62 protein-coding genes and 1 tRNA gene (2 of these 63 cut by a window edge) are annotated in these 56661 nt (G+C 45.7%); 18 read left to right on the top strand and 45 right to left on the bottom strand.

The window, feature by feature from the left end; all coding sequences use genetic code 11:
* On the bottom strand, positions 1-981 hold the 5' portion of the coding sequence (locus GTQ38_RS01895) for a glycoside hydrolase family 28 protein (protein ID WP_161433529.1). The gene continues 471 nt to the left of window position 1, outside the view; 981 of the gene's 1452 nt are visible here — the first part of the coding sequence; the start codon lies at positions 979-981; the stop codon falls past the left edge of the window.
* Positions 982-1345: 364 nt separating this feature from the next.
* Positions 1346-1417 (bottom strand) — tRNA-Arg (locus tag GTQ38_RS01890).
* Positions 1418-1525: 108 nt separating this feature from the next.
* On the opposite strand from GTQ38_RS01890, the gene GTQ38_RS01885 reads away from it, so the two are divergent.
* Both GTQ38_RS01885 and moaC read left to right on the top strand, forming a co-directional pair.
* A complete protein-coding gene (locus GTQ38_RS01885; protein WP_161433528.1) occupies positions 1526-1969 on the top strand; it encodes a molybdenum cofactor biosynthesis protein MoaE in 444 nt (147 codons plus the stop codon).
* A 2-nt stretch (positions 1970-1971) separates the two neighbouring features.
* Positions 1972-2406 (top strand): cyclic pyranopterin monophosphate synthase MoaC, encoded by a 435-nt coding sequence (gene moaC, locus GTQ38_RS01880; protein WP_161433527.1) that lies wholly within the window; start codon positions 1972-1974, stop codon positions 2404-2406.
* Between the two features lie 6 nt (positions 2407-2412).
* Here moaC and GTQ38_RS01875 read toward each other — a convergent pair whose 3' ends face one another.
* Complete coding sequence (locus tag GTQ38_RS01875; protein ID WP_161433526.1) at positions 2413-3114, bottom strand: hypothetical protein; 702 nt, start codon at positions 3112-3114, stop codon at positions 2413-2415.
* A gap of 177 nt (positions 3115-3291) precedes the next feature.
* Between GTQ38_RS01875 and GTQ38_RS01870 the strand changes: the two genes are divergently transcribed.
* Entirely contained in the window at positions 3292-3588 is a 297-nt protein-coding gene (locus GTQ38_RS01870; protein ID WP_161433525.1) for a hypothetical protein, read from the top strand.
* Between the two features lie 8 nt (positions 3589-3596).
* Here the strand turns inward: GTQ38_RS01870 and GTQ38_RS01865 are convergent, their stop codons facing one another.
* A complete protein-coding gene (locus GTQ38_RS01865) occupies positions 3597-4541 on the bottom strand; it encodes an NAD-dependent epimerase/dehydratase family protein (RefSeq protein ID WP_161433524.1) in 945 nt (314 codons plus the stop codon).
* Positions 4542-4605: 64 nt separating this feature from the next.
* Here GTQ38_RS01865 and GTQ38_RS01860 point away from each other — a divergent pair, with 64 nt between their 5' ends.
* On the top strand, positions 4606-5100 hold the full coding sequence (locus GTQ38_RS01860) for a hypothetical protein (RefSeq protein WP_161433523.1): 495 nt from the start codon (positions 4606-4608) through the stop codon (positions 5098-5100).
* A gap of 87 nt (positions 5101-5187) precedes the next feature.
* Positions 5188-6276, top strand: a complete 1089-nt coding sequence (locus GTQ38_RS01855; RefSeq protein ID WP_161433522.1) for a DUF2652 domain-containing protein — start codon at positions 5188-5190, stop codon at positions 6274-6276.
* A 4-nt stretch (positions 6277-6280) separates the two neighbouring features.
* Here GTQ38_RS01855 and GTQ38_RS01850 read toward each other — a convergent pair whose 3' ends face one another.
* The 3 genes from GTQ38_RS01850 to GTQ38_RS01840 all read right to left on the bottom strand — a co-directional run bounded on the left by GTQ38_RS01850 (position 6281) and on the right by GTQ38_RS01840 (position 7598).
* Positions 6281-6604: an ArsR/SmtB family transcription factor gene (locus GTQ38_RS01850; protein WP_161433521.1), complete on the bottom strand. Its 324-nt coding sequence runs from the start codon at positions 6602-6604 to the stop codon at positions 6281-6283.
* Positions 6594-7022, bottom strand: coding sequence for an SRPBCC family protein (locus tag GTQ38_RS01845; protein ID WP_161433520.1), 429 nt, complete (start codon positions 7020-7022; stop codon positions 6594-6596). Before GTQ38_RS01845 ends, GTQ38_RS01850 begins: the two co-directional genes overlap by 11 nt.
* A gap of 132 nt (positions 7023-7154) precedes the next feature.
* A complete protein-coding gene (locus GTQ38_RS01840; protein WP_161433519.1) occupies positions 7155-7598 on the bottom strand; it encodes an Lrp/AsnC family transcriptional regulator in 444 nt (147 codons plus the stop codon).
* A 130-nt stretch (positions 7599-7728) separates the two neighbouring features.
* Here GTQ38_RS01840 and GTQ38_RS01835 point away from each other — a divergent pair, with 130 nt between their 5' ends.
* Genes GTQ38_RS01835 through GTQ38_RS01820 form a run of 4 tightly spaced genes read left to right on the top strand, consistent with a single transcriptional unit; the run spans position 7729 to position 9483 of the window.
* Positions 7729-8250, top strand: coding sequence for a DinB family protein (locus tag GTQ38_RS01835; RefSeq protein WP_161433518.1), 522 nt, complete (start codon positions 7729-7731; stop codon positions 8248-8250).
* Between the two features lie 2 nt (positions 8251-8252).
* Positions 8253-8543 carry a DUF1272 domain-containing protein gene (locus GTQ38_RS01830; RefSeq protein WP_161433517.1) on the top strand — a complete coding sequence of 97 codons (291 nt, stop codon included), beginning with the start codon at positions 8253-8255 and terminating at the stop codon, positions 8541-8543.
* The gene (locus GTQ38_RS01825) at positions 8540-9013 is read left to right on the top strand and encodes a hypothetical protein (RefSeq protein WP_161433516.1); all 474 of its coding nucleotides are present in this window, start codon (positions 8540-8542) and stop codon (positions 9011-9013) included. Before GTQ38_RS01830 ends, GTQ38_RS01825 begins: the two co-directional genes overlap by 4 nt.
* Positions 9013-9483, top strand: coding sequence for a GNAT family N-acetyltransferase (locus GTQ38_RS01820; protein WP_161433515.1), 471 nt, complete (start codon positions 9013-9015; stop codon positions 9481-9483). Before GTQ38_RS01825 ends, GTQ38_RS01820 begins: the two co-directional genes overlap by 1 nt.
* Positions 9484-9629: 146 nt before the next feature.
* Here GTQ38_RS01820 and GTQ38_RS01815 read toward each other — a convergent pair whose 3' ends face one another.
* The 4 genes from GTQ38_RS01815 to GTQ38_RS01800 form a co-directional block, all read right to left on the bottom strand.
* Positions 9630-10361, bottom strand: a complete 732-nt coding sequence (locus tag GTQ38_RS01815) for a tetratricopeptide repeat protein (RefSeq protein ID WP_238857746.1) — start codon at positions 10359-10361, stop codon at positions 9630-9632.
* Positions 10362-10499: 138 nt separating this feature from the next.
* Positions 10500-10760 (bottom strand): hypothetical protein, encoded by a 261-nt coding sequence (locus tag GTQ38_RS01810; protein WP_238857745.1) that lies wholly within the window; start codon positions 10758-10760, stop codon positions 10500-10502.
* A 236-nt stretch (positions 10761-10996) separates the two neighbouring features.
* On the bottom strand, positions 10997-11803 hold the full coding sequence (locus tag GTQ38_RS01805) for an SDR family oxidoreductase (protein ID WP_161433513.1): 807 nt from the start codon (positions 11801-11803) through the stop codon (positions 10997-10999).
* Complete coding sequence (locus tag GTQ38_RS01800; protein WP_161433512.1) at positions 11796-14081, bottom strand: M28 family peptidase; 2286 nt, start codon at positions 14079-14081, stop codon at positions 11796-11798. Before GTQ38_RS01800 ends, GTQ38_RS01805 begins: the two co-directional genes overlap by 8 nt.
* Positions 14082-14201: 120 nt before the next feature.
* Here GTQ38_RS01800 and GTQ38_RS01795 point away from each other — a divergent pair, with 120 nt between their 5' ends.
* On the top strand, positions 14202-14672 hold the full coding sequence (locus tag GTQ38_RS01795) for a CBS domain-containing protein (protein ID WP_161433511.1): 471 nt from the start codon (positions 14202-14204) through the stop codon (positions 14670-14672).
* A gap of 70 nt (positions 14673-14742) precedes the next feature.
* Here the strand turns inward: GTQ38_RS01795 and GTQ38_RS01790 are convergent, their stop codons facing one another.
* The 17 genes from GTQ38_RS01790 to GTQ38_RS01715 form a co-directional block, all read right to left on the bottom strand.
* Positions 14743-15093, bottom strand: coding sequence for a hypothetical protein (locus tag GTQ38_RS01790; protein WP_161433510.1), 351 nt, complete (start codon positions 15091-15093; stop codon positions 14743-14745).
* Positions 15094-15096: 3 nt separating this feature from the next.
* A complete protein-coding gene (locus tag GTQ38_RS01785) occupies positions 15097-15585 on the bottom strand; it encodes a DUF6265 family protein (protein WP_161433509.1) in 489 nt (162 codons plus the stop codon).
* Positions 15586-15622: 37 nt separating this feature from the next.
* Positions 15623-16195 carry a pentapeptide repeat-containing protein gene (locus tag GTQ38_RS01780; protein ID WP_161433508.1) on the bottom strand — a complete coding sequence of 191 codons (573 nt, stop codon included), beginning with the start codon at positions 16193-16195 and terminating at the stop codon, positions 15623-15625.
* Positions 16196-16319: 124 nt separating this feature from the next.
* On the bottom strand, positions 16320-17249 hold the full coding sequence (locus GTQ38_RS01775) for a DUF6807 family protein (RefSeq protein WP_161433507.1): 930 nt from the start codon (positions 17247-17249) through the stop codon (positions 16320-16322).
* Positions 17250-17265: 16 nt separating this feature from the next.
* Positions 17266-18555, bottom strand: coding sequence for a serine hydrolase domain-containing protein (locus tag GTQ38_RS01770; protein WP_161433506.1), 1290 nt, complete (start codon positions 18553-18555; stop codon positions 17266-17268).
* A 104-nt stretch (positions 18556-18659) separates the two neighbouring features.
* A complete protein-coding gene (gene aac(6'), locus GTQ38_RS01765; protein WP_161433505.1) occupies positions 18660-19100 on the bottom strand; it encodes an aminoglycoside 6'-N-acetyltransferase in 441 nt (146 codons plus the stop codon).
* A 45-nt stretch (positions 19101-19145) separates the two neighbouring features.
* The gene (locus tag GTQ38_RS01760) at positions 19146-19580 is read right to left on the bottom strand and encodes a GNAT family N-acetyltransferase (RefSeq protein ID WP_161433504.1); all 435 of its coding nucleotides are present in this window, start codon (positions 19578-19580) and stop codon (positions 19146-19148) included.
* 134 nt (positions 19581-19714) lie between these two features.
* A complete protein-coding gene (locus tag GTQ38_RS21150; protein ID WP_317169025.1) occupies positions 19715-19885 on the bottom strand; it encodes a DUF6747 family protein in 171 nt (56 codons plus the stop codon).
* A gap of 267 nt (positions 19886-20152) precedes the next feature.
* Positions 20153-21052, bottom strand: a complete 900-nt coding sequence (locus GTQ38_RS01755) for a DUF5777 family beta-barrel protein (RefSeq protein WP_161433503.1) — start codon at positions 21050-21052, stop codon at positions 20153-20155.
* Complete coding sequence (locus GTQ38_RS01750) at positions 21042-21584, bottom strand: YceI family protein (protein ID WP_161433502.1); 543 nt, start codon at positions 21582-21584, stop codon at positions 21042-21044. Before GTQ38_RS01750 ends, GTQ38_RS01755 begins: the two co-directional genes overlap by 11 nt.
* Positions 21577-21966, bottom strand: coding sequence for an OB-fold protein (locus GTQ38_RS01745; protein WP_394350956.1), 390 nt, complete (start codon positions 21964-21966; stop codon positions 21577-21579). The genes GTQ38_RS01750 and GTQ38_RS01745 overlap by 8 nt, the downstream gene beginning before the upstream one ends.
* Positions 21967-22132: 166 nt before the next feature.
* Positions 22133-24088, bottom strand: coding sequence for a hypothetical protein (locus tag GTQ38_RS20905; protein WP_238857744.1), 1956 nt, complete (start codon positions 24086-24088; stop codon positions 22133-22135).
* A 133-nt stretch (positions 24089-24221) separates the two neighbouring features.
* Complete coding sequence (locus GTQ38_RS01735; protein ID WP_161433500.1) at positions 24222-24575, bottom strand: hypothetical protein; 354 nt, start codon at positions 24573-24575, stop codon at positions 24222-24224.
* Positions 24576-24586: 11 nt separating this feature from the next.
* Positions 24587-25432 carry a DUF5777 family beta-barrel protein gene (locus GTQ38_RS01730; RefSeq protein WP_161433499.1) on the bottom strand — a complete coding sequence of 282 codons (846 nt, stop codon included), beginning with the start codon at positions 25430-25432 and terminating at the stop codon, positions 24587-24589.
* A 19-nt stretch (positions 25433-25451) separates the two neighbouring features.
* Positions 25452-25847 carry a hypothetical protein gene (locus tag GTQ38_RS01725; RefSeq protein ID WP_161433498.1) on the bottom strand — a complete coding sequence of 132 codons (396 nt, stop codon included), beginning with the start codon at positions 25845-25847 and terminating at the stop codon, positions 25452-25454.
* Positions 25847-26413: a YceI family protein gene (locus GTQ38_RS01720; protein WP_238857743.1), complete on the bottom strand. Its 567-nt coding sequence runs from the start codon at positions 26411-26413 to the stop codon at positions 25847-25849. The genes GTQ38_RS01725 and GTQ38_RS01720 overlap by 1 nt, the downstream gene beginning before the upstream one ends.
* A gap of 24 nt (positions 26414-26437) precedes the next feature.
* Complete coding sequence (locus GTQ38_RS01715; protein WP_161433497.1) at positions 26438-26800, bottom strand: hypothetical protein; 363 nt, start codon at positions 26798-26800, stop codon at positions 26438-26440.
* Between the two features lie 271 nt (positions 26801-27071).
* On the opposite strand from GTQ38_RS01715, the gene GTQ38_RS01710 reads away from it, so the two are divergent.
* Positions 27072-28181, top strand: coding sequence for a LytTR family DNA-binding domain-containing protein (locus GTQ38_RS01710; protein ID WP_161433496.1), 1110 nt, complete (start codon positions 27072-27074; stop codon positions 28179-28181).
* 44 nt (positions 28182-28225) lie between these two features.
* On the top strand, positions 28226-28990 hold the full coding sequence (locus tag GTQ38_RS01705; protein WP_161433495.1) for an SDR family NAD(P)-dependent oxidoreductase: 765 nt from the start codon (positions 28226-28228) through the stop codon (positions 28988-28990).
* 21 nt (positions 28991-29011) lie between these two features.
* Here the strand turns inward: GTQ38_RS01705 and GTQ38_RS01700 are convergent, their stop codons facing one another.
* Entirely contained in the window at positions 29012-29836 is an 825-nt protein-coding gene (locus GTQ38_RS01700; RefSeq protein ID WP_161433494.1) for a hypothetical protein, read from the bottom strand.
* A gap of 314 nt (positions 29837-30150) precedes the next feature.
* Between GTQ38_RS01700 and GTQ38_RS01695 the strand changes: the two genes are divergently transcribed.
* The gene (locus GTQ38_RS01695; RefSeq protein WP_161433493.1) at positions 30151-30786 is read left to right on the top strand and encodes a DJ-1/PfpI family protein; all 636 of its coding nucleotides are present in this window, start codon (positions 30151-30153) and stop codon (positions 30784-30786) included.
* Between the two features lie 15 nt (positions 30787-30801).
* Here the strand turns inward: GTQ38_RS01695 and GTQ38_RS01690 are convergent, their stop codons facing one another.
* A complete protein-coding gene (locus tag GTQ38_RS01690; RefSeq protein WP_161433492.1) occupies positions 30802-31911 on the bottom strand; it encodes a serine hydrolase domain-containing protein in 1110 nt (369 codons plus the stop codon).
* Between the two features lie 290 nt (positions 31912-32201).
* Between GTQ38_RS01690 and GTQ38_RS01685 the strand changes: the two genes are divergently transcribed.
* A complete protein-coding gene (locus GTQ38_RS01685) occupies positions 32202-33560 on the top strand; it encodes a helix-turn-helix domain-containing protein (protein WP_161433491.1) in 1359 nt (452 codons plus the stop codon).
* Between the two features lie 61 nt (positions 33561-33621).
* Here the strand turns inward: GTQ38_RS01685 and GTQ38_RS01680 are convergent, their stop codons facing one another.
* Positions 33622-34116, bottom strand: coding sequence for a DUF2391 family protein (locus GTQ38_RS01680; RefSeq protein WP_161433490.1), 495 nt, complete (start codon positions 34114-34116; stop codon positions 33622-33624).
* Between the two features lie 248 nt (positions 34117-34364).
* On the opposite strand from GTQ38_RS01680, the gene GTQ38_RS01675 reads away from it, so the two are divergent.
* Both GTQ38_RS01675 and GTQ38_RS01670 read left to right on the top strand, forming a co-directional pair.
* Positions 34365-34700: a single-stranded DNA-binding protein gene (locus tag GTQ38_RS01675; RefSeq protein WP_161433489.1), complete on the top strand. Its 336-nt coding sequence runs from the start codon at positions 34365-34367 to the stop codon at positions 34698-34700.
* Positions 34701-34823: 123 nt separating this feature from the next.
* Positions 34824-35255: a hypothetical protein gene (locus GTQ38_RS01670; RefSeq protein ID WP_161433488.1), complete on the top strand. Its 432-nt coding sequence runs from the start codon at positions 34824-34826 to the stop codon at positions 35253-35255.
* A 267-nt stretch (positions 35256-35522) separates the two neighbouring features.
* Here the strand turns inward: GTQ38_RS01670 and GTQ38_RS01665 are convergent, their stop codons facing one another.
* The 9 genes from GTQ38_RS01665 to GTQ38_RS01625 form a co-directional block, all read right to left on the bottom strand.
* Positions 35523-36044 carry a ferritin gene (locus tag GTQ38_RS01665; protein WP_161433487.1) on the bottom strand — a complete coding sequence of 174 codons (522 nt, stop codon included), beginning with the start codon at positions 36042-36044 and terminating at the stop codon, positions 35523-35525.
* Positions 36045-36153: 109 nt separating this feature from the next.
* On the bottom strand, positions 36154-37149 hold the full coding sequence (locus GTQ38_RS01660) for a GRP family sugar transporter (RefSeq protein ID WP_161433486.1): 996 nt from the start codon (positions 37147-37149) through the stop codon (positions 36154-36156).
* An 11-nt stretch (positions 37150-37160) separates the two neighbouring features.
* Positions 37161-38060: a ribokinase gene (gene rbsK / locus GTQ38_RS01655; RefSeq protein ID WP_161433485.1), complete on the bottom strand. Its 900-nt coding sequence runs from the start codon at positions 38058-38060 to the stop codon at positions 37161-37163.
* 7 nt (positions 38061-38067) lie between these two features.
* Positions 38068-39132, bottom strand: a complete 1065-nt coding sequence (locus GTQ38_RS01650; protein WP_161433484.1) for a nucleoside hydrolase — start codon at positions 39130-39132, stop codon at positions 38068-38070.
* A gap of 79 nt (positions 39133-39211) precedes the next feature.
* Entirely contained in the window at positions 39212-40114 is a 903-nt protein-coding gene (locus GTQ38_RS01645) for a histone deacetylase family protein (protein WP_161433483.1), read from the bottom strand.
* Positions 40115-40158: 44 nt separating this feature from the next.
* Complete coding sequence (locus GTQ38_RS01640; RefSeq protein WP_161433482.1) at positions 40159-40998, bottom strand: phosphatase PAP2 family protein; 840 nt, start codon at positions 40996-40998, stop codon at positions 40159-40161.
* A gap of 54 nt (positions 40999-41052) precedes the next feature.
* Positions 41053-43128, bottom strand: a complete 2076-nt coding sequence (gene metG / locus GTQ38_RS01635) for a methionine--tRNA ligase (RefSeq protein ID WP_161433481.1) — start codon at positions 43126-43128, stop codon at positions 41053-41055.
* Positions 43129-43278: 150 nt separating this feature from the next.
* The gene (locus GTQ38_RS01630; RefSeq protein WP_161433480.1) at positions 43279-44973 is read right to left on the bottom strand and encodes a DUF1501 domain-containing protein; all 1695 of its coding nucleotides are present in this window, start codon (positions 44971-44973) and stop codon (positions 43279-43281) included.
* Positions 44974-44984: 11 nt separating this feature from the next.
* A complete protein-coding gene (locus tag GTQ38_RS01625; RefSeq protein WP_161433479.1) occupies positions 44985-46478 on the bottom strand; it encodes a DUF1800 domain-containing protein in 1494 nt (497 codons plus the stop codon).
* Positions 46479-46667: 189 nt separating this feature from the next.
* On the opposite strand from GTQ38_RS01625, the gene GTQ38_RS01620 reads away from it, so the two are divergent.
* Together GTQ38_RS01620 and GTQ38_RS01615 are read left to right on the top strand one after the other, a co-directional pair.
* Entirely contained in the window at positions 46668-47027 is a 360-nt protein-coding gene (locus tag GTQ38_RS01620) for a YraN family protein (protein ID WP_161433478.1), read from the top strand.
* 85 nt (positions 47028-47112) lie between these two features.
* Complete coding sequence (locus GTQ38_RS01615; protein ID WP_161433477.1) at positions 47113-47772, top strand: aspartate kinase; 660 nt, start codon at positions 47113-47115, stop codon at positions 47770-47772.
* Positions 47773-47787: 15 nt separating this feature from the next.
* Here the strand turns inward: GTQ38_RS01615 and mfd are convergent, their stop codons facing one another.
* The 5 genes in view from mfd to GTQ38_RS01590 are tightly spaced (at most 57 nt apart) and all read right to left on the bottom strand, a layout consistent with a single transcriptional unit that may run on beyond the window.
* Complete coding sequence (mfd, locus tag GTQ38_RS01610; protein WP_161433476.1) at positions 47788-51156, bottom strand: transcription-repair coupling factor; 3369 nt, start codon at positions 51154-51156, stop codon at positions 47788-47790.
* A 57-nt stretch (positions 51157-51213) separates the two neighbouring features.
* The gene (gene pdeM / locus GTQ38_RS01605) at positions 51214-51846 is read right to left on the bottom strand and encodes a ligase-associated DNA damage response endonuclease PdeM (protein ID WP_161433475.1); all 633 of its coding nucleotides are present in this window, start codon (positions 51844-51846) and stop codon (positions 51214-51216) included.
* A 52-nt stretch (positions 51847-51898) separates the two neighbouring features.
* Positions 51899-54364 carry a ligase-associated DNA damage response DEXH box helicase gene (locus GTQ38_RS01600; RefSeq protein WP_161433474.1) on the bottom strand — a complete coding sequence of 822 codons (2466 nt, stop codon included), beginning with the start codon at positions 54362-54364 and terminating at the stop codon, positions 51899-51901.
* Between the two features lie 15 nt (positions 54365-54379).
* Positions 54380-56014, bottom strand: coding sequence for an ATP-dependent DNA ligase (locus GTQ38_RS01595; protein WP_161433473.1), 1635 nt, complete (start codon positions 56012-56014; stop codon positions 54380-54382).
* Between the two features lie 22 nt (positions 56015-56036).
* Positions 56037-56661, bottom strand: the 3' portion of a protein-coding gene (locus GTQ38_RS01590) for a ligase-associated DNA damage response exonuclease (protein ID WP_161433472.1). The gene runs 404 nt beyond the window's last position; only the last 625 of its 1029 coding nucleotides appear in the window; the start codon falls outside the window, past its right edge — the gene reads right to left on this strand; its stop codon occupies positions 56037-56039.

The raw sequence follows: 56661 nt of genomic DNA, 5'->3' as shown, positions 1-56661 counted from the left end.
CCGTTGGTTTAATCTGATAAATATTGGTGCAAGCGTACCGTCAATGGTCACATTGGAGAAAGTCAAATCTTCAATGTCTGCTCCGTCAACGCTCATAATTCCAATTCCTGTAATTCCTTCAGCTACTTGTAAATTATGAATGATCTTTTCAGCTCGGGTAGGTCTGATTACAATATTAGAGGCCGTAATTCTTTTAAAAAAGCCAAAAGATCCGGTTCCAAACTTTAGCGCCGAGGCTGTGGAACTTAGGATACAGTTATTGATCACAACTTCTGCGGTGCCAAAAGGCGCCTCTGTTTTTAAGCACAAAGCGTCGTCTGAACTATCGATTACGCAATTGGATATGACAACCCTGTGGCAATCAACAATATCGATACCATCATTATTGGTATTGGCATGATTATAAATGTCGACACCATCTATTCGGATATCGGTGCACAAGTAGAAACGGATCATCCAAAACGCGGAATTTCGAAGGTGTAGATTTTGAATCAAAATGTTTGTACTGTTTCGGAAGTAGATCCCGTAAGGTCGTTTTGCCCCGTTTTCCTCCATCATCGGAAACGCATGGTGCTTATCTCCATTCGGGTAGATGGTTCCGTTACCCGAAAGGACTACATTCTCTACATTATCTCCCCAGATAAAAACGCGCCGGCTCATGGTGTAGCCACCCTTCTGACTCAGGTCTGCACCTGATTGAATCTCGGGGTAACGAGCGAGCTCGGGAATGGCCTTCCATGTGGCTCCTTGCTGTAGTTCTATTTCAAGATTACTTCGTAACCATATCATACCGGTCAGATACTGACCTTCTGAGAAAATAAGCTTTTTATGTCTTGCGGATGCCGAGTCTATTGCGGTCTGAATGGCCTGGGTATCATCAGTAAAACCATCACCCTTCGCTCCAAAATCCTTTACATCAATGTGCTGGGCATGAATGCAATGCGCTACAAGAAATAGAAAGAGACTTGTTCTGATCTTCACTTTTTGAGTTTAGTAGTTCATAAACTAAGTACCACTTCTTTCTGATTGGTACACATTTGCAGATGCCTGCATAAGTTTTGCCGTATCGCGACTCGTAAAAAATTACAGATTCAGAGGCTGTTTTTGCATATTTTATGCTTTATATTATGGAATTAGGAGGCAAAAGCCGATGCTCAATTGGAGAGGAAGTTAGCTGGTTGGCGCCACTATTATTTCTCCAGGGGGCCGCCTGGGATCAAATCTTTAATTGAGGAAACCTGCCTGCCGTGGTAGCCTTGGCAAGAATCCCATGGCTGCGCCTGGAGCAGCTTCGATTTATAGCGGCGCTTTCCAAATGCTTCGCATTTGTTGCGAGTCTACTTCGTAGCCCCGGCAAGAATCGAACTTGCATCTAAAGTTTAGGAAACTTCTATTCTATCCATTGAACTACGGGGCCAAATAGGTCTGCGAATTTATGAATACTTTTTCAAAAGCTTTTCACCTAATTCGGGATATTTTCTGCTTTTCCAAAACTTTGATACCTTAGCTTTAAAGGATTTTACCGATGGAAACTGAGAAGACCGATCAACTGTTTATTCCAGGTGCTATTGCCCCGGACCTTATTGCACGGTCCATAAGCCGGCATCAGGCAATGACGGGAACAGGTGCGCAGGATATATTTCTTGGGCAGGTGAGGGCCGATGTGATCGATGGAAAGACCGTCGCGGCCATAGAATACACCGCTTACGAAAGTATGGCTCTGACAAAATTTGAAGAGATCCGCGACAAAGCCCTGCAGCAATACGAGTTGAGCGGAGTGGAAATATTCCACAGCCTGGGGGAAGTTAAAGTTGGGGAGATATGTTTGTTCGTCCTGGTTTCATCCCCTCATCGCAGGGCCGCTTTTGACGGCCTGCATTATGTGGTTGAAGAGATCAAAGCCCAGGTTCCGGTCTTTGGCAAAGAAAGATTTGCAGACGATTCCTATCAGTGGAAAGTTAATACCTGAATATGGTAGATATTACCGAAAAAAAGATAAGCCTGCGTACCGCGGTAGCCCAGGCTATTGTGCTGGTAAGCAGCGAGGATACCATCCAGGCCATAAGGCAAAACAAAGTTCCTAAAGGCGACGTATTTGAAATGAGCAGGGCCGCAGGCCTGTTGGGAGTAAAAAAGACGGCAGACCTCCTTCCGGACTGCCATCCCTTACCGATTGAATACACCAATATTACTTACGAAATTAACGGATTGGAGATCCAGGTGTTGATCACAGTAAAAACAAACTATAAGACCGGGGTAGAGGTGGAAGCCATGCACGGAGCGAGCATCGTGGCTCTTAATCTTTACGATATGCTCAAACCTATAGACAAAGGCATAGAGATCCAAAGGATCAGACTGCTAAAGAAGACGGGAGGGAAATCAGACATTAATGTAGACCCCAGCTAAGGATTATTATCGCCTGGCCCAGATCTCGTACATAGGCTCCCCCTTACTGTTATTGCCCTTGTGATGCCAGTCTTTGCCCTCTATCTCATAATCAAAACTGAGTTTGGCCCCTACGCGGGAATCATCCCTGGAAAAGAATCCGATATTTTCAATGTATTTCCCCTGATCTGAAGTAAAGAGCCCTCCACCAGTCCCGGAAAATTTAAAGGTCTCCGTGTGATAGGCAATCCATTGAAAATGCCCGTCCAAAAGGAATTTAAGTGTTTTTCTCGGCTTGGAATCGTCCCTTCTTTCCTGCCCGGTATCCGGTCCGCGGGTCCCGAAAAGCCATTGGCCGTCCAGATCCTGCTTGTTGGAGGGCTGCTTTACATAAGTAAGCCCGTCTATGATCAGCCCATCGTCTGAGTTTTTGTAGGCCAGGGACATCTTTCTAAGGCCGTCTGCCTCGTAATCCGAATTAAACTCCAGCGCAACATTGATCTTTTCTCCTTCAAGGGTGTAATAACCGCCACTGGTCTTGATAAAGTTAGCCGGCGAGCTCTCGTAGACCGTATGGATCAAATAGTTATCCGTTACTTTTAACTCTTTGATCGTAGCTGCGGCTTCACCTTGTTTGCCAGCGATATAAACCCCGGGGCTGATCTGAGCCTGAGCGAAATATGCGATGGTAAGTGCTAAAATCGGGATGAATTTCTTTAAAATCTTCATTTCAACTATTTGATTGTCAATATATAATTATAAATATAGTCCATAAATTGCAATAATCTCCCGCCTCACTTGTAAGGCCGGACAAAATTCTTTTACTTTAAAATACAAAATCCGCATATACGAATAAATATATTTCTCTTTTACTGTTTTCATCCTTAACGCCCAACCTTTTTGAGCATGGACAACCTAAAAAGAGCCATAGTGGATTACAAAAAACTCACACCGGAAGTTCTGAAACTTTTGGTGGAGCGATATCCTGATGGGTATGACGATGATGACATTATAACCTTTAAAAATGCTAAAGGAGAACGGATAGAGGCCGTTGAAGTCACTACTGTGCATACCAAATACCTCGTTAAGATCAGTGCTAAACTGGAAGTGACCATGGCCAATTTTGATCAGGAAGATTTTGCCGAACTTCCAGACGAAGAGGCTGAAGCATTAAAGGATCTGGATCAGAGAGAGGAGGAATAGAACTTAATTCAAACACCCTTCAGGTTTTCCAACATAACCTTTGTGGTCTTTTCAAGATCGAATTCGGGCTTCCAGCCCCAGTCCTCCCTTGCCCTACTGTCGTCAATACTTCTAGGCCAGCTATCCGCGATTGCCTGTCTGAAATCCGGTTCGTAGCTGATCTTGAACTCCGGTAGCTGTTGCCGGATGCTTGCGGCTATTTCCGAAGGAGTAAAGCTCATGGCCGCTAAGTTGTATGAAGAACGAACCGTTAGTGAGTCTGACGGACTTTTCATCAGCGAAATTGTAGCTCTTATCGCATCCTCCATATACATCATCGGTAGTTCGGTATCCTCTTTGAGAAAGCAATTGTAGCTGCCGCTGGCAACGGCTTCCCGGTAGATCTCTACCGCATAGTCTGTGGTTCCCCCACCGGGGAGTGTTTTCCAGCTGATAAGTCCCGGATAACGCACACTGCGCACATCTACACCGAATTTTTTGTGATAATAGGCGCACCAACGTTCTCCTGCCTGTTTGCTGATACCGTATACGGTGCTGGGTTCCATCAGGCTGTGCTGAGGCGTATTTTCTTTTGGGGTGTTGGGTCCAAAAACAGCGATACTGGATGGCCAGAAAACTTTGTCGATCTTTCCTTCCTTAGCCAGGTTCAGTACGTTAAAGAGAGAGTTCATATTCAGGTTCCAGGCCCGCTCGGGAAACTTCTCCGCAGTGGCGCTCAACATGGCCGCCATAAGGTATATTTCCTCCACTTCATAATGCATCACCACATCCTCAATGGCCTCATAAGCGGTTGCATCCAGAAGTTCAAAAGGGCCTGAAGACATCAGGTTATCGCCCCCTTCACGGATGTCACTCGCCACAATTCGTTCGTTCCCGTGCAGCTCCCTCAAAGCAAGCGTAAGTTCAGTGCCTATTTGTCCGCAGGCCCCTAAGATCAGGATGGTTCTTTGCATTAAAATGTCGTTAAATGGATTCGCGGGTAAAGATAGCTTTTATTAAAATTTGTACATTCGCCCAATGCGTAAATTATTCTTCATAAGCGCAATTGCTATCTGCCTGCTGAATTGCAGGCAAGGAGGGATCGAGGGGGAAACGATAGTGGATCCAAACCTGGAATTCAGCGGCTCCGCGCTGACCAAAAGAACCACGATTAATGCCAAAGCCAGGGTCCTGCTCAAAGACTGGCCGGAGTTCAATGAGTTGGAAGCGGGTTTTGATGCCCTTTATCAAGTAGAAAATAACGAGGAGTTGGTACTCTCTATTGAAGACCTGCTCGAAAAACAAAATGCCCTGGCCGCTTCTCAGTTTCCTGAGAGCTTTGACATACCACAGGTCAGGAGCAGGTTAAAGGTGTTAAAGACCTTTATCCTGAAGATGAAAGCCGCCGCCGAGTATCGCATAGCGGTACAGGAACCAGCGCTGGAACTGATCAGTGCCTATAATGCGCTTAGTGATCAATTCAATGTGGTGGTGAATAGCCAGTTGGATACTGAACTTATTTTTGAGGATTAAGTAGTTTTTAAGGGTTTTGTCCGACTAATGAAAATGCTTACATGGCGCTAAGATCCGAAAGGATGCTGCGTCAGCCGAACCAAATATATGTCGAGGTCTTTACTTTTCATTCCTGATATTTCCGGGTTTACCAAGTTTGTGCAAACCACGGAAATAGCTCACAGTCAGCATGTGATTTCCGAACTGTTGGAGGTGCTGATCGATGCGAATACCCAGCGATTGCGTTTGGCTGAAATAGAGGGAGACGCCTTGTTTTTTTACAAGGAGGATGCGATCCCTTCCCAGGAAAAACTCCTGGCACAGATCGAAACCATGTTCACCGCCTTCTATAGTCACCTGAAACTTTTAGAGACCAATCGCATTTGTCCGTGCAATGCCTGTGCCACAGCCCCGGACCTGGAACTGAAGATCGTGGCCCACAGTAGTGAGCTCAATTTTATTGAGGTAAGGGGGCAAAGGAAGCCCTTTGGCCCTCAGGTGATAGAGGCGCACAGATTACTAAAAAATTCCGTCCAAAGTGACAATTACGCCCTGATCAGTAAGGCGTTGGCTGAAGATGTGGGTCTGACGTTGGACTATTCCAGCAAGATCTTTGGATTTGAGAGCGGTCAGGATAACTATGACAATAGTGTGGTGGAATATCTTTACGCCATTATCGATCAGGACCAGCTGAATTTGCGAAGTTTTGAAGAAGGTACAAGAATGCGGTTTGAACAGGAAGCAGATCTTGTTAAGGAAGCGGACTTCACAGTAAGCGCAGCGGTACTTATGGAGTATATTACAAACTACACCTACCGCCATCATTGGGTACAAGGGGTAGATAAATTTGAATTCAATGAGAATGAAGTGACCCGTATCGGAACAGAGCATATCTGTGTGATCAACGGGAAGCACCTGAATTTCGTGACTGTGACCAAAGAGGCGGAGCCCGGTGAATTGGTGTATGGTGAAATGAGTACAAGCCTTCCTATAGTGGATACTGTTTATCAATTCTATACCATTACCCCGCGGTCTTCCACATCCTGCAGGCTAAAAACCGAAGTGTATTGGGAGGCCAGATCCGTATTTAAAAAGCTTGCTATAGCACTATTCGGGAAAAGGGTCTTTAAAAAGAACCTGGATAGCGCTATTAACGGTTTAGCGACCTTCGTAAACAAGGAAGAAGCTAACAACTGAATATTCAGGCCTTTTGCCCGAGGTAGTCTTCCAGATTCCCGATGGCGTCATCCCAGAATTGTTCATAGAACTTCAGCCAGCGATTGACTTGTTTGAGCGGTTTTGGGTTGGCCATACAAAAGCGTTCCCGCCCCTGACTGTTAATCTCTACCAGTCCGGCCTCTTCAAGCGTTTTAATGTGCTTTGTTACTCCCTGGCGACTGATCTCAAACTGATTTGAAATTTGGGTAATAGGTAAAGCTGTCGCGGCCACTACCAGGGCATGGAAAATCTCGCGCCTGGTAGGGTCTGCAACTGCTTTCAGAATTCTTGTGATATTATCTTGCATGTACTTCCTGCTTTAGATACTCGGAGAGTTCGCTGATACAGTTGTCCCAGCCTTTACTGAAACTACTGAACATGGCCACAGCGGTTTCTCCCTCGTAGTTGGAAATCCCGGAATGCTCCAGCAACAGTTTGGTGCCGTCTGCGGTTTCTTCCAGAGCCCATTTTACCGTGGTCTCTGCCTTGGTATTCTGTACTATCCAGGTGTAGATCAGCGTGTAGGGATCTGCCTGCTTAACCACCCCGGTGATCTCAGTGCAATTCTGCTCTTCGCTGGCGGTGAAAGTGTATTGGTATCCGGCCTTTGCTTTGAAATCGGCCTTGATGAACCAGGTAGATATCTCTTCCTCCCTGGAGATAGCATCCCAGACTTTCTGGATAGGATGTGCAAAAATGTGTTCTTTACTGATTACGTCGTTCATAACTATAGGTTTTAAAAATTAATATGCAACTATATGGTTGCAAATATAATCAATAAATTTAAATATGCAACTTTTTGGTTGCTTTTTGAAATTCTCATCTTGTAAGAGGTGTAATAAGATATAGAATTCAGATCAAAATGCTCCCTGGTATACCTTGCTGTCTATGATGGAAGAGAGGATAAGAGAAGTGGTCAATTCACCGTAAACCGTTAGTCTGCCGTTGAGGTCTTCCAGGTGCCTCGGATTTTTGACATAACCTTTCATCAGCATACAGTCATGTCCTGTAAGTTTGTGGCATTCGCATATTTCCGGAACGGTGGGAATAAATTCTTCGAACTGAGCAACCTTCCCAAACCGGATCTTTATGGAGATATAAACGCCTAAGGGATAACCCAGCTCTTCCATATTGAGGGCGGCAGCATATCCTTTGACTATACCCGCGTCCTCCATTTTTTGAATTCTTTCGGCCACTGAGGGAGAGGAGAGCCCAACTTTATGTGAGATCTCTCTTAAAGATGCCCTGGCATTACGCTGAAGCTCTTCTAATATTAGCCAGTTTGTATGATCAATATTCATAAAATAGGAAATATAATTAAAAACATTCAAATATAATATAAAAACTAAATATAACCTTATTAAGTAATTTATGTTTGTTCATATCCTTTCTATATTTGGTTTTAAACGATTTCACCTTAAAACTCCTGTTATGAATCGATCACAATTGAAAAAAACTGAATACGACCCTTATTACTGGCGTTACATATGTAAGGTTCCGGAAACCGCGGATCTGATCGCCGCTTTTACCCAGGGAGGAATAGATATGGCAAACTTCTTTAAAAAGATCCCGGCGGCGTCTACGGACTTCAGATATGCAGCGGATAAATGGAGCATTAAGGAAGTGCTTCAACATCTAATAGACACAGAACGCATTTTTATGTACCGCTGTTTTAGGATCGCAAGAAAAGACAGTACGCCACTCGCCGGTTTTGACCAGAACATTTATATAGCTCCCTCAGGAGCTTCTTCAAAAAGCTGGGAAGCATTGTTGGAAGAATACGAGATCCAAAGGAGAAGCTCTGTTTCCCTGCTGAACAGCCTTGACGAAGATCAGTTGGCTTTTGTAGGTATGGCCAATGATAATGCCATGTCAGCCAGGGCGGCGGCTTTTACTGTGGCAGGTCATGAGATCTGGCATAAAGAGATCGTGGAAGAACGCTACCTGAAATAGTCATGCTGGAGATCAGATCAGCTTGTGAACACTGCGGTAAAGCCCTTCCCAATTCAAGCAGAGAGGCCATAATCTGCAGCTTTGAATGCACGTATTGCGAGCACTGCGCCATCCAGCTGTTTCAGAACGTATGTCCAGGGTGTGGTGGGAATTTTGAGCGGAGGCCGGTCAGACCCGCAAAGCTTTTGGAAAAGTACCCGGTATCTGAACGCAAATTAGTGGCTCCAAAATCAGGGCCAGAACTGAGAGCATTAATTGATAAATACAAAAACATTAAACCGGAAGATAGATGAAAACAACATTGGAAAAATACGAAACCAGAAGAATTGCTTTCCGGGAAAGCAGGCAGATCTCTGGCTGGGGAGTAAAGTTGTACACCATAACGAAGCGCGACTCGTTTCAATCGGAGCTAACCTATTCAAGTTTTTTAGCAGCCTTGCCGGAACTACTTAAGCAAGCGGGGAATTCAGATCTGCCCACTCACAAACAGGCCTTTGTAATTGTTCATGAAGCCAGAGAAGGGGTGCTTATACTGCTGAACTGGTGGACAGGCGGAGAAATGGTGGAAACTGAGATCTACTTCTCGGATTACGACAACCCTGCTACTATTTTGCCTTCGCCCTTTGCGGACAAAGCGCTGGTCTGTATCTGGGAAATTGAGGTTTTCGCCCATGAGCGAAAAGCCTGGATAACCCATGTGCTTTCAAGGCCTGAAAACCCGGATTTCCAATCTTATCTTGAAGATGCAAAGATTTTGCAGTAGTGAAGCTTAGCTTAGCAATCCGTAAGGCAAGGAAGGAAGATATTCCGCAGATACTCCAATTGTGTGAAGCACATGCGGCCTATGAAAAAGCGGAATACTATGGCCATGGAAAGGCAGATCGTTTAAGCCGCGATCTTTTTGGAAAATCACCCAAACTGTCTTGTCTGGTCGTAGTTTCAGAAGGGCGATTGCTGGGATATGCCACCTATATGGTACAGTATTCAACCTGGGATGCCGCACCCTATCTCTATCTTGATTGTCTTTATTTAAAAGAGATTATACGGGGAATGGGTGTTGGCAGTAAGATTTTTAAAGAACTACGTAAAGTAGCTGTTAAGGAAGGCTGTTTTCAGCTGCAGTGGCAAACACCGGAATTCAATACCGGGGCCATTGGCTTTTACAGGGCACAGGGAGCCGTATCAAAGAGGAAATATCGATTCTTCCTGGAAAGCAGTGATAATACCAATTGAATATGATGTTATGAAATACAGGCGAAGAGATCAAAGGAAATCAAAAAAAGCGGAAGGCAAATATGGCTTTCCGCTTTTCCTGCTGGTGCTTTTAACCCTGTTTTTTATATTGTATCAATGCCGGTTTGCCTAAGTAGCCTCCTGCATTAATTCTGGTTTTCACTATCTTCCGGACTATCTTTTCGGGATTCCAGTGCCTGTTTGCTCAGGCTGGCCAGGTTGAAGTTAGGCGCAATCTTAATGGCTTCATCTATGGTGGCAACGGCTCCGGCAATATCGTCTTTATTCATATGGTATTGTACCAGGCCCTTCAGGTGGATGAAAGCGGCTTTCAGTGGAACTTCGTACGGTTGCTGCCTTTCGTAGAAAGCGTATTTCATATCGTCCTGGGAGTTGGTAATGCCATATTCTATGTTTTCAGAAGCTCCCTGGTTATCCCCGGTCTGTATCTTAAGGTCGGCCAGTTCATAGGCCAGATAGGCATTAGGATTCCGGGAATACAGTACCTCAAATTGTTCCAGGGCACGTTTAGGTTGACTTAAGGCTTTTAAGGAAATTGCCTTGACCTGTACTGCCAGATCGGAATCTGATTCATTTTTCTCTATACCAATGGTATTCAGTGCCTGCAAGTGTTGATTGTTGTTGGCATAGATGTAGGCCAGGGTGTCACGTCTTTCTTGTGAAGGTGCCAGCACATTCAGATGGGTAAGCGCACTGATCACCCCGTTAACGTCTCCCTGTAATCGCATCTCCATATAATAAGCCTCGTAGTGCTTTTGAAGATCAGCATTACTTTGAGCGTGCAGATTACTGCTCAAAATCAAAAAAGTCACCAGAATTGCCCCTTTTAAAGGGTTACTTAAAGTTATCCGTTTCATCCTCATTAATTTAAGTGGGCCAAAACTACGGTTTTTTTTTGGGTCGGGAGATATAGAAAATCTTAAAACCCTGGGCTGTAAACAAAAAAAAGATGCCCGAAGGCATCTTTTCGTATAAATTGGTTTCGGTTTGTCTTTTTAAACCGCGGTCAGGGTAACGTCTTTTTGTGCAAAGGACCGCAGAATACCAGCATAGAACGCCAGGCTCTTTTTGTCTGTCTCCAAACACGACTTCAAAAAATCGCATAAGTTTTTAAACAAGAGATTCGCGTGTAATGTAGGTACGTTCGTATTCACCTTTTTGGGATCATACGAAGCATCGTCAATAACAATATCCATAGAAATCCTCTTGCGATGATAATCAATAGATACGTCAGCAGCATTGTAATGCTTTTTCAAAATTAACTCGTGCAGGCTTTGGAAATTTTTCGTCATCTTGCCCTTGGCACAACTTCGGGAGATTAGACTTTCCAATTCCATTAAAATTCTCCCCCCTAAACTTGATTTTTCCATGACATTTTGGGATTAAATATTTATACAAAGATACAGTTTGTCGATAAAAGACTGAAAATCAACGATATAATTTAACCGTTTATCGATGTTTTTGTTGTGAAAGCATAAATAAGCGTGGTGAACTAACTACGGATAGGGGTGAGAAAAGACCCTTTTTTGTTAAGAAAATTCCTACTTTTTACACTTTTTCCAGGAATTTTGCCACTTTTCTCCACATATTTCGGAGGTTCAAGTCCTCTTTTCAGGGCTTCTGAAGTATAATAATCGCGCTTCGCAGGGTGGTCTGGATATACCCCATTGAACAAGTCGTTCCAATACCCCTCTTCCAGTATGGTAACGATCATATGAATTGCATCGTCCAGATGGATAAGATTTACGGGGTCCTCTCCGTTTTTCAGATCCATTTTACCGGAAAGCATACTGGCTGGATGCCTGTTCGGACCTATAAGTCCGCCAAAACGTACAACCGTGGTTTTAAAGTGCGCATCCTCCATTAAAATACCTTCGGTTTCTAATAATTGTTTTCCGGAAGCCGTCACCGGACGGGGAACGGAGTCTTCGGTAACCTCCCCATGGAGATCGCCGTAAACCGAGGTACTGCTTACAAAGATTAGCTGGGATACCCCTGAAGTTCGCAAGGCTTTGGCAAGTTGTATTATCTTGGAAACGTAATTGGAACTACTTCCTCCTCTCAGGCCCGGGGGTACATTAATTACTATCGTCTTTAGACCCTCAAAAAATTCAGGATTACCTTCAATACTGTCCTCCTCCAGTTTGATGATATATGGGATTATCCCCGACTCTTTGAGTTGTGCAGTCTTTGCAGGGCTTGTGGTGCTGCCTTTAACGGTGTATCCTTTTTGGACCAGTGTTTTGGCGAGAGGGAATCCTAGCCAACCACAGCCCAGTATTCCTATTGCCTCACTCAAATCTAAGGGTCTTGGTTACCAAAATGGCGTCGTTTAGTACAAAAGGCATAGGGATATTGTCCTTGGGTCTTGCAGGAACTGAAAACTGGGAATTGGACAACAGATCATTGGATGCCTCGTATAAGAGCATTTCCAAAGGTTGTTCTGGCGGTATGCTGAGTTTCAATTCCGTTTGCTCGTTATTGCTGACATAATGTGTGACCAGCTTACCTCCTTTGCGATTTTCAAGGAAGTGGCTGGATAGTGGAACGCCATTGATAGACGCCTCTTTAATAGGTACTGAATTGGTAAAGACTTCCAGGCGGTTTACCGGGCGTTCCGGACTGACGCAAATCACGAGAATACGCTCACCTTCTACAATAGTATCCCTGGTTTTCTCTATCTCAGGTGCTTTTATCTCTTTTAGCGGGGCAGGAGACACATAGGTAAATCCTGTGCTGTACTTACTGCTGATCGTATTTCCGGCCAGTTGCTCCGGCACCTTTTTGTCTGAACCAAGGTATTGGGCCGTCCAGTCGGACAGCACCCGCTCGTAAGTGGCCCATTGGGCTGTTCCTTTATCCGCATCAAGCACATAGAGTAAGCTGCTTGGCTTGGCATTTTCCTCATTGAAACCGGAATTGAAATGCGCACTTGCCATAAAACCTATAAAAAGTAAAAATCCTATCAGGGCCAGGCGGCTCTTTTTCTTATAAAAACCAAATACGGGGAGAATCAGAAAAAAGGTGAGTGAGGTGAAAACAGTTGCTGCCACCATCATTTTTAATCCCAGACCCACCGGAAACTGTTGGATGAATGGGGCGAAGATCCAGAGAGCAGGAAGACAAAGGAAGGTCAATAAATACAGGTTTGGCTCCTTTTGATTGATAACTACCATAAAACAGGCCAGGAAGGCAAAGAGTGGTATCACAAAGAAACTGGCTCCGGGTAAAAATCGCCCTACGGCAAAACAGATCAATAACCAGATAAATATAGGGGCTACCATAAGATTGGCTGTTGTAACCTTTCTATAGCGGTTATAGCACCAAAATCCGGTTGCTATGGAAAAGAATGCGAAGGCGGCGATGTAGCTGTGGCCGTTATAGGTAAATCCGTGTAAAATATCGGAGTACTGGGGATAAAGCCATTTTAAGGCAGCCCAGGAATAGTAACCGACCAAACCGTTAATCAATAAGACCAACAGAAGCGGGATAAAACCCTTTCCGATTTCCATCGCCTGCAATTCTCCTTTCCTAAAGCCGTAAACCAGGAGTATGACGAAAAATATCACAGCCAGGGCAAACATGGGCCAGATCCACTCAAAGGGATAAATGACCAAATTGAATACAGGGACATTGAAATAAATATAGTCGTCCAGGCTTTTGAGGTTATTCAGATCCGCATCGCTGAAGTGATACAGCAACGGCATAAGATAACTTCCCTGATGCGCCAGGGTATTGCGGTTCAATCTCTCGTAGCTGTCCCGGGCGGTATGGTAGTCGAAATGGTCGTCAATAAAAGCAAAGACCAAACCTTCTATATCCCCGTCTTCCCTAAATACGGTCAGGTCCGTATCATTTGGCAGCATTTTGTAAATGCTATAGGCCAGGGAATTACCTACAGGATAACTGGGATTGGCTTCTACGAATCCTTCAATGAGTTTAGCGTTGCCACGGTTGGTCTCTATAAGCATATAACTGGGCCCGCCACTACCTCTGGCTTCAAAGTTCAGTGCAAGTCCCACATCTTTGGCCCAGGGATGCTTATTTACAAAGAGGTCTGCTCCGTTCAGGCCCAGTTCCTCAGCATCTGAGATAAGGATGATGATATCGTTTTTCGGGCTCTTGTTATCTTCTAAAAATGCCCGTATACCTTCCAGAATGGTAGCGACACCACTTCCCGCATCACTGGCCCCAAAAGATGAGTGCGGACTGCTGTCGTAGTGCGTAAGCACTAATAGGGCTTTTCCGTCTGAGGAACCCTTGATCCTGGCCAGAATATTCTCCGCCCTACAGAAATTTGCCCAGTCGCCAGCGGTATATCCTTGTTGCAACTCCGTCTCAAGCCCCATTTTTTGCAGTTCACCTACGATATAATCCCTAACTTCCTTATGGCCCGGAAATCCCACCCCATGTGGTACTCTGGAAATGCTTTCCACATGTTTCAGAGCACGGTCTGTGGAAAACTGGGAACCGGCAAGATCGGAATCCGGATTATAGGACGGCATCAGGTCCCAAAAGCTCCAGCAAATCGCTAAAATGACAAGCAATAAGCTAATAACGGGGGTAAATTTTTTCATGTAAATCAGTTGTGCCATAAATGTATAAAATTCTTAAGGTTTGGCGCATTTTGGCGACTTTATTTAAGGAATTCGCAAAAAAATCGTATATTTAAGATTAACCTAATTAAAGACAACGGTATGGCAATCAAGAGTTTTCAAGGTCGAAGGGCCAAACCAGATACGAAAAAAGAATACGATGCCCCCATCCTCGTTGAGGATTATATGACCACCAGGTTAACCACATTTAGGCCTGAACAGTCCATTCTTGAGGTGATGGAATTATTTGCCAAAAACCGGATATCCGGGGGGCCTGTCCTGGATGATAATGGGTTTTTAGTCGGATTGATCTCTGAGGCAGACTGTATGAAACAAATCTCCGAAAGCCGGTATTTCAATCAGCCCATCCTTGACAAGAGCGTAGAGAAGTACATGACTAAAGACGTGCAAACCATACCTCACAACATCAGTATTTTTGATGCAGCCGGTATTTTTGACAAACACAATCGCCGCAGGCTACCGGTTATGAAAAACGATATCCTGGTCGGGCAGATCAGTCGGAAAGATGTTGTAATAGCCGCACTGAAACTGAGCGGGCATAACTGGAAATAGACCTTCGCAAAATCTAACTTTTATTATAAGCATTAAGACCACAACCCAAAATGGCGGTTGAGGCTTTTATTTACCTTCGTTTTACGATCATGTAGTGGTCATTTTCCAAAGGAAGATATCCCAGATCATAGATAAAGTAGTAGGTTATCCCCTTTCGGGAGGTGTAGAGATTTGTGATGAACCTAAAATCGAACCCATTGTCAAGCAGACGGGTTTTTGTGGTGGTTGCCTTTCCTTTTACTAGTGGGAAACGCCGCAAAATTCGATAGTTCCTTCGCAGTCGGTTGTTGATGTTACGGACCAGGTTATTACAGTCCTTATTCAATTTGTTGTTAAAGGCATTACGACAGTAATCAGAGCAATACTTCTTATCTATTCGGCCACGGAGATCCGCTCCACATTCCAAACACTTTCTTTCCAATCCTTATTGCCTTGTGTAATTAAATGCTACCTCTTTAGAGCCACTGCCGTCATCTATAAGCACATACATATTCATGTGGTTCTCATCTATATATTCAATGGTAAAACCATCAAAATACGCCCTGTTGCCGTCGAGCTTTACGAGTTTGAAATCTACCGTCTCATCTTTTTCTTCCCAGCCCTTCAGGCTGCCGTGAAAGTGTTTGAGTTGCAGTATGAGGCTGGCCTCTTTTTGCTGGATATGTCCTACTTCGTAGAAAGTAACCTTGCCATCAGCAACATGCTTAAAGACGAACATCATGGAATCCCCTAGCGGAGGGCTCCATATCTCTTCTGCAAGCCCGCCAAATGCTTCTCCCTGCCAATGGCCGGCTATCCAGGTCACTTCTTTAAGGCTGGCAGGCGGCATTTCCATTCCTTCTTTGAACTCCATGGTATTCTGACCCATGCCGGTAAAGGTGGTCAACAGACAACAATAAATAAGAAATCTCATAATAGTTTGTTTATGGTTTAACGAATCAGGTGGTGTTCTAGCTGATAAGCAGATCGTATTTGATTAACAGCCCTTCTATTGTATCCCTGGAAAAACGGGCTTTTTTAAGTCGGTTTTGCTCCGGATCGATCTGAAAACCCACCGCCTCCCTAAAATCAGCTTTTTCCAATACGGTCTGATCAAAAACAGCCTGGTGCAATTCAGATCTTTTGAAGGAAGCCCCACTGAGGTCGGCCTCGGTAAAATCCACCTCCAACAGCTTGCAATCCTCAAAGACCGTATTTCTTAAGGGTAACTGATAAAATGACGATAAGTTCAGGCTACATTGGACAAATTTGAAGGAAATCAGGAAGTCACTGCAATCCTCAAATCGCAATCCCATCATCTTACAACCTCGAAAAACCACCTCCTTGAACTGACTGTGTTTAAGGTTAGCATTGCTGAGATTACACTCCTCAAACTCGCACTCCAGAAATATGTTGTTGTCCAGAAAACCATCCGAAAAATCACAGTTTACAAAGACGCAGTTTTCGTATTCCCCAAGTGGAAGCCGGTTTTTTGTATAGTCCTGTCCTTTGAATTCCTTATCCGCAATAAAGGGCTTATCCATGTTCTTTAATAGATTTTTTGATGACCTCAAGGTAAAGGCAACGGCTGCAATTGAAAAACAGTTTTGATAAAAAAATCAGAAATCATCCCATAATTCGCTTTTTGGGATATGGAACTGCCCGGTTCTAGTTCTGGCCAAGCTTGTATATCGCCTCGATCTTTTCGGTTGATAGGTCGCCTTTGTAGATGATCAGCCGGTATTTCAGTGAAGTGGGTGAACTATCTGAAATCCTCACCGTATCCCTACCCGGAAAGGGAATGTTCTGCATACTCTTCTCCTTTCTCAGTATCCACTTTTCTTTACCTTTTTCGTCCGGCTGATAGGACAGCATAACGATTCCAGCAGCACTGCCGTCCTTAGCCAGGCTTCCTGAGATCTTTAGCCAGGGAAGGGCCTCCACAGCCTCTACTTTTGGGGCTACTGGGCTGTCTCCTGAGCTAAAGGAGATATCCTGTGGCAATACAGTACGAAGTGAAAAACCTCCATAGCCTTTTGCATCCTCAGAGCCTCCTATCCTTACATTTTCTTCCAGCGCCAGCAGCCATGTTTCCAGATCGATGATGCGGTAATTGTCCGTTTGGGCAAATACCCGGATACGAGTGTCCTCCATGACAAAAGGTATTACGGCTCCCTTATCGTCTGTCCATAAAGGAGACTTCCACATCGTCCTTAGGCGGATCTCCAGCATGCCTTCATGAAAGATTTTGCTTTTTGGCGGTAACACCTCCCATATAAAATCGCTGCAATCCCAGGAATCTCCCACCCTTTTATCACCTATATAAACCTGGTGCCAGGCCCAAAACAGCCCGCGATGATGCGGATGGTCTTCCGGAAAGTCCTCTGTGAGTATATGCCCGTCCATACCGTAGAGTGGATGTACGTAATGGGCCCTGGGATACTTGCCGTTTTGCGATTTGGTGGCGGACTGATAGAAAAAAACCTTCTTATCACCCTCGGTGACCAGGAAGCCCTGGTCCGTAGTACTTAAATTTAGTTCCTGTCCATGAGACTGGCTTAAGAAAATCAGGAAGCAAATAAGCAATGAAGTACGCATTGTCATAATCGCAACCTTAATCGTCTACCGCGGCGAAAACCATCTGGCGGAACTTCCAGCCGGTATCATCAGTGAAATCACCCCTTACTTGTTTGAACAACACGCCAATGATCTGCTCCTGGGGATCCGCAAAATACTGGGTGTTGAAATAGCCGCCCCAGTCGAATGTGCCAATACTGCCTTCACCCCCCATATCCTGTCCTTTAGCATTGACCACTCCAAAGGCCAGGCCGTAGTGTTTCGGACCATCCTCCCAGATATTACCAATCTGGTTCCCCATGATACTTCGGACCGTGGTACGACTCAAGATCCGTGTACCGTTGTACGCCCCTCCATTCAGGTACATCTGCAAAAAGATGGCGTAATCCTTGACAGTACTCGAAAGTCCGGCCCCACCTGAGAAAAATCTCATCGCGCCTTTCTTCGGGTAATCCGGATCGTAAAATGTCACGGGATAGTTCTCCCATTTCCCCTCGTTCTTATGCTGTACCGGGATCAGTCGGGCGTGTTTATCCTCAGGGAGGTAGAACCAGGTATCGTTCATGCCAAGCGGATCGAAGATCCGGGACCTCAGGAACTTATCAAAAGGCATTCCGGAAACCACTTCAACAAAGTATCCCAGCACATCCAGGCCTTCGCTATAAGTAAAGGTCTCTCCAGGAGTGTGATGCAGGGGCAATACCGCAAGTTTTTTGACGCTTTCTCCAATGCTGATGTCTTCCGTAGTAAAGAGATCCGTAATGCCCGCCTTGTGATAGATCTTTCGGAATCGCTCGTCCCCGTCAATGACTCCGTACCCCAGGCCCGAAGTATGCGTAAGCAGATGGCGGATGGTAATTTCCTTATCCGATGTATTTGCAGTATAGGTGCTATCTGCCTCGTTGAAGGTATCCAGTATTTGGGGCTCCGCAAATTCCGGAATGAATTTGGAAACAGGGTCGTCCAGGCGGAACTTTCCTTCTTCCCAAAGTATCATAACGGCAGTTGCCGTAATCGCTTTGGTTTGGGAAGCGATCCGGAATATGGCGTCCTTGTTCATAGCGCTGGATGTAGCGTTTTCGGACATTCCGTAAGCCCGGTGGAAAACGATTTTGCCATTCCTGGCGATCAGGGCTACGGCCCCGGGAACCTGATCCGCAGCTATTGCCTGTTTCAGCATGCTGTCAATGCGATCTAATCTTTCTACGGACATGCCCTCATCGGAAGGACTACCGTCTGTCAGAACATGTGAAACCTTTTGGGTCGGGGTTTGGGAACTTAGGTTTGCGGCCAGAATAAGGCATAACAGGAGGAGTGTTTTTTTCATATTAGCGGATTCTTAAGATGTTCAGATAAATATAATGAAAACAGCAGTGTTTCGGTACCGGAAACAATGCCGGAAGGCTTAACGGTATCCGCCGGGATCCAGGATCAGGGAATGTCCTTAATGAAGTGTACCAGGGTATCCTCCTCCTTAAAACCGAGCTTAAGGTGGAAGGCAACAGCATCCTTATTCCATACCCAGGTATCCGATCCCAGCTCACGGCAACCTTGCTTTTTTGCCCATGCCTCCGCCAGTGAGAATAGTTTCTTTGCGACACCACCTTTTCTGAAAGCGGCCTGAACAAACACACTTTCTATGTAGCCTACCGGGGAGCTCGTGCAACCTTCAACGTATTCTGTACGGAGGGAAACCGTAATAAACCCAACCGGGCTTTCATTTTCAACGGCGAAGAACACTTCTTCTTTTTCTGATTGTATGGTTTGGTCCAGAGATTTCCGGATCTCGTCAGCCGAAGAATCTTTGAAGAGTTCGGATAACATATTAAACCAACTCTCGTAATAGCTTTTGTGGTAATTCTTGAATTCCATGAGGAGTTTTATTCAGTGATCTTGTACAAAGATAAAAGCTGTTGATCATTGCTGGTCCATTCTTATTTGATAGATCTGGCTGTCCTTGAATTGGAACCCCAGGTCTTTGTAAAGGTGAACCGCGGCCTTTCTATGATCTTCAGTAAATAATAGTAACCTGGAAAGCCCTTTTTCCCTACTCACCTCAATAAGCTTTTCCATGAGCTTTCTGCCAATTCCCCTCCCGCGAGCCCGATGGTCTACCACTACATCTTCTATCCATCCCTTGTACCCGGAATGCACTTTGTAGGTGCACATGGAAGCCATACCCACCACCTGTCCTTCAAGGAGGCAGTAAACCAGGGTAAGAGGATTTTGTTGGTCAAACAGCTTCATAGTCATTAAGGGAATTTTGCCAGGACTGATCTGGTCCAGCAGCCCCATAAGTTGATCCTGTGTTTCGGAAGTCAGTTCTTTGGGCTTAAGCAATTTGATCTCCATGCCAGTATATTTGGACCAGTGAAGATATCCATTTTAAGCTTTCCCCAGGTTCCGTTCGTATTAAGTTTTGAACATGGGTAATAAAAAAAGCCCCGGAGACAACGTCCCAGGGGCTTTCTACCAGTATAACTAATCTAATCCCAAATAAATCCCGTAAAAAGTCTGTATGCAAAGGCATAGAGCGCGATAACAAACAATACTGCGCAAGCCCAGAAATAGACTTTGAAACTGTTTTTTACGATGTAATGCCCCAAATTTCTGAAAGCTTCTCTATAAGCTTCTTTAAAAAGTAATAATTGCCTCATAAATTGTAAGTTAAGGTTAATCAAGTCAAATTTATGACAGGAATGGGGCATTGCCAGAGATACTCGTTTATCCTCCACTTTTATTAGCCAACGGAAGAGGTGCCAGCTCGGAAGGACTGAAAACATTGATTTCATCGATGAAATGCACGAAAGTTTTAGGGGCTTTGTCGGGGGTTTTGTACGTTTTATCGTACAAGTCTAATAAAAGACAGGGCTGGCAAAGATCCTCGATAAAAAGTACAAAAGAATCCGTCAACGGACCTAAGTCTATTTGTTCTTTAGACCCCTTTTAAAATGAATGATATAGGTGGCATTGAATCCGAAATTCAGATTGGGGTTTCTGAAATTGAAATTGTTCCTGGTTTGGGCTATAAAGGCGTCTTCCACCATGTTGACGGCATTGGTAAGCATAAACTGCAACATCACATCTCCGATTTCCCAATTTACTCCCAGGGCAAAAGGCCCGTAGGTGTCAAAGGACTCAATGGGGTTAGTGGTGTAATAGTACTCCGAGACAAAAGAAACATGTCCGCCCAGCTTATATCTTCCGCCAAAACCTATAGCGAAATGATTTTGGGGGTCCGCTTCGGAGTAGGACATTCCCCGGCGGATGAAGGTAGGGGATATCTGCAGTGAAAAATTCGGACTGAGCTTTTTTGCGATAAGCAGCTGAGAGGTAAAGGAAAGCCGGTCCGAGAGATCGTCCTCAACCGCAGGGTTGGAAACAGCCTCACTGAAATAGCTCGCGTTCTGAAAGAGGGTAACTGTAAAAGGGGAGCCTTTGTTACCTTTTTGCTGCCGGATCAGTTTATACTTGAGAAAACCATCGAATAATCCATCCCAGGTAGTTCCTCCAAAACCCATCATAAATCGGTCCGAAATACCGTATTCCAGGGCGATCCTTGTGCTTAGCCTGTCTGCCACAAAGCTCTGAGTGCGGTCTGCAGGGGTATTCCAGAAGCGGTTAGCCACAAAAATATCCAGAATGCCTTTTTTTCGCGTTTCTATGGAATGGCCTATAGCTATACGCGAAAACTTAAAGCTTGCCTCCGCGTATTGTGGGATAGCCTGCTGTTCTTCATCGAGTATTCCAAGAAGATCCTGTGCGAACATCGAATTGGTGCCGCAGGCCAGGAAGAGATACAGGAGTAATTCTTTAGCTTTCATAAGGCTGATATTCAAATCTGAAATCCACGGAAATGGTTTTTGCAATATTACCTGCCAGCAGAGGAGGTACTTTTATATCGTAATCCTTGACAAAGGCCTCGAAAGTACCGGATAATATGTACTTGCCCTGGACCTTCTCAATTTTTGTCTTTATTTCCAGTTCTTTGGAAACTCCATGCATGGAGAATGTACCTTTTACCATCCGGGTTTGTTCCCCGTCCTGAGCAGGGTCAAAGTCTATGATCTTTCCCTCAAATGTAGCTTTTGGATAGATGTCTGACTCTACATAACTCTCGTTAAAATGCTCGCGCATCAGGGCTTTTTCAAACACAAAGGCATTCATCAGCATGCTTACCGCGATCTCGTCGTTGCTCAGATCTATGATGCTTAATACCTGGTTGTTCTCTGCCTTGATGTTTTCTACTGAAGTGTATGAAAAAAAAGCCACCCTTCCCTGCCGGGCAATGATTTTCTCTTGTTGTTGCTGTCCGGACAAAAGGAACAGAAAGAAAATAGGGATCAATTTATTCATTGATTTTTCTTTGGGAAATGACACAATTTAAAAAAATGGCATCCTTTAAAAAACCTTTGAACACTCCTTTTAGCCTTATAGTGTCCTTAGGTTTAAATTTTTTCAGGCCCTTGGTTTGGTCGGTTTGCATATCACAAATTACGCAGGCGGATTCGTCAACCCCGCCCTCCAGCAAGATGGTCATTCGGTTATTTAAACTGTTGATCTCCTTTATCGTTCCTTCAATGGAGACGATCTTCTCCGCTTCGAGAAAATTCTCGTCCTTATTCTTAAAGTGCGAAATAAGGGTCTCCGCGTTTAGATAGACCTCAGGCTTCGCTTCCATGATATCTATGGGCTTAGGGTAGTATATCCCCCATAACAAAAAGAGGCTTATTACCAAAGCTAGCAAAATCAATACTCCTTTAAAGGTACCCAATCTTTTCAATATATATCCTATCGGTGATTCTACTTGAGCGCGCTAAGGTCCGTAAACATAGCTCGGAACCCGGAGACCCACAAGGGGTCCCAGGTTCAAAACTACTAACTAAAACACACAATTTCCTTTTTCAATCTATTATTGTTATGGTTCCGGTCATTGGACTGTGGAACTCGCAAACGTAAAACAGGGTGTCCGGGGCGTTGTTCGGTACGGTGAAACTAATGGTTCCTGAGGCCGCTCCGTTGTTGGTCACACCGTCGTTATAAGCATCTCCTGTACCCAGAGTTTGTGCCGTCTTAATGATAAACGGATGCCCGGGAGCATTGACAACGAAATCGTAAGTTTCCCCTCTTTTCAATGTCAGATCCGGATTCACAGCATCGTTAAGGCCCTCTCCGTTAAAGATGTAGGCAGATGCGGCCTGATTGGTAACCTCATAGGTTTTGGTACCGCCTCCGGCCTGAGGTGCTGTTTCCGTGTCCTGATTGGCAATGGGCCATACCCCTGCGACCGGGAATCCTACCCCAAAGTTGTCTCCTCTTGCGGCGTCCTGGCCGAAATAATACAGGGGCCATCCCTTATAGGTGAGCTGCTGCCTTCCAAAGACGTCTATGGATCCAAAGTCCGCTGCATCAAGAATGCTTGGCACATTTTGCAAGGCTTCTTCAAAGATGGGCCATAGGGCGTCGTTTGAAAAATCGTCAGCGGTATAGTTATTTACCCCGTTGGTGTCGTTTACAAATCTATACAGGGTATTTCCTTCGGCATCAGTCATATAGAATGTCTGCTCGTCACCAGGCTCATAGTTACTGTCCAGGTTGGTTTCCACCCCATTGGAATCCCTGCCAACAAGTTGTGCCTGGGTCATCATCACGGAATAATCCGGTTTGGCGACATACCATATGCCTCCTGCGCCATCTCCGTTGACATCCCCTTCCACATTATCGTTGGCAAAGAGGTACAATGGCCATCCTTTGTAAGTGGTCTGCATAGCGCCATCTCCACGGGTAATCGTACCGAAATCTGCCTCATCCAGGCCGTTGTCCAGGGTGAGATCCTCAGCATAGAATACCGGCCAGGCGTCCAGACATCCATTGGCGCAATTGGAATCTCCTTTGCTGTCCAGGGAGAAAAAGTAGAGCGAGAAACCATCTGAATTTGTCAGGATATTGCCAAAAGTAGCATCGTTTCTAAGTCTTACCGCATTGGGATCTGGCTCCGGTGCGGTTTCCGTGTCCTGGTTGGCAATAGGCCATACCCCTGCGACTGGGAACCCTACCCCAAAGTTGTCTCCTCTTGCAGCGTCCTGTCCGAAATAATATAGCGGCCAACCTTTATAGGTAAGCTGCTGCCTTCCAAAGACATCTATGGAGCCAAAGTCTGCCGCATCCAGGATGCTGGGTACATTTTGTAAGGCCTCTTCAAAGATGGGCCATAGGGCGTCGTTTGAAAAATCGTCGGCGGTATAGTTATTTACGCCATTTCTATCATTTACAAATCTGTACAAGGTATTCCCTTCAGCATCCGTCATATAGAAGGTCTGCTCGTCCCCGGGTTCATAAGTACTGGTCAGGTTGGTTTCCACGCCATTGGAATCCCTTCCTACCAGTTGTGCCTGGGTCATCATCACGGAATAATCCGGTTTGGCGACATACCATACATCTCCAGAGCCATCGCCGTTGACATCCCCCTCCGCATTATCATTGGCAAAGAGGTATAGCGGCCATCCTTTGTAGGTGGTTTGCATTTCACCATCCCCTCGGGTAATCGTACCGAAGTCCGCGGCATCCAGACCGTTGTCCAGGGTCAGGTCCTGTACGTAGAAGACCGGCCAGGCAGCCAGGCATCCGTCCTCACAATTGGAATCACCTTTGCTGTCCAAAGAGAAAAAGTAGAGGGAGAAACCGTCGGTACTCGTAAGTATATTGCCAAATGTGGCATCGTTCCGCAGTCTTACCGCGTTATTTTCAACCGGAGGCGGACCATCGTCAACCGGATCATCGTCAACCGGGTCGCCGTTGTCGTCACTGCTACAGCCGAGCAGTACAAAAAATACCATTGTTAATAAAAAGAATTTTCTCATTTCCATTTTTTAAAGATTAGATGTTAAAACAATTATTATAGGGGCTCAGGCCATAGCCTGTTCATGTGGCGGTACGGTATTAATTGATGCGACTACCGCCGTAAATTTTTGTTCAGATATTTGCTGATCACCATCATGAGGCGATGTTGAGTTGTTTTTCCGCTGCCTTGCCCGGAATGCGGTAAAGCTCGTTGAATCCTGCCGGTAAGGCTTCTTGCATGGCAGGCCTCATACAGATGCATGAAGGCTTTATTTTATTGTTCGGGTTTAGGCTATCGCTTTTTGGTGGATAGCCCAAGTCCGTCAGTGTATTCAGGGCTACTGCAAGCTCATTCGCTTTTCTAAAGCTAAAGACGATCAATGCCTCAGAAGGGTAAAGGTGTACATTGCTGATGTCCCTTATTGCCGTTAAGGCGTTCTCAATTTTTTCGGAACAGTTCGAACAGAAGCTGTTACGAACTGAAATTTTGGCCAGACCTGTTTTCATAGTATTGTCTTTTAGAATACCCTGGATAAGTTGAACCCGAAGAAGATGTCGCCGGTGCCCCAGTCGCCCGTAGCCTGTCCGAGGAAGGTGTTTACATTCATCGGTTGCGCATTGGTAAAGTGCAATTGAAAGACATGTCCTCCTGTCTCCAGATCAAAACCTATGGATAGCGGGTTTTGAAATGGCGATCCGGAAGCCCGGTTCAGATGCAGGCCGTAATCAATATTGATGGACCATCTTTTGGTGAGCTTGTGCCTGCCACCGATCCCTATGGCGAATTGCGAATTTTCCTGCTCATCAAGGGCCACCAGGTTATCGTGAAAGAAGGTTGGCGCTAATTGCAGGGACAGATTCTTGTTCACTTTCCTGGAGATCAGTGCCTGTGTGGAATAACTTAGGCGGTTTTCGAATTCCAGGCCGGGAAGTACTTCCTCTTCCAGGGCGGTGTTGAGTAATACGCTATTGAACAGGACCACGGTAAAAGGAGAACCTCCTTGTTTCTGACGCAGCAATCTAAGTTTTAAGGAGGCCTCGTAAGTTTTTTGGAATGAACTCCGAGAAACCCCAATATTGATCCCATCAGAAATACCGTAGATAAAATTGAGCCTGGTGACAGCCTGATCCAGGCCAAAAAAATCTTCGATCCCTGTTTTGATAGAACCAAAACGGTGGGATACCACAAAAAAGAGCTGTTTTTGGGATACCATTTTGGTGGATTCAAAATTCACGATCTTCAGACCTTTGAAGGCGGCCTGTTCGTAATCCGAGCTGTCATTGGTATCGATTTCATCTAATAGATCCTCCTGTGAAAGGATCATTAGGGGAAACAAGAATATGAGGACTTTGAGTATTTTCATTTTTCAGTATTTATATTGATTAGTTATTTGGCGAAACCAGTATGGCCTGATCTATTTTGACTAGTTCCAATAGGTCGTCATAACCTACACATCTGCCTTTGATAGCAATTGGATTTTTGAGGCTTAGCTTGCCGGAAACGTCTCCGTTAAAGTTTACCTGGACCTTGTTATCTATTATGGCGGATTGTTGTTCTATAGCCGTGATCATGCCGTGGGTCTTAATCACTTTATCTATATATTTTGGGGCTATGGCTTCCTGGGCAAGAACTGTTTTGAGTTCCACCGCGGACATGGAGAAATCCGCCTTTTCTGATCCGATATCCCGGTGTTCCCTGTAGATGTACTTATAGGCTGAAATGGCCAGTAAGAATACGAACAGGCTCGAAGCCAGTACGATGTATTGTTTTCTTCGCATCACTTTTTAACCAGTTTAAAATCCATTTTAACATGTACTTCTTTGGCGATCTTGTTTCTGACGATCTTGGGGATCTCGATGTCAAAATCAGCTGGGGTCACCTTAAACTCTCCGGTCATGGAAATGATATCCCCGACTTTTTGGGTTTTTAAGGCCGTTTCTATCTCCTTCTGTTTCCCGTGTAGTTCCAACACCCCTTTTACGGTAACCTCGGTACTGTTTTCGTTCAGTGCTTCGGGGTCCAGATTGAGCAGTTCTCCTTTAAATATCGCTTTGGGATAGGATTCCGATTCGATATAATTCTCGTTAAAGTGTTCTTCCATCAGAGAATTCTTGAAGTGGAACCCCTTGACCAGGGCCAGTGCCGCGATCTGATTGTTTTCGGCATTGAAGATGACCGTTGCCGATTCATGTTTGGCCTTAACCTCTTCGAAGAGTTTTTCGGATGCCTCAAAGATTATGGTGCCATTTCTGTCTATGTACTTGTCCTGTGCCTGTATGCCGCTTATGGCTAAACCAGCCAGGATGGGCATTGCCCAAAACAGTAACTTCTTCAGTTTTTTCATAATTGCGTTGATTACCACTTGTTCTTATTCCCTTAAACCTTCCTGTATCCATTGTTCTACCAGGTCTATGGTAGCTTGTGGTAATCGACCACTGGGTGGCATCGCACCTGCCTCTCCGGTCTGCCTGCTGATTGCTCTAAGCAAAGAACCGTTTTCTGCCCGAACCTGGACCTGCTCAAAATTGGTCAATGGAAAGGGGGCGCCGTTCCTTGTGGGGTCCGAGTGGCAGCTTAAACAATTACTGTTTATAACACCCCGGATATTGGCCGTATAAGAGATAGGTCCATCCGGTTCTTCTACTTCAGTAAGATCACTCTCACTGTCGCTGGTACAGGCAGTGGCTAGTAAAGCCAGGAGAGGCAGGATAAATGTCACTTTCTTTTTCATAATACTTCTTTTAAATTGATGAGGTTATCACTAAAATGTTCGTTTTGTAAGCCGGGCAGCTGCCCTGAAATTCTTTTCCAAAACAAGTGCAAATCAGCCGTTTACAAAGACAAAACCTTGGTGAGAGGGAAGAATCGGTCTTAAAAGGGAAATATCGGCCTTGAAAGGAATCCGGTTTTTTTGGAAATGCTAAATGGCCTTTGAAGCGACATTTTTTGTATCTGAATGAAAACCAAATTCTTATCTTAGAATCAAAATTGCCCGGCCTATAATGCGAAAAGACAAACTCTATTTTCTTACCTTTTTATCTATTGCGATCATTTACACGGCTATAGCAGGTATCGCCCTGCAATACCTGATCCGCGCAAGTACGATGGAAGTGCTGGAGGCGCATCTGGAATTCAGCAAAAAGGAAGCTAAGACCTTTGGGATACTGGTTGGTCATCAGCTGAGCAATGGTATTGCTAAAGATTCTGTTGTGGATCAGATACAACAAAGCCTGAAGGGAACAGATTTTGAAATGGGTTTCCTGAGCATGTACGATTGGTCTGGTAGAGTAGTCTGCCATCCGGATATCAAAAATGTAGGGCAACCGGCCAGCACTAACAAGTCCTTTGTCTCTTCCGTTACGGACGACCTGAGCCCGGAAAGCTTCTATACCTTATTACATCAAAGACAGGAGCTCCTGGAGTCTGATGTTTCTGAGGATGAAGGCCTGGAGTCTGAGGTGATCCATTTGTATCCTGTGCAAAATTCGGATTGGATCGTCGCTGCTCATGTCAACATAGGAAATATTTCCACACAGATCGGGCAGATAAGCAGGCGTTTTTATACCATCTTCCTGGTAATGGGATTGGTGGTGATATTGTCTTACGTCATCACAGTGCGTTTGTTGGGTAGTGCCTATGAAAAGAGGCTGGAACTCAAGAATGAAAAACTGGAGGACGAGGTGGTAAACCTTTCCAAGCTGAACAGGGCAGTGGGGGACTACCAACAAAAAGTAATCGAGCAAAAACCGGAAGAGCAGAACGGGGACAGTACCACTAAAAAGCGGATACTTACCTATATCCGAAATGAATTGATCCCCATTCCCATTGAAGAAATGGCCTATATCTTTACCGAAAACACCATTACCTATGTAGTGTGTATAGACGGTAGGCGATCCACCACCAACCTGAGCCTGGATGAGCTGTTCTCGCAGTTAGACAGTTCCTATTTCTTCCGGGCCAACCGCCAATTCATCATTGCCATATCCAGTATAGACAAGATCGTAAAGTACGGGAATAACCAGCTGAAGATCCTTGTTACACCCAGTTCGGATATCAGCGTGGTGATCAGTAAGAACCGCGCAGCTCAGTTCAAACAGTGGTTGAATCTGTAAGAACGATAATCTCAGGGCCGGGCCATCAACATTAATAAACAAAGATGCAAGGGAAACTCAAAGACAAAGTAGCACTGATCACTGGTGCAACCAGCGGTATGGGCAAGGCCATTGCTGAAACATTTGCCAGGGAAGGGGCCCGATGTATCGTTTCGGGAAGAGACCTGAAACGAGGGGAGCAACTTGCGAATGAACTAAGCGAGCTATCCCCAACCCTATTTTTTCAGGCTGATGTAAGCAAAGCGGAGGAGAACAAACAGCTGATAAAGAAAGCAGCCCAGGCCTTTGGCCGGCTTGACATACTATCGCTTAATGCGGGTGTCCTGGGACTGGGTACGGTTAGCGGGACTTCCGTAGAAACATGGCAGCATACCATAGAAACCAACCTGAACTCTATTTTCTACCTCTGCAAATACGGCCTCCCGGAATTGCAAAAAACAGGCAGAGGGGTAGTACTTATAAACGCTTCTATTGCTGCCTTTAAGAGCTTTCCACAACATGCGGCCTATTGTGCTTCCAAGGCGGGTGCCGTTGCCCTGATGAAACAAATGGCACTGGATTACGGCCCGGAGATCAGGGTAAATGCCATCTGCCCCGGACCGGTAAATACTCCTTTGTTGCATGATTCGGCCCAGGCCTTTGAGAACCCGGAAAGCATCATAGCAGCTACCGAGGCAAAGACGCTGTTGAAACGGCTGGGCGAACCTGAGGATGTGGCCCGGCTCGCCTTATTTCTTGCCTCAGATGAGGCTTCCTGGATCACGGGCTCTGCCATTACTATTGACGGCGGGATATTAAATAGCGGCTAATTATCCGGGAATTGCTCACACCTATAGTTCATCCCAAATAGACCACATTTCAGATTTGGTCATTTGCCTGAGCCTGCCGATCTTATTGAAGATCTCGTTGAATGCCTTCTGATCGATCTCAGGGTCTACCTGCTGGAAATCCTGAAGTCCTCCGGCGGATTGCCAGTTCGCCCAGGAACTCCATTGATTTAGAATGATAAATCGCTGAAGGACCGCATTCCCATCCTGACTCAATCGCCTGCAGAGCGTCCAGCTTTTGAGTCGGCCATCGTTCATGGCTACCTGATGCATGGGCAAAAACACTTCCCGTTCCATCTTCACATAGTCTTCCGCGTTAGACCTGGAGGAATCCATAAAGTCTATCTGATAATTTTGATTTGTCCTGGCCAGGGAGTCCAGTTCAAAAGTACCCCTCGCCTGTTCCAAAACCTCATAGGTCTCAACTTTTACCCGGTTGATGATATCCAGCAGAGGTTTTTCCATCTCAACAAACGGGCTTTCGCCAGCTTTCTTGTTGGATTCATAGAATTTGGAAACTGCCGCGTTGGCCAGCCCTACACTGTCTTTGTGAAAAGTTACACTGACGATATCATATGGGATCTCAGTGCCGGCGGGAAAGCGTACCCAAAAGAGTTTCCAGGCTTTTAGATCACCCTTGGTGATCATGTCCTGATACAGGGGTTTCCATTTGGTTTGTATTTCGTTCCAGTATCCGGTCCAGTCGTTTGTTGGGAGTTTGGTGTACTCCAATCGGACAAAGGCTTTCTCCTGAGACTGTAGCCGGGCGGTGACTGCAAACAGGAAGAAGGTAAGTAGACCAAGGGAAATGACATTAATTAATTTCATGATGAGCGTTTTTTGATTCATACCGTCAAATTAGAAAGAGCAGGGAGGAAGCGCGGAAATTCTGAGGTCAAAAAAGTGCGGCTGCATCCTGTCGTCCGTTTTTTGAAAAATCCGGAATTCGCGAGGAATCGCATTTTGTAGGGATTCTGGAATTCACACATCCTTAGTGGATCAGCAGTTTGATGATATAGGGAGTTGGATTATTTTGTCAGTTAGATCAAAACCCTGTTCCGATGAATTATTTGTCCTTGATTTTATTAATATTATGTTCGTGTCTTATTGGTATTTCTGATAAAGCAATCCAGGAAAGCGATTTGCCAGAGGAAAAAGAAAAACAGAAGGTGGCCATATTTCTCTATGACGGCGTTGAAATACTGGATTTCAGTGGTCCGGCCGAAGTCTTTGCCGTATCCGGTTACCGCGATATCCATGGGAATTACCAAAGGGCATTTGAGGTCTTTACCGTTGCGGTAGGCAAAGATCCAATAATAAGCCAGGGATTTCTCAAAGTTATGCCGGATTACACTATTGAAGATGCCCCGTCTGCGGATATTATAGTTCTTCCCGGGGGTGCAACGGGAAAGTCGCGCAAAACCCCGGAAGTGATCCGTTGGATCAGGGAAAGCGCGGGAGATGGTGCTTTGCTGATGTCTGTTTTTACGGGAGCTTTTCTTTTGGGAGATGCGGGGCTTCTGGACAACAAGTCTGCCACCACCTGGTATGGGGCTTTGGAACGCCTGGAAGGGGCTTTTCCAAAAACTGAGGTTCTGAAGGGAACGCGATTTGTGGATGATGGACAAGTGGTCACCACCGCCGGGGTGTCTGCCGGAATTGACGGTGCCTTACATTTGGTAAATAGGTTGATAAGCCCAAAATCTGCCCGGGCGACAGCGGAATATATGGAATATGATAAATGGATTCCGGAGGATGGTAAGGTAATGAACCCTTAAGGCATTCTACCGGTATTAGCCTTCAACAGCCGGCAGAACATAATCAAACAACAAACTAATGGGTTTTAGTTCCTCGGCATAGCTAGCCGAACTGCTGTTCGTAAAAACGACCACCATGTCGTACCTGGGGATTATGAAAATAAACTGTCCCCAGTGGCCATAAGCCATAAAGATCTCGGTGGATACCTGATTCCGCGCTTTTTTATCCAAAGACATCAACCACCACATATAGCCATAACTCAGTTGGCTGATACCTGCTATATCTTCTGTATAAGTCACATGCCTTGTAGTTGCCTTCTTTACCCACCATTCCGGGAGTAATTGTTTACCCTTCCAGTTACCATTGCGCAAATAGAGATATCCTATTTTGGCCATGTCCTTTGGTTTGAGGAAAAGACCACCGCCGGTATGAGGAATTCCTCTATGGCTCCACCTCCAGTTTGCGGATGAGATCTGCATGGGGTCAAAAAGGTATTTCTGTGCAAACTCCTGAGTATACATTCCGCTGGCATTTTGCAGCAGACCACCCAGCAGGATCGCGATACCGCTATTGTAGTACCATTTTTTACCCGGGCTGGTTTCCATTTTATAGTCGAGCACGTATTTCATCCGATCCCCGGGATACCGGTTAAGAGCATCCAAATGGCTTTCACCCGTCCAGGCCTGTCCGGTTCGCATCGTAAGCGCATCTTCAAGATCCAGGTCCCGTTTATGGTTATCCATATTTGCTATGCTGCTGTACTCAGGAAAAAAGCTGATGATCTTCTGTTCCGTACTCTGGATAAAACCCTGCTCGATCGCTACCCCTACAAGGGTAGCCGTAATACTCTTTGTTACAGATTGAAGGGTGTGAGGCGTGTTGCCATTATAGTTACCAAAAGTTTCATCAACTACCAAATAACCATTCTTTACAATGGCGAATGAAGTGATTGGCTTTTGAATACGGCCGGCCCTTAAGAGAGAAATGAAGTCGTTTATCTTTTTTGAGTTGATCCCCTGTGCTTCAGGAGCACTTACGCGCCATTTTTCGTCCGGGTAATAGTCTTTGGATTGCGCCACGGCCGTCTTCAGGCTCAACAGCAGCAAAAAGAGGTAGAATCCGAAAGTCTGGTAAAATGACTTCATGAGGCTTAAGAATCTTTATTATGTGATCTCTAAGATCGAAAATAATGTATTAGGCGGGAAGAATACAATTTTGTGACAGAGATGCTTTATGGATTACTGTAAAAGTTATCACTACGAGCTGCAATACCCCCTGGAACCATAACAGCTTTTGTACGAATGCTTCCAAACGTACATTTCTCAACAGTCCCGGACCGGGTTTCTTACTACTTAGCGGAATTCTGGCAGACATTTAACAGAAACTTTAGAACTGCTTTTCCTAAATTTAAAAGGCTTCACCCTGTGTTACTCGGATGAAAGGTGTTTTTATCATAGTTTTTTGTGTCTTCCTTCCCTCAGTTGCGGCGGGCTTTCAGGGAGAAATCCCTGCTGATCCCACTGCGGTTTTGTACCGCTGCCCGCCATGTGGTTGTAGCCACGATACCATTCATTTTAAGGAACCCGGATTATGCCCTGTCTGCAATATGGAACTGGTTGAGGTACCCAGCGGCCTGGCCAGAAAAATTGATCTGGGACTCGCCTCATACCTGGAGGCCGGGATGCTGGGACAGCTTTATACCAAACTGATCTATCCCTTATTTGCGGCCGGAATACTAATTTCCCTGTTTTTATTGTTCAAAAGGACCAGGGGAAAGTCCCTGAACGTATTTCTGAGCCTGATCATCCTGGTGCTATCGCTATATGGGTTTAAGAACCAGCTATTTGCGGTGAATTACAGCCTGACCAGCTCCTACAAAAGCCTTTTTACCCCAATTTCCTTTATTTTATGGCTTGGTCCGTTGGGCTTTTTTTATATCAGAAGCCTGATCAATCCATCTTTTAAATGGCATTCAAAATACCTGATGCATTTTATCCCCGGTATTTTGATGTTCTTTTATTACAGTTTACTTTTTCTAGGGCCGGAAAGGCTAAAGTTACAGTTTATGTTTTCCCCCTTTGAGGTTCGTTTCAGTCATACGGAGCAATTAGTCGCTGTTCTTACAGGATTAGGGTACCTCGCTTATGCCTTTTCCGTTTTTAGGTCCTGGAGGAAAACCAATCCTATAAGAAAGAACGGACTGATAGGGTGGATAAAAAGATTCCTGATCGGGATGACGGCCCTGTTGGTTAGCTGGGGCATTATGATCTTGATCAATTATTGGGTGTACGATTTTGGGGTTGCCACGGTATCCTATAATCCACTTTGGCTGGTGATGGGCCTGGTTTTACTTTGGCTGGGAATTGAAGTGGTATCTAATGTTAAGTTCTTTTTGCTGAACAAAAGGCTTAATGTGGTCAATAGTGGTCGATTCCTTACCGAGACTGAGATTTCGGGCTTCAAAACTAAATTGGATCATTTGATGAATGAAAAGAAGTTGTACGCGGACCCCAATCTAAGCCTCGACGCCCTGGCTGGAGCCATGGACCTACCTCCCAAGTACCTGAGTACCATTCTTAATAACGCTTTGGGAAAGAATTTCTATGATTTTGTCAACCAATACCGTATTGAGGAGGTAAAGGAACGCCTGGGGGACAGGAATTACAGCAATCTTACCATAGAAGCTATAGCCAACCAATCCGGGTTCCGGTCCAAGTCCAGTTTCAACGCGGCATTTAGAAAACAAATGCGCATGACTCCCAGGGAGTATATCAAACAGCAGATAGGAGCATAGATGCGGACTGATGCAATTCTGCTTTATGTAGTATCAAAATTCACAGGGATAATACAAGGGTTTACTTCACTACATCACTTATCGTCGCACTCATGGATGCTGGAAAAGAAACGATAATTATTCGTTTAATCGCCAATATATGGTCTTCTTGCCAGGGGCAGCGTTGGATGATGGTAAGTAGAACAGCTACTACTAGAATCGAAATCAGATAGGTGGCGAGAACCCTTTTGAAATAATTGAACCTGTGCCCTCTAATATTGAAACGGTAAAAGTTGAAAAAGACGAACAGGGCTATGAATGTTAAGGATAGCAGGGATAGAAAAGCGACATTGATCAGCGGCAGTTCCTCCCCTAGTTTCCAGGCTTCTTCAGTATATGCGATTGGTAAGGCCAATATGGTGGAACCAATGATGACTTGCATGATATCGCGAGGCCGGAATTCCACCATTAAGGGTTTGGCCACGTAATGCAATATCTTTCCTCCGGCATCGGTGATAGGGATCATTTTGTGGAGATATCCTCCTATCCGCTTTGTAAAGGTTGAGTTGCTATCCATACTTCAATTTTAGAAATGTCTTTCTAACTAATATACTACAAGCTTTTAAAATCAACTTCTAAAAGAGGAAGCTGTATTTTAAGAGGTTTGAGATTCAGTTGTTTCAGGAGGTTCTAAGTGAGAACAAATGCTTACAAACGAAAACAAACAATTCCCAACCGGCTTGTTTGTAATCGGGTTACTAGGTTTATGACCTCGGTGATAGCATCGCCGATAGCATGAACTGTTTCACCTATAAATTTTATATCATGAATGCTCTTAGAAACAAAGTACAATTGATTGGGAACCTGGGCCAGGACCCGGAAATCATACTCCTGGATAACGGAGGAAAACTGGCTAAATTCTCTATTGCAACAAATGAGACCTACCGTAATTCCGCAGGAGAAAAAGTAACGGATACCCAGTGGCACAATGTAGTGGCCTGGGGCAAGACAGCGGAAATCGTAGAGAATTATCTCGGAAAAGGTAGTGAAGTGGCCGTGGAAGGGAAACTCCTTCACCGTTCTTATGAAGACAAGGAAGGAGCGAAACGCTACGTCACCGAAGTCCGATGCAACGAGCTACTTATGCTGGGCAAGCCTTAAACCATACGGCTTGTCGAAAAAGGGGGCATTTCGCCCTCTTTTCTTTTCAGACCGCTATTATTGAACTAACTTATTAAGGCATGAAGTATAGCAAATTCCAACCAAACTACATTTTTGCCCCGTATGTGGTTGATAAGAAGACATACCGCCTTGTTGCTATTGCTCTTGTTCGCTCCGGCAGGCCTTGTAGCCCAGGAAGGAACCAAGAAGGCAGACCTCCTGCGCTTTTTTGAAGAAAGAGCCCGGGAAGATGCCAGAAACGAGCATTTGCTGAAACACACCCATCCCGAAGACGAGCGGGACTACTGGGCAGACCAGCGAAACTTCGAAAAAGATCTCAAAAAACTCAGCTATAAGACCTATCAGGCATATCTAAAGGAAAAGCGAAACGCTTATGCGGATCAAAGTATGCAATGCGACAGCAGTTGCAGCCATAGCGACTACTACTACAGAATGGCCGCCTTCTACGAACATTACGGTTCAAGGCCCTACCTGGATCCTAAAAACGCCGAGTCCGAAAGCATTTCGGCCGTGCAGAAAAAGAAACTAAAATAATTTTAGGGGATTAAGCTACCTTTTGGAGCAGATCAAAACAAGGGCAACGCTTGCACCTCTTGTGCTCGCCCTTTTCAAATTTCTTGCAACACTTACTTTTACAGGACTTGGAGAAGGTCATGTTGAGCAGTATTTTCTGCTCCTTCTTTAAAGCCTTTTTCAGCTTCTTTTTTGCCTTGTCCTTTTTCTTTTTTCCCAACTTAAAAGTTTGAAGTCGGGCAAAGCTATTAATTTTTATTCAATCTAAATAAAGAAAACTGTTAAAAACTACTCCTCAGGGTTGGCTGCCGCGGCGCTTTCCACCGTAATTTGCTGTACATCCCTATCGAACAGGTAAAGTCCACCCTTGTCATTCCCAATCAGGTTGATCTTATCCAGGATAGTCCGGGCCAAAGCCTCTTCCTCTATCTGTTCGGCCACGTACCATTGCAGGAAATTATGGGTGGCATAATCCTTTTCTTCAAGAGTTACATGTACCAGCTCGTTTATGCTGTTGGAAACAAAGATCTCATGCTCGTATAATTCCTGGAACATATTCTGGAAGGAACCGAAGTCGGTTTTTGGTGCCTTCAGGTCTGAAATATGGGCATGCCCCCCGCGTTCGTTGACGTATTTAACCAGTTTAAGCATATGCATCCGCTCTTCGTCCGAATGTTTGTACATAAATTGGGAGATACCTTCCAATCCTTTGACTTCGGCCCAGGAGGCCATAGATAAATATACTTGTGAAGATTCCGCTTCTACACGGATCTGATCGTTTAATGCTTTTTCTACGCGCTGGCTTAACATATCTAAGAATTTTGCATAAAGGTACAAATTCTTAAGATGAAATTATGCCCCTAAACCCAGGCTAATTTTATGCCCGAATAGACCAAAACTATAAGCCTGAATCCGGAGTTTAACGCGCCATAACGATCAGCGCCAGGCCAATGACATAGACAACCAACATCACATTCAAAAGTGTTGGGACACCTTTGGGGGCTCCTTTGAACTCTTTCCAAACAAAAATACCCCATAAAGCAGCCACCACGGTAGCACCCTGACCCAGGCCATAGGAGATGGCAGGCCCGGCTTTGTCCGAGGCCAGTATACTGAAGGACATTCCCACACACCAGATAAGACCACCGAGTATGCCCATAAAATGATCCCTGGAACTTCCCTTAAAATAGGCCCCGAATCCTAAAGGTGTGCCTTCCACCGGTTTCTTCATCAATATAGAATTGAAAATGAAATTACTGGCCAGGATCCCCAATGAAAACAGAAAGACCGCGGTATAGGGGCTAAGCTTTCCGTCAATAGGCTGGGTAAAATCCGGGAACATGGAGTTTGCCACGTATTTGTAAAACAGCCCCATGAGGAGACCTGCGATTACGGCCAGGACCAGACCCTTAGTAGGTACCTTATCCTGACTGGCTGAAAGTTTTTTATAGGCGTTCGCATTGAGCAACATGGCAACTACAATAAGCGCGACCCCGCCAAAGAGCAACACTGAGTTTCCCAGCGGGCTGTCAATGTAGTTAACTATAACCCCGATAACCAATGCCAAACCTATACCTACGGGAAATGCTACAGACATTCCAGCTATAGTAATGGCTGCCACCAGCAAAATATTCGCAGCATTGAAAAGTATCCCGCCAAGAACAGCCGAGCCTATATTGCCTTGGTCCGCCTGGGCAAGGTCTTCCATGAATGGCCGGCCGGCATCTCCACTACTACCGGCAGTAAGCGCCAATAAAAGGGAAAAAATTACGATCCCAAAAACATAATCCCAATAAAAAAGTTCAAAACGCCAGTTGGGTGAGGCCAATTTCTGGGTATTTGCCCAGGAGCCCCAGGCCAGCATGGTAATAATACAGAATATTACAGCTACCGGGTACGATTCAATAATAAACATAGGTATTTGGTTTAGTTGATTTCATCCAAATAGGGTGCAGAGGCCTGTGCCCCCATTCGCGTTACGGAAAGGGCAGCGGCTTTATTCGCGAATGCAATACTCTCTTCCCAGGATTTATTTTGCGACAGGCAGACGGTTAAAACCCCATTAAAAACATCACCTGCAGCTGTGGTATCAACCGCCATTACAACAGGGGGTTTACTAAGAAACTGTTTTTCAGCATTGTGGAAGTAGGCGCCTCTTTTTCCAAGGGTGATGATCACATTCTGTACGCCCTTTTCGAGTAAATAAGCGGAGGCCTTCTCTGCACCACCCTCTTCAGACGGATCAATTCCGGTAAGGATTCGGGTCTCCGTCTCGTTTGGGGTTATAAGGTAAAGACCTTTAAGGGTTTCATCGGTCAGTTTCTGTGCGGGTGCCGGGTTAATGATCAGTGGTATGCCTGTTTCCCGGCATCTTTGGGCCAAAAATTCCACGGTAGCCATTGGTGTTTCCAGTTGCGTCAGCACCATAGTTGCCTGATTTAGCATTCCGGAAGCGCTTTCCAGGTGCTCTTCAGACAACAAGGCATTGGCTCCGGAAGCCACCACAATTTCATTTTCACCTGAAGCATTAACTGTGATCAGGGCAACCCCGGAAGGGGTGTTCGCGGTCACCAGTACGCTGCTAGTGTTAATTTTTTCTTTGGTATATCCATCGAGGGAATTCTTTCCGAATATATCATCCCCCAAACTACATATGAAGGAAACCTCACCACCCACACGGGCGGCCGCAACCGCCTGGTTTGCGCCCTTTCCTCCCGGGAACATAAAAAAGTCACCACCCAGGATGGTCTCACCCGGCTCAGGAAACCTCGGGGTTTTTACCACCATATCAGTGTTTGAACTGCCTACAACTACAATTTTTCCCATCTTACGGCTATTTAGAAATTGGCTTGGGGTTTTCCAGGGTGGCATAGAAATCTTCCAGCAAGCCCTGCTTGTCAAAGTTTTCCCATAAGATGATTTTCCTGGGGTTATCAGGCCTTTCAATCCAGGTATTGTCTATCAGAACAGGAGCGGGTATGGTTTTTTGTTCACCCCAGGCCTGGTTCTTGAGCAGCGCCACTGCCACCATATCAAAAAGCGGGCGGGATGGCGGATCGCCGTGATAATCTATGTATTCAAACAGGCTTACAGAGTAATCCCCAAAAGTCTCAAAGGTTCCTCCGTGCCTCCCGGTTATGGGGCTGGTCGCTTTTGGACCCAGGCCAGGCATTTTAGTATTGATCTCACTTTGAGTGACTTTTACGGCATCCGTACCGGAAGGGTCACCATATCGTACCGTAACCATTTCAAAAGGAATATCTGTATTCAGTACGTAGTTCATAGCAATGGTATCGTTGTCCTGGTTGTATTCTCCCGGCTCCGGATAATTGGAGCCCAGCCATACGATCCGGGTTCGGCTCGCAAAGGAGGGATCCTTCTTCAATGCCAGGGCCACGTTGGTAAGTTTGCCTACGGCAATAATTATAACCGAGTCTTTCTTTGTGGATTCAAGGATAAAATCCACGGCTTCCTGTCCGTCATAATTCTCCGGGTCAAATGTTGGGGCTATTTCAGAAAACCCTCCATTAGCGCCTTTAAGCAAGGGAACACTGTCCTTAAGATTGCAGAGTTGCAACACCCTTTCGGCTTCCTCGTAGTGGCCATTAATATCACCACCGTTGTAGGTGGCATTTACAGTGACTGCCTGCAGGTCAAAAGTAGGGCCATTAAAAAGCAGGTAAGCCAGGGCGTGTTGATCGTCCAGCTCATTGTTCGCGTCCGTATCGAATATGACTTTTACTTTTTCTGAGACCGTCTCTTTTTCCGCTGACTCGGCAGACGATGCCGCTTCGGATCTGTTGGGGCCATCCTTACAGCCGAGCAGAGTGGTTAGAAAAAGAAAGAGACAAATGATAATGGAATAATGGGAGTCGGTTTTGAGGGAAGGTTGCGTCATTTTACCAGGTTGATTACTGCTTTCAATATACAAATTTACCAGGGAAAACAGCAATAGGAACAAAGCTTGAACACGGGTCTTAGAAAAAGATCTGCTGAGCCGCTCTATAGGTGTTGGCATGAGCCTCCACGATGATCTTAATATCCCTGGAATAACCTCCACCCATGCTACACTGAATTGGAACACCATGACGCTTACAGGCCTTTAGTACAAATTCATCGCGCTTTCGGCATCCTTGAGGGCTAAGGGATAGAGTTCCTAATTTGTCGGTTGACAGTATATCTACTCCACTGAGGTAAAAAGCAAAATCCGGTCTGAACTCCTGCAGCAATCCCGGGAGGGTATCATAAAGTATAGAGAGGTATTCGTTGTCAGTAGTGCCTTTTGGCAGCGGGATATCCAGGTCCGAAGTCTCTTTTTTGAAGGGATAGTTTGAGGCTCCGTGCATAGAGAAAGTAAATACAGAAGGGTCTTCCTGAAAGATCTGGGCTGTGCCATTACCCTGGTGAACATCCAGATCTATGATCAGGATGCGCCGGGCGTATCCTTTGGCCTGCAGGTAACGCGCACCTATGGCCTGATCGTTCAGCATACAAAAAGCCTCACCCCGGTCTGTGTAGGCGTGATGGGTGCCGCCGGCAATATTCATGGCTATACCGTTCTCCAAAGCATATTCACAGGCTTTCATGGTACCGTCAGCAATGATCCTTTCTCGTTGTACCAACTCCCTGCTTAAAGGAAAGCCTATTTTGCGTGCTTCACGGTGCGGGATCTTGAGGTTCAGAAGATCGTAAAAGTATTCGGGCTCATGTACGGAGACAATATATTTGTCGTTCGGAACTTCTGGTTCGAAGAAATTGTCCTGATTGCAGGTGCCTTCATGCAAAAGTTGCTGTGGGAGTAGTTCGTATTTCAACATGGGAAACCGATGTTTCTCCGGTAGTGGGTGCCTGTAGATGGGATGGAAGGCTACTTTCAGCATGGCCTAAAAATTGTCATCATCTGCTATATCCAAGGATCAAGGAATCAAAAGCGCATGATAACACCCACTTGGCCCGGACCGATATTAAGGTCCCAACTTAGTTTCTTAGAATTATCATTGTATTTCTGATCGTATTTTTTATCAAGATAACGATCTATGGCTTCTACGATGAAAACACTTATGGCCATGCCAAAGGCCACATCGGAGATCCAGTGGTAGTCGTCCATAATCCTTACAAAACCCGGAATAGATCCTACGGCGTATAATCCAGCCTTCACCCATGGGCTTTTAAATTGTTTGGCGATAACATAGGCATTGGTAAAAGCCAGCATGGCGTGGCCCGAGGGAAAGGAATCATAGTTTAGGACCCTATCCAAATGAAAGGGGTCAAAAACATCAGAGGAGTCCCCGCTTCTTGGCCTTGCCCGTCCGATGATCCGTTTGCTGACCTGTTGTAGCAGACCTGCGGCCGAGGCCGAAGAGATCAGCAGCACTCCGGTTCTTCGCAATTTTTCATTTTTGGTAAATAGGCCTGTAAGATACACCGCGCCGGTAAGCATATAGTTGTTTTCAGGGCTACCGTACTCCGTACCGTAGGTGATCAACCAATCCGGAGCATCACCACTAAAGCCGTTTACCCAATGCTCAAACTCATCATCTACAAAATAGAGTCCTGCGGTTCCAGCTGTAATCATCCCAAAATGCCCCCACTGCTTGCCTTTCCAATGAAAGGGCCGACTATAGGAATAACCCATTCCGCCAAACATATTCCCAATATCATAGGTGAATTCCTGCCAGAGGTTCTTAGGTTGTTTTATGGTATCGGTCTGGGCAATACCAATCAAAAAAGAAAAAATGAAAATAGTAGAAAGAAGTATGCGCATAGCAAGTATTTAGTGGATTTTAAAGGGTCTGAGGTTTAATAATGCCTATTTACCTTAGCTGATTGTCTCTCCATTCCCAACACCATCCTCATCCGGATTAAGGAAAACCAATTTGCCTTCGGAGTTCTCTGTCATCAATATCATCCCCTCGCTATTTACCCCTCTCAAGGGCCGGGGAGCCAGGTTTACCAATACGGTGACCTTTTTGCCTACAACCTCTTCCGGACTAAAGCTTTCCGCTATCCCGGAGACAATGGTCCGCGTATCCAAACCGGTATCTACCTTCAGCACCATCAGTTTTTTGGTTTTGGGCATTTTCTCAGCCTCCAGCACTGTACCTACCCGCATGTCCATTTTGCTAAAATCTTCAAAACTAATGGTGTCTTTTTGTGGCATGATCTCTTTGTTTTCGTTTTCGTTGGCTTTTTTGGTGGCTTGTAGTCGTTCCAATTGCGTTTCTATTTCCTTATCCTCTATTTTTCTGAATAGTAGTTCAGACTTCCCGATCTGATGTCCGGATGGGATTAGTGTTTCCACCGTTTCCACTTCCTCCCAGGTCGAGACTACCTCACCGGAATCAAAGCCTAAAATGCCTTTGAGTTTCTCCGAGGTATGAGGTAAAAAAGGTTCGCTGAGTATGGCCAGACCTGAGGCGATCTGCAGCGCTACGAACATAATGCTCCGCACTCGGGCCTCATCCTCCTTGATCACCTTCCAGGGTTCTTCATCCGCCAGGTATTTGTTCCCCAGTCTGGCAAGATTGAGCAATTCCTGGCTGGCTTCCCTGAATCTGTATCGTTCCAGCGAACCGGAAATGATTCCGGGAAAACTCCTCAGGCTTTCCAGGGTGCTCAGATCTGTTTCCGTAAGCTCCTCAGCCTCCGGAACCACTCCCTGGAAGTACTTATTGGTCAGCACCACAACCCGATTGATGAAATTCCCGAAAATCGCGACCAGTTCATTGTTGTTCCTGGCCTGGAAATCCTTCCAGGTGAAGTCGTTATCCTTGGTTTCAGGAGCATTTGCTGTAAGCACATAACGCAGTACATCCTGCATATCCTTAAAGTCTTCCAGGTATTCATGCAGCCATACGGCCCAGTTCTTGGAAGTGGATAATTTATTGCCTTCCAGGTTTAGGAATTCATTAGCGGGAACATTATCCGGTAGCACATAATCTCCGTGAGCTTTTAGCATGCACGGAAAAATAATGCAATGGAATACGATATTGTCTTTACCTATAAAATGCACCAATTTGGTGTTTTTATCTTTCCAGTAGATCTCCCAATCTTTGCCTTGCTGTTCCGCCCACTCCCTGGCGGATGAGATGTAACCGATTGGGGCGTCAAACCAAACATAGATCACCTTACCTTCTGCTCCCTCTACAGGTACAGGAATACCCCAATCGAGATCGCGGGTAACGGCCCGTGGCTTAAGCCCATCGTCAATCCAGGATTTGCACTGGCCGTAGACGTTGGGTTTCCAGTCTGCCTTATGCCCATCAATGATCCATTCCTTCAGAAAGTCGTCGTAACGGTTGAGCGGCAAATACCAGTGTTTGGTCTCCTTCATAGAAGGAACGGCCCCGGTAATTGTGGATTTTGGGTTGATCAGATCTGTAGCATTCAAAGAGGACCCGCAGTTCTCACACTGATCCCCATAGGCCTCTTCATAACCGCAATTGGGGCAGGTTCCGGTTACAAAGCGGTCTGCCAGGAACTGATGTGCCTCCTCATCGTACAATTGCTCCGAAGTTTCCTCTATAAAATCCCCTTGCTCATTGAGCTTCCTGAAAAAATCTGAAGTAGTCTCATGATGGATCTGAGCTGAGGTCCGCGAATAGTTATCGAAAGAAATGCCAAAGTCCTCAAAGGACTTCTTGATCATCCCGTGATACTTGTCAATGATCTCCCTGGGGGAAACCCCTTCCTTTTTGGCCTTCATCGGAATAGCTACCCCGTGTTCATCGCTCCCACAAATAAAAAGGACGTCTCTACCCCTTAGCCTCAGGTAACGGGCATAGATATCTGCCGGCACATAAACCCCCGCCAGGTGCCCAATATGTATGGGGCCATTGGTGTACGGTAGTGCCGCCGTTAAAGTATAGCGAGCTGGATTTTCAGGGTCTTGCATGCTTAGGATGTGGAATTAAGGCACAAAAATAACCAATATTTTCAGCCCGGCATCACCCTGTATGTAAAAAGAAAACCCTCGAGACACTGGACTAACGGCATTGTTAGAATGTCCAGCGTCCGAGGGCATAAATCCTCGATAGGGTGTCTTTTATGACACCATGATAGATTTGGACATTTTACGGTCTGAGACCTGAATACGGTAAATATATTTACCTGTAGACAAATGATTAGGCATACGGTCACGGATATTGATCTCAGCAGATCCTTCAGCCATGATCTCATTGTATACCGTACCTACATTCTGTCCCAGTATGTTGTACAACTGAATATCAACATGAGCGGTAAGCGGCATTTCCAGATAGATATGCGGCGCTCCGTCTGTTGGATAGAACGGCTTGTGTACAATGGCGTTAAGCAACTCATCTGTAGGATTGTCCGCTACGGGATCATCCGGAGATGGTGGCGTTGGCGGTTGATCATCGTAAGCGATATCCGGGAATTCTACCCCGCTACAGTTAAAGCCAAGGTTTATAGGGTTGTAAGTGTGTCCTAATAAATGCTGTTCTACGAGCGGGATGGGTACACATAACCACTCAGCCAGTACCGTTGCGTACAGGTCCCTGAAATCCATAGTGTATTCCAGGTTACCCCTTCCGTTAGGAGCGTCCAATGATGGGTGTTCACCTACAAAAGCACTACCGTTCAATCCGGAACCGAAGAACAGGGTAGGGGCAGCCTTACCGTGATCCGTTCCGTTAGAACCGTTCTCAAAGATCCTTCGTCCGAATTCGGAGAAGGTCATACTCAATACTTTCTCGTCCTGTTGGGTAAACGTAAGGTCTTCGTAGAAGTTATTGATGGCTACAGAAAGGTTAGACATCAGGCGTTCGTGGGCCAATGGCTGATTTCCGTGAGTGTCAAATCCACCCATAGAGATCATATATACCTTAGTACCCAGATTTCCTTTGATCAATCGGGCCAAAAGGGCCAATTGCCTTGCAAAGCCATTGTCCTGATACTCTACCTGGTTAGAGCCTCTTTCGTAGGCCTCGTGGATCAGTCCGGAGAATTCATAAGTGGTGTTGGCAACTCCCCTTAGGAATTTCAACTGATCTCCGTACATACATCCATCAAACAGGGCATCATCCAACGCATAGAACTGACCGGATTGGGCAATCTCTTCCAACTGATCGATATTGTTAGCCACAAAGGCATAATTGGTTTCCTCCCCTTCAAAGATGAGGTTACCGTATTGCCCTATCTGTATGGCTGCCGGTGCGGCAGGTGGATTTACCAGGTAATCCGGATAGAGATTTTCAAAATATCGTCCCATCCAACCGGTATCCAATCCGCTGAAACCGGTAGTGGTCAGGTCGGTATTCGCGTAGATATCCGAACCGGTAAAATGCGAAAGACTTTGATTTTGGTAACCCACACCGTGTGCGGCTTTGAATTGCCCTTCGCCCCATAGCGGTTCCAGGGCATTCATATAGGTAGGCACTCCAAAATCATCGGTAAGTTTAAGGATCTTACTTTCCGGAATGTAGATGTTTGGCCTCGCGTTGGCATAGGTATCGTACTGTTCAATAGGAATAACGGTACTCAGACCATCATTTCCTCCTGAAAGTCGGATAAGTATAAGGATGCAGTCGTTTTCGGCATTGGCAATAGCCGCGGTCAGTGGGGACGGCGCCGATGCGGTGAGCATATTACTACCCAGCATCATGGTGCCCGACCCGGCAATGCCTAATGCCTGCAAAAAGGATCGTCTGCTCCAGAACTTGTGTTCCTGATCGTGTTCGTTCTGATCGTGTATGTTTATTGGGATATGATGATTACACATAGCTGTAGGGTTTATTTAAGTTGAAACTCGGGTTGTCTGGCCAGGTATTGCAATAACAGATAGACCTGGTAGGGGGCTGCCTGCCAACCGGCCAGGGTCCAGATAGGATCGGTACCGCCTTCGTAGTAAATGTCCTGGACATCACTACGGAAAGCCACATAGGCCGTTTCGTAATCGGTATCCGTTAGCAATCCATTGGGTAAGACGAAATCTATAATAGCGCGGGCAATAATGTCCGGGTTATTGCTGGTCAAGCCGTCATTTCCGGTAAGCGAAAGTGCAAAGTCACGGAATTGCTCATTGTTGTCCAGATAAAGTTCGTCTATTACAGATTCTATACTTAGCCAGCGGCCAATGATAAAATTGGTATTGATCCATTGTCGGTCTCTCTGCCATCCTGCAACATCTACAGGATCAAAGAGGGTCTGCCCGAGCAAACCGCTGTAGTTGATCATACTGCTTACGTCTGTATCAGTATAAGCAAAGCTGGTTTCTTTGAGAAAGTTCAGGTAAAAATCAAATGGACTCTTAATGATCACCCCAATGGCATTGTCATCAAAGAAGTGCTCACTTTTAAACAACTGAGACAAAACCGGGTATATATCAAAATTTCTCTCAATAAAAGTGTTGGCCAATTCTGAGATAATAGCCTGTGCATTTCCGGCATCATCGTCTGAATCCGGGTGAACAAAGAACTCGTAAAGCTTTTTACATATAAATCCTGCTATTTCGTTAGGGCGTTGTTGGAAAAGAATATTGATTACATCGTCATAACCCCAGTTCCCGGTCTGTCCGAGAATGGTTTTGGTACCGTTGTCAAATCGCTCTGCGTTAAAGGTCACCGGCTCGCAACCTATTTCTCCTCTTTCCACATAACCGGAAAGGGCACGGGCTGTTTCTATGATATCTTCTTCAGTATATCCGTTTCCTTCTCCCAGGGCAAAAAGTTCGTACAACTCCCTGGCGTAGTTTTCGTTCGGATTGTTACCATTGTTGTATACGCCGTCGAGGTAATACAACATGGCATCTGTCAACCCGATCTCACTGATAAAGGTCCTGAAGTTACCGATAGCATTTCGCTGCAGGCAATTCGTGTAGTAATAAAGGAAAGAACTACAATCGTAAACATCGATTTCCGTAACAAAGTGATTGCTCCAGAAAAAGCTGAGTCGATCCCTTAAGTTGTTGTTGAGTAATCCGTTGGTATACGTCAACCTCCATTCATCGCGCTGAGCACGACGAACCTGATTCGCAGCCTGATCGTCTGCAGGATAGTTGCTGTTATTCCAATCTGCCCAGGCCGGGGCCGGGGTGGGGGCCATATTTATGGCTTCACTGATAAGGGTATCAACCAAAGTGCCGGCGTTTTGGCCAACGGCTTGGTCGATGGTTTGTACTGAGGCGCTAAACCCCAGTCTTCTGTACAGATGCGCCGCCTTTTGTCTATCCAAAGGCGTGGTATAAGGCGCTAATGTAGAGGTGTTACAATTAACGAAATATTCCATAGTTTGTAGGCTTTAAGAACGTTCATGTGTTTAGGGGCTTATTCTTAACGCTTAAACTGCATGGATATTATCGTGATCCAATTATTTTCGTTATTCTGCGGAGCAATATACAAGCTTCACTCAGAAACGACTGAACGAAATGTTAATTTTTCGATGAATTACACCTTTTTTTAAGAATTGGACCACATTATGGGTAAGCACAACACTATAGGAAAAATGGGGGAAGACCTGGCTGTAAAGCACCTAAAAGACAGGGGTTACAGGATTATTTGCCGCAATTACAGATACCGAAAAGCCGAAACTGACATTATTGCAAGGAAAAATGACATTCTCAGTATTGTAGAAGTAAAATCCAGAAGTGCGGATTTTCTTGAGGATATTTCCGGCGCAGTAAATGCGAAAAAGATCAAACTTTTGGTGATGGCTGCTGATCATTTTGTCAATTCGGAAGCCCTGAACGTAGAGGTGCGTTTTGACATCATTACGATCCGGGAACTGCAAGGGACTTATCAACTGGAACATATCCAAAACGCTTTTTACCACTTTTAAGGAAATGCCTACAGCTTTTTGTAGTAAAATAAGGATTTGTTTTATTTATAACAAAATGTTATTTTTGTTGCTCAACCTGAACTAAATGAAAACTATCTCCGCTGTTGTTGAACAGTACATCAAAAAAAAGCCTTTTTTACAAAGCGCCCTGGCCCAGGGGATTATTAATCTCACATCTCTTTCGCGCATTGTAAAACCCGAGATCGAGGAAGAGCTTGGGAAAGAAATTCGGAACGGAGCCATAGTGATGGCACTAAAACGCCTGTCCGATGATATGGAATTCCGGGCAACGCATAGAATAATTAAGGTACTTAAGAACATAGGCGAGATTACCGTACGCTCTTCCCTTACCGATTTCACTTTTTTGGTTTCGGACTCCATACTCGAAAATCAATCCATGCTCTTGGAGGAGGTGAATAAGAACAAGGATGTGTTTTACACTTCCTCCCGTGGGGTAAACGAGCTGAATATTGTGGTCAGCAATAGCCTGGATGGTACGGTAGAAGAACTATTCAAGAACGAACGCCTTACTCAGAAGGCGGAAAACCTCTCATCCATAACCGTTAAGCTACCTGCTGAGAATGTTTCCGTCCCTGGAATATATTACTTCATTTTTCAACGATTGGCCTGGGAAGGCATCGTATTATACGAGGTGATCTCTACCACTAATGAGTTTACCATCCTGGTCAATGACGATCAGGTAGACAGTGCCTTCAAAACCATCAAGGACCTTAAAACCCTTTAATTATTGCAGGTCCCTCTAAGAAACTACCTCGGGTTCGGCGGCAAGGGGTTGTAGTGCCTGGAGCGCCTGCTCTATGGATCTGATGTTTTCAAAGCTCAGCAGTAAACGAAGCCCGTTGCGGGTTTGCTTTTCCTTGAGCTTGCAAATACCGCTGTTCTGCTGTACAAACTGAAGCACCCGTCCGAATGCCGCGCTTTGATAGAAGTCCGATTGCTGGTCCGAAATAAAATATCCTACCAGTTTGCGCTTTTTCATGAGAATTTTTTCCAGCCCGATCTGCTTGGCTATCCATTTAATGCGCACAGAGTTCAACAGGTCTTCCACTTCTGAAGGGATAGGTCCGAATCTATCTAACAGTCGGGTTTCAAATTCACCCAGCCCCTCTTCGTCTTTGATCTTGTTGAGTTCGGTATAAAGATTAAGCCTTTCCGTAATATTGTTGACGTAATCGTCCGGGAATAAAAGTTCAAAATCCGAATCCAGCTGGGTCTCTTTCAGGTAGACCTTTGGCCCCGTATCCACTTCTTCATACAGCGTTTTGAATTCGTTGTCTTTGAGTTCGTCAATGGCTTCGACGAGGATCTTTTGGTAGGCTTCAAAGCCGATCTCGTTGATAAAGCCGCTTTGTTCTCCTCCCAGAAGGTCACCCGCACCTCTAATCTCAAGGTCTTTCATCGCGATATTGAAGCCGCTGCCCAGTTCGGTATATTGCTCCAGTGCCTGAATTCTTTTCCTGGCGTCAGGGGTCATGGCATCGTAAGAAGGGGTGATGAAAAAGCAGAATGCCTTTTTATTACTTCTACCCACCCTGCCGCGCATTTGATGCAGATCGCTCAAGCCAAAATTATTGGCGTTGTTTATAAATATGGTATTGGCATTGGTGACGTCCAGACCACTTTCAACGATGGTGGTAGAAACCAGCACGTCAAACTCACCGTTCATGAATGCGAGCATCAGCGCCTCCAGTTTCTTTCCTTCCATCCGCCCATGTCCGATCCCCACCTTGGCATCGGGCACCAATCTCTGGATCAGGCCCGCAACCTCGCGGATATTCTCAATTCGATTGTGGATGAAGAATACCTGTCCGCCACGCTGGATCTCGTAAATAATAGCATCCCTTATGATTTCCTCGTTAAAGCGCACCACCCGGCTATCGATCGGGTATCGATTGGGGGGTGGAGTATTGATGACGGAAAGATCCCTGGCGGCCATCAGGCTGAATTGCAGTGTCCTGGGTATGGGTGTGGCTGTAAGTGTGAGTACATCAACATTTTCCTTTATGGACTTCAGTTTGTCCTTTACCGATACCCCAAATTTTTGTTCTTCGTCAACGATCAACAGACCCAGGTCTTTAAAGGTTACACTTTTGTTCACCAATTGGTGGGTACCTATTATTATATCGATTCGCCCGGAACCTAAACCTTCCAGGATCTCCCTTTTCTCCCGAGCCGACCTAAAGCGGTTCAGGTAGTCAATGGTCACCGGCATGTCTTTGAGGCGTTCCTTGAATGTCTTTTGATGCTGAAATGCCAGTATTGTGGTCGGAACCAGCACGGCCACCTGCTTTCCGTTGTCCACAGCTTTAAATGCAGCCCGGATGGCGATCTCTGTTTTTCCAAATCCGACGTCTCCGCATATCAGACGGTCCATGGGTCTTTCGCTCTCCATATCCCTTTTTATATCCGCCGTAGCTGTGCTCTGATCCGGGGTGTCCTCATAGAGGAAGGAAGCCTCCAACTCATGCTGTAAATAGCTGTCGGGTTGGTATTGAAAGCCTTTTTCCAATCTTCGTTTGGCATATACCTTAATAAGGTCAAAAGCGATCTTCTTAACCCTGGATTTCGTTTTTTGCTTGAGTTTCTTCCAGGCCGCGGAACCCAATTTGTAGATTTTGGGTACCGCACCATCCTTCCCGTTGTATTTAGAGATCTTGTGCAGGGAGTGAATACTGACATATAAAATGTCCCGATCCCCATACATCAGTTTGATGGCTTCCTGCTGGCTGCCTTCCACCTCAATCTTCTGTAGCCCGCCAAACTTCCCGATCCCATGGTCTATATGGGTGACATAATCACCCACTTCCAGCTTGTTGAGTTCCTTAAGGGTTATGGCCTGTTTTTTGGCGTAGCCATTTTTCAGGGAGAATTTGTGGTATCGCTCAAAGATCTGATGATCCGTATAACAGGCAATCTTCAGGTCCTTTTCCACAAACCCCTGGTAGAGTGGAAAAACCAGGGTATGGTAATGAACCTCTGCGCTTACCTCTTCAAAGATGTCGTGAAATCGCCGGGCCTGCTGCTCAGTGGCGCAAAAAATATAATTCTGGTACCCCTTGCCGTGATTCTCGTTGAGGTTGTTTATCAGCAGATCGAACTTCTTATTAAAAGAAGGTTGTGGACTAGTATTGAAATCCAGTACCGCCGGAGTTTCCTTGGGACTGCCATTATTCAGGGGGTCAAGAGAGATCTTCCTGAAGGCTTTCAACTGTTCATTAAGAAGCGAAGAGGTGGCGAACAATTCTTCAGGCCGTTCGTGTTTTAACTCTGTACTCAATTGAGCGAACGCCTCCTCAGCTTTTTCGAATAACTTGTCAATTCGCTGAGCGAGGTAATCCGGATTCTTGACAAGGATCAGCGTATTTTCATTAATGTATTTCAGGAAGCTTTCCCTGGTCTCGCTCAGGAATTTATTTTCTACGTTCGGAATTAGGGTGATCTTCTTAACCTGGCTGGTAGATAATTGACTTTCTACATCAAAGGTGCGTATACTGTCTACCTCGTCCCCAAAGAATTCAATGCGATAGGGTTCATTATGCGAAAAAGAAAAAACATCCACAATACCACCACGGACGGAAAACTCTCCTGGCTCTGTTACAAAATCCACCCGGTTAAACTGGTACTCAAAAAGTACCTCATTGAGAAAATCGAGAGAAATGGTATCACCAAGCCGTACCTTAAGCGTACTCTTGTTAAGGACTTTCCGGGTGACCACTTTTTCAAACAGTGCATCCGGATAGGTAACCATGACCGCCGGTTTTTTTCTGGAATTAATACGGTTTAGTACCTCCGCCCGTAGCAATACATTGGCATTATCTGTTTCCTCTATCTGGTAAGGCCTGCGATAACTGCCCGGGTAGAATAACACGTGCCGTTCCCCTATGAGATGTTCCAGGTCGTTAAGATAGTAAGCGGCCTCTTCTTTGTCGTTCAGAACGATCAGAAATGGCCTTTCCAGCTTCTTGAATGCCTCTGTAAGCCAAAAGGACAGGGCAGACCCGACTATGCCGTTAAGTATTATGTTTTTTTCGGATTGGGCAATAGTTTCCTCAAGTTTCCCCAGTTGAGGAGACTTTGCGAAAAGCTGCTGAATGGTAGAATGCGTCAACCGCCGTAATTTGTGCAAAGATAAGGGCTGGGCAAAAGTTGCCCAAAGAGATATAGGTTAAATTTTTATTACAGTTTCATCGGCTATGGCATATACCTCATGGCCCTTTGACTTCTCCAGAACATGATTGCCTGTGAATTCTCCAAAGGCCGGTAATATAAGTTGATGTTCAGCCTTAAAAAAGCAGGGTAGCCTTAAGGATTGACGACCGGAGCCCCTAAGTCTTATCGCGGGATGCACATGTCCTGAAAAATTGAAGAAACCCTCCCGGATCTCCGGATGATGGGTAAGCAGAAAATCCCCGGACTGTATTTCGGCCACGACACGTATTCCCAGTTGCTCGTATTTATGAGGTGAGATGATATCATGATTCCCAGCCACGAGAATAATCTCCATGGGGGTTCTTTCTACCCATAGCTCAAATAAGGTCCACTCCGCATTGAGATGGGAGTGGAATAGATCTCCCAGGAAGCAGATTAGTTTTGGCCGGAAAAAGGAGATGGCTTCGTCGAGAAGATCGAAATTTCTGTGAAGCGCCTTTCTGGGAACGGCTGCGCCGTATTTTCTAAAATGAGATACCTTTCCCAGGTGAACATCACTGATCAGCAGGGCGGAACGCTCCACCCAAAACAGCCCGCCACTGGGGTGCAGCACAAAATTCTGGTCGTGTATCTGTACATTCGCGGTCACTTCTCAAAAGTAGTCAGAGAATTTAGCTTGACAAAATGAACGGTATTCAGGGTCATTTTTTCATAAGCCTGGCTGTCATTTTCCGGATGCGATCGGCCATTTTTTCGCTGGTGAGTTTTTCCCTCAGACGATCTGTGATGATGGGGAAAGAAAAAGGTGTTGGTTCCTTGCAGGCCTTCCAAACTACTTTTTGGCCTGCAATCCGTTCCAGGGCAAGCCTGAGCCGGCCTTCTTCCAATTGGTGCTCAAAGGTTTCCCTGTAGGATTGTTGGTAGAGGAGATTATCCGGCTCATAATCCTTGAAAACCTCGAACAACAGTTGCGAACTACTCTGTAAATGTTTCATTTTAACCCCTTTCTCCGGGTAGCCCGTAAAGACCAAACCACTAATTACGGCGATGTCCCTGAATTTACGCTTGGCCATTTCGGTGGCATTCAGACTCTTTTGCAGGTCGTCCATAAGATGTGTGGTGGTAAAAAGATCGTTGTCCAGGACCTGTTGCATATCCACCTGCTGATCCGAGAGTAATTCAAAGCCATAATCATTGAAAGCCAGGGAGAAGGAGATGGGGGATAAAAGGCTGATTCGATAACCCAGGAGGCTGCCCATTGCCTCGTGGACAAATCTGCCTTCGAAGGGATAGAAGATATGATGGTATCCATCACGGGTCTTAAAGGTCTCGATCAGGAATTCATCCGGTTTAGGGACAATACTTTCTTTTTCCTGGCGCGCGAATAAGGTAACCAGGGAACGGATCTCTTCGGACTGTTCTTTTTTGTTCAGACTGGCCGCGTAAAGTTCTTGTCTGAGGATCTCAGACATTTGGGCGGATAAGGACAGCCGGCCTCCCATCCAACTGGGGACCTTATTCGTTCTTTTATTAGAATTCTGGACGATTGCCTGCATATCACGGATCCTGATGAATTCGAGGTTCCGGCCTGCAAAGGTAAAAACGTCTCCAGGGCTCAACTTGGAAATGAAGTATTCTTCTATACTTCCAATATAGCCTCCTTTTTGATAACGCACGGAAAGGTGGGCATCCCCCACAATGGTGCCGATTTGAAATCGATGGCGCATGGCGATTCCCCTGTTGTTGATCTTAAACCTGCCGCTGTCTTCGATCTCCACTTTTTTGTATTCGTCATAAGACTGCAGGCTTTGGCTGCCCAGGACCAGAAAGTTAAGCAGCCATTGCCATTGGTCCTCCGATAAACCTTGAAAACAAAATGTCTTTGCAACCTCCGGATAGATCTCCTCAGGGAAAAATCCATCGGAAACCGCCAGGGTAGTAAGGTATTGGACCAAAACATCGAAGCTGAAGAGATAAGGGATCCTGTCTTCCATGGCTTCGGTCTTAACGGCCTGTTGCAGCGCAGAGGCCTCTACCAATTCAATGGCATGCGTGGGAAGAAAATATATAACACTTTCCTTGCCTGGCCTATGGCCGCTTCTACCCGCACGTTGGAGGAATCGGGCAACGCCCTTCGGTCCGCCTATCTGGATCACTGTCTCTACCGGGGCAAAGTCTACACCCAGATCCAGACTGGAGGTGCAGACCACGGCTTTTAGACTCTCATTGCGGATCGCCTGTTCTACCCAAATGCGGGTTTCCTTATTGATGCTCCCGTGATGCATCGCCATCTCTCCGGCGAATTCCGGGTGCTTTTCCAGTATCTTTTGAAACCAGATCTCACATTGACTGCGGGTATTGGTAAAAATCAGGGTAGTCCGGCTATTGTTGATGATGGGCACTATGGCTTCGAGCAACCGAATGCCCAAATGGCCACGCCAGGGAAAGGTATCCATCTCTTCCGGAATAATACTTTTAACCGTGATCTTTTTGTTTAACCTGGCCTTGATCAATACGGAGTTGTTTAACTCGGCTGAATCCGGTCCAAGCAGTACTTCCCGAGCCTGTTCCAGGTTGCCAATGGTTGCGGAAATACCCCATATCCTGAGGTCTTGGGAAATTGTTTTTAATCGGGACAGGCCTAGTTCCATTTGTACACCTCTTTTGGTACCAAGAAGTTCGTGCCATTCATCCACCACTACGGCGAAACAGTCCTTAAATATCTGGGGATAACCTTTGGTGGCCAGCAAAAGGTGAAGGCTTTCAGGAGTGGTAATCAAAAGATCGGGCATGGTTTTTCGCTGTGCCGCCCTTTCTTTGGTTGAGGTATCGCCGGTTCTGATGCCAACGGTAAGCAAGGTACCCAGATCAGAGGTAACCCGTTCTGCAGACTGTTTGATTTCCTGGGATAGAGCCCTAAGCGGGGTTATCCATATGGCTTTTAGCCCCTTTTTATGAAGTTTCTTGTAATCCGGATTTTGTTTGATGTACTGCAGTACAATGGGAAACCAAAGTGCATAGGTTTTCCCACTTCCTGTAGGGGCGTTCAATAGTCCGTGTTTCCCTTGCAAAAAGGCGTTCCAGGTCTTCTTCTGAAAAGGAAAGGGGGTCCAGTCCTGTTCTTCAAACCAGGATTCCGCGATTTCGTAAAGCTGCGATCTTGTCATTGTTGCAGTAGCGCTTTAGGGAATCAATTTTTTAATGTCTTCCAGGCTGTCCGCCTCTTCCATTTTTTTGTCTTTTCTCCACCGAAGTATTCTGGGGAAGCGCGTAGCCACTCCGCTTTTATGTCTTTTGGAAAAGGCGATCCCTTCAAAGGCGATTTCGAATACGTGGTGAGGGGTAACACTGCGGACAGGTCCAAAGCGCTCTAGAGTATTCTTCTTGATCCAGGCATCTACTTCCCTGAATTCGGCATCCGTCAGTCCGGAATAGGCCTTTGCAAAGGTAACCAGTTCTCGCTCTCCCGCTTCATTTTCATCCCAGAGTGCAAAGGTGTAATCCGTGAACAGGTTGCTTCGCCTGCCATGACCTCTCATGGCATAAGTCAGCACGGCGTCTACAGTAAGCGGATCTACTTTCCACTTCCACCAGTCTCCCTTTTTGCGTCCCACCAAATAGGGCGAATCCCTCCTTTTAAGCATAAGACCTTCGCTTTTTACTTCACGTGAGCGCTCCCTTTCGCGAGCGGCTTCTTCCCAGGAGTCAAAATCTATGGTTTCCGAAAGTTGCAGTACCCGGTGAGAACCTGAAAAGAAGGCATTTGCACGCTGCTCAGGCTCAGTTAATTTAAGGTAGAGTTCTTCCAGTATCTCTCGCCTTTCGCTGAATGCCAGCTCCCGGATGTCTTTGCCCTGCCATTCAAGCAGATCATAGGCCTTTAGGATCACCGGGACTTTTTGCAGCAAGGCTTTGGAGACGGTCTTTCGTCCTATCCGGGTTTGCAGATCGTTAAAGCTGCCTATTTCGTTGTTCGGATATGGCAGTATCTCCCCATCTAAAACAGTCCCATCGGGAATGATCTGGGGAAAAATTTGAAACTCCGGATATTTATCGGTGACCAGCTCTTCTCCACGGCTCCAAACAAAAAGTTCTTTATTCCTGATGATAACCTGGGCACGTATACCATCCCATTTGTGTTCCGCGAACCAGCTTTCCGGCGGACCCAGTTTTTCAACCTCGTCCTCTACGGCATACGCCAGGTAAAAAGGGTAAGGTTTGGAGCGCATGTCGTTTTCATTTTGTTCCAGTACCAATTGCTGAAAAGAAATCGTGTCCGGGTTCCAGTTTCCCATGAGTTTGTAGGCGAGAATGTCCTCATCTATCCCGGTAGCCTTTGAAAGTGACCTGGTCATTAGCTTTTGGCTCACTCCAATACGAAATCCACCCGTGATCAACTTGGTAAAAACAAATCGCTCATAGTAATTCAGCGTTTCCCAGTTTTCCAGCAGGTAGGATTTTTTGTCTTCCTCCTCCGCTGTTTTTAAAGCGATCATTTCCCTGAGGAATTGAGTAAGGCTTTTATCCGTGCTTTTTTTAGAGGAAGGGATCACCAGGGCAATAGTTTCCGCCAGGTCCCCTACAATGTGGTAACTCTCTTCAAAAAGCCAAAGTGGTATAGCGGCTAATTCAGAAGCCCAGTTTCTTAACAAAGTGGTATTAACGGGCCTGGGGGGCCTTCTATGAGATAAGATCGCTATGGTCCATACCTTATCATCATCCGTTGCAGTACGGAAATAATGTGCCAATGCAGCCACTTTCTCATTGGTTTTATTGGTGCTATCCAGGGTTTTGATAAGTAGGGCAAAATCTTTCATACCTTATAATCTTAGCGCTTTCTCAGCCCTCCTTTTCTTCTGTTTGAGTTCCGCTGTCAATTTCGGCCAGTTCTCCTTCGTACTGTGTATCTTCCGTGGAGGCATCGTATCCCCTTTCCCTGAGGTACCTGGAGAATATGTCGGTATAGCCGTGAGTACAAATTACCCTTTCGGCCCCGGTGGCCTCTATACTCTCCAATAAACCTTGCCAATCGCAGTGATCGCTAAGTACGAAACCCTTATCAATGGCCCTTCGCCTTCTGGCGCCTCTAAAGGTCATCCAGCCGCTTGCCGAGGCGGTGACAAAAGGCACCATTTTTCGGATCCAGCTACTCCCATGGGCGCTGGGAGGGGCCAATACCATGTTCCCGAGCAGTTCTTCCTTTTTGGTTTCGGGAGTGATCTGTATGGTCTCCGGTAAGTCGGCCAGCGGACGTATAACCTGGGTCATGTTCTCCACGGCTCCATGGGTGTAAATTTTCCCGATATTGGTATCGAGATGTTTCAGTAAACGCTGAGCTTTGCCCAGAGTATAACCGAAAAGTACCGAGGTCTTTTTCTCCGCCTTGTTGGCCGCCCACCATTGATTTATTTCATCAAAGACCTCTGTCTGCGGACTCCATTTAAACGCCGGAAGCCCAAAGGTA

The sequence above is a fragment of the Poritiphilus flavus genome, assembly GCF_009901585.1.
Classification (GTDB): domain Bacteria; phylum Bacteroidota; class Bacteroidia; order Flavobacteriales; family Flavobacteriaceae; genus Poritiphilus; species Poritiphilus flavus.
The sequence above is the reverse complement of the archived record's forward strand: the minus strand, read 5'-3'. Positions and strand labels throughout refer to the sequence as shown.

Coding starts and splice junctions, on each gene's coding strand:
- GTQ38_RS01755 (WP_161433503.1), bottom strand. CDS start 21,052: ATGAAAGCTAAAGAATTACTCCTGTATCTCTTCCTGGCCTGCGGCACC.
- GTQ38_RS01680 (WP_161433490.1), bottom strand. CDS start 34,116: ATGGATAGCAACTCAACCTTTACAAAGCGGATAGGAGGATATCTCCAC.
- GTQ38_RS01705 (WP_161433495.1), top strand. CDS start 28,226: ATGCAAGGGAAACTCAAAGACAAAGTAGCACTGATCACTGGTGCAACC.
- GTQ38_RS01815 (WP_238857746.1), bottom strand. CDS start 10,361: ATGAAACGGATAACTTTAAGTAACCCTTTAAAAGGGGCAATTCTGGTG.
- GTQ38_RS01735 (WP_161433500.1), bottom strand. CDS start 24,575: ATGAAAACAGGTCTGGCCAAAATTTCAGTTCGTAACAGCTTCTGTTCG.
- GTQ38_RS01600 (WP_161433474.1), bottom strand. CDS start 54,364: ATGACAAGATCGCAGCTTTACGAAATCGCGGAATCCTGGTTTGAAGAA.
- GTQ38_RS01640 (WP_161433482.1), bottom strand. CDS start 40,998: ATGCGCATACTTCTTTCTACTATTTTCATTTTTTCTTTTTTGATTGGT.
- GTQ38_RS01855 (WP_161433522.1), top strand. CDS start 5,188: ATGTCGAGGTCTTTACTTTTCATTCCTGATATTTCCGGGTTTACCAAG.
- moaC (WP_161433527.1), top strand. CDS start 1,972: ATGGTAGATATTACCGAAAAAAAGATAAGCCTGCGTACCGCGGTAGCC.
- GTQ38_RS01670 (WP_161433488.1), top strand. CDS start 34,824: ATGTGGTTGATAAGAAGACATACCGCCTTGTTGCTATTGCTCTTGTTC.
- GTQ38_RS01780 (WP_161433508.1), bottom strand. CDS start 16,195: ATGGATAAGCCCTTTATTGCGGATAAGGAATTCAAAGGACAGGACTAT.
- GTQ38_RS01650 (WP_161433484.1), bottom strand. CDS start 39,132: ATGACGCAACCTTCCCTCAAAACCGACTCCCATTATTCCATTATCATT.
- rbsK (WP_161433485.1), bottom strand. CDS start 38,060: ATGGGAAAAATTGTAGTTGTAGGCAGTTCAAACACTGATATGGTGGTA.
- GTQ38_RS01615 (WP_161433477.1), top strand. CDS start 47,113: ATGAAAACTATCTCCGCTGTTGTTGAACAGTACATCAAAAAAAAGCCT.
- GTQ38_RS01595 (WP_161433473.1), bottom strand. CDS start 56,014: ATGAAAGATTTTGCCCTACTTATCAAAACCCTGGATAGCACCAATAAA.
- GTQ38_RS01660 (WP_161433486.1), bottom strand. CDS start 37,149: ATGTTTATTATTGAATCGTACCCGGTAGCTGTAATATTCTGTATTATT.
- GTQ38_RS01885 (WP_161433528.1), top strand. CDS start 1,526: ATGGAAACTGAGAAGACCGATCAACTGTTTATTCCAGGTGCTATTGCC.
- GTQ38_RS01645 (WP_161433483.1), bottom strand. CDS start 40,114: ATGCTGAAAGTAGCCTTCCATCCCATCTACAGGCACCCACTACCGGAG.
- GTQ38_RS01840 (WP_161433519.1), bottom strand. CDS start 7,598: ATGAATATTGATCATACAAACTGGCTAATATTAGAAGAGCTTCAGCGT.
- GTQ38_RS01710 (WP_161433496.1), top strand. CDS start 27,072: ATGCGAAAAGACAAACTCTATTTTCTTACCTTTTTATCTATTGCGATC.
- GTQ38_RS01860 (WP_161433523.1), top strand. CDS start 4,606: ATGCGTAAATTATTCTTCATAAGCGCAATTGCTATCTGCCTGCTGAAT.
- GTQ38_RS01850 (WP_161433521.1), bottom strand. CDS start 6,604: ATGCAAGATAATATCACAAGAATTCTGAAAGCAGTTGCAGACCCTACC.
- GTQ38_RS01730 (WP_161433499.1), bottom strand. CDS start 25,432: ATGAAAATACTCAAAGTCCTCATATTCTTGTTTCCCCTAATGATCCTT.
- GTQ38_RS01625 (WP_161433479.1), bottom strand. CDS start 46,478: ATGGAATATTTCGTTAATTGTAACACCTCTACATTAGCGCCTTATACC.
- GTQ38_RS01675 (WP_161433489.1), top strand. CDS start 34,365: ATGAATGCTCTTAGAAACAAAGTACAATTGATTGGGAACCTGGGCCAG.
- GTQ38_RS01760 (WP_161433504.1), bottom strand. CDS start 19,580: ATGGAGATCAAATTGCTTAAGCCCAAAGAACTGACTTCCGAAACACAG.
- metG (WP_161433481.1), bottom strand. CDS start 43,128: ATGCAAGACCCTGAAAATCCAGCTCGCTATACTTTAACGGCGGCACTA.
- GTQ38_RS01835 (WP_161433518.1), top strand. CDS start 7,729: ATGAATCGATCACAATTGAAAAAAACTGAATACGACCCTTATTACTGG.
- GTQ38_RS01825 (WP_161433516.1), top strand. CDS start 8,540: ATGAAAACAACATTGGAAAAATACGAAACCAGAAGAATTGCTTTCCGG.
- GTQ38_RS01845 (WP_161433520.1), bottom strand. CDS start 7,022: ATGAACGACGTAATCAGTAAAGAACACATTTTTGCACATCCTATCCAG.
- GTQ38_RS01720 (WP_238857743.1), bottom strand. CDS start 26,413: ATGAAAAAACTGAAGAAGTTACTGTTTTGGGCAATGCCCATCCTGGCT.
- GTQ38_RS01795 (WP_161433511.1), top strand. CDS start 14,202: ATGGCAATCAAGAGTTTTCAAGGTCGAAGGGCCAAACCAGATACGAAA.
- GTQ38_RS01775 (WP_161433507.1), bottom strand. CDS start 17,249: ATGCGTACTTCATTGCTTATTTGCTTCCTGATTTTCTTAAGCCAGTCT.
- GTQ38_RS01665 (WP_161433487.1), bottom strand. CDS start 36,044: ATGTTAAGCCAGCGCGTAGAAAAAGCATTAAACGATCAGATCCGTGTA.
- GTQ38_RS01715 (WP_161433497.1), bottom strand. CDS start 26,800: ATGAAAAAGAAAGTGACATTTATCCTGCCTCTCCTGGCTTTACTAGCC.
- GTQ38_RS01875 (WP_161433526.1), bottom strand. CDS start 3,114: ATGAAGATTTTAAAGAAATTCATCCCGATTTTAGCACTTACCATCGCA.
- GTQ38_RS01770 (WP_161433506.1), bottom strand. CDS start 18,555: ATGAAAAAAACACTCCTCCTGTTATGCCTTATTCTGGCCGCAAACCTA.
- GTQ38_RS01690 (WP_161433492.1), bottom strand. CDS start 31,911: ATGAAGTCATTTTACCAGACTTTCGGATTCTACCTCTTTTTGCTGCTG.
- GTQ38_RS01700 (WP_161433494.1), bottom strand. CDS start 29,836: ATGAAATTAATTAATGTCATTTCCCTTGGTCTACTTACCTTCTTCCTG.
- GTQ38_RS21150 (WP_317169025.1), bottom strand. CDS start 19,885: ATGAGGCAATTATTACTTTTTAAAGAAGCTTATAGAGAAGCTTTCAGA.
- GTQ38_RS01750 (WP_161433502.1), bottom strand. CDS start 21,584: ATGAATAAATTGATCCCTATTTTCTTTCTGTTCCTTTTGTCCGGACAG.
- GTQ38_RS01865 (WP_161433524.1), bottom strand. CDS start 4,541: ATGCAAAGAACCATCCTGATCTTAGGGGCCTGCGGACAAATAGGCACT.
- GTQ38_RS01630 (WP_161433480.1), bottom strand. CDS start 44,973: ATGTGTAATCATCATATCCCAATAAACATACACGATCAGAACGAACAC.
- GTQ38_RS01725 (WP_161433498.1), bottom strand. CDS start 25,847: ATGCGAAGAAAACAATACATCGTACTGGCTTCGAGCCTGTTCGTATTC.
- GTQ38_RS01620 (WP_161433478.1), top strand. CDS start 46,668: ATGGGTAAGCACAACACTATAGGAAAAATGGGGGAAGACCTGGCTGTA.
- GTQ38_RS01800 (WP_161433512.1), bottom strand. CDS start 14,081: ATGAAAAAATTTACCCCCGTTATTAGCTTATTGCTTGTCATTTTAGCG.
- GTQ38_RS01785 (WP_161433509.1), bottom strand. CDS start 15,585: ATGAGATTTCTTATTTATTGTTGTCTGTTGACCACCTTTACCGGCATG.
- GTQ38_RS20905 (WP_238857744.1), bottom strand. CDS start 24,088: ATGAGAAAATTCTTTTTATTAACAATGGTATTTTTTGTACTGCTCGGC.
- GTQ38_RS01685 (WP_161433491.1), top strand. CDS start 32,202: ATGAAAGGTGTTTTTATCATAGTTTTTTGTGTCTTCCTTCCCTCAGTT.
- GTQ38_RS01830 (WP_161433517.1), top strand. CDS start 8,253: ATGCTGGAGATCAGATCAGCTTGTGAACACTGCGGTAAAGCCCTTCCC.
- GTQ38_RS01870 (WP_161433525.1), top strand. CDS start 3,292: ATGGACAACCTAAAAAGAGCCATAGTGGATTACAAAAAACTCACACCG.